The following is a 56,968-nucleotide window of genomic DNA, read 5'->3' on the forward strand; positions in this document are numbered from 1 at the left end:
GGTCCCTCCCTCGATGATCAGTCGAGAACTATCGCTCCTGACGGAGCGATAGTCGAGATACAAGGAGCTGCCGAAGGCTGCGATCTTTTGATCTTGCTCTTCGGCATTCTTCAGCACCGTCAAAAGATCGCAGCCTCCGGCAGCTCCTACGCGGGCGGTGTTTGTAAAAAGCTGGCGGCGATCGCTTCGCGCACTTTCAGCAACAGCGGATCAAGTTGACTGTTGGTACGCCAGCCCAACTCGATCGGGTAGCGCGGCAACGCCAGCGGGCAGGGCAGCACTGTCAGCCCGCTGAGTGCGGCGATGCTTTGCGCCGCATGGGCGGGGATGGTCGCCACGGCCTGGCTGCCCTTGAGCAAGAACGGCAGCGCCGCAAAATGGCTGGTCGATGCGCAGACCCGCCGACTCAACCCCAGGCTCGCCAAACCCTCATCGGTAATGCCGATAAACCCTCCAGACGACACCAGAATGTGCTCACGAGCGACAAACTCGTCGAGGCCTATTGCCTGTTGTCCGTCAGCCAGGCTGTCGGGGTCGACGAGGCACTGATAGCCGCCTTCACCCAGCACCTGACGGCTGAGCAAGCGCTCGGCAAAACCACCGGCGGTGATCGCCAGGTCAACGCTGCGCTCCATCAAGGCCTGAGCCACGATCTGGCTGTGGGTCTGACGAAAGATCAGTCGCAGTTTGGGCGCGCGTTGGGCGATTTCCTCGATCAACTGCCGGCCGTAGGCGATCTCGAAATCATCCGATAAACCCACAATCACTGAACGACCTTCGTACTGGTTGGCCGCAGGGTCGATCATCGCCAGGCTTTGTCGGCATTTGTTCAGCGCATCGCTGATCACCGGTTTCAACTGATTGGCGCGCAACGTCGGCGCCAATCCACGGCCGGTGCGCACGAACAGTTGATCGGCATACACATCGCGCAGCCGGCGCAATGCCGCACTCACCGCGGACTGCGTGACGCCCAAACGCAGGGCGGCGCGGCTGGCGCTGGACTCGTCGTGCAGGGCTTCGAAGACTTTCAGCAAGTTGAGGTCAATGTCGGCGATATTCATTCGGCTCATATCTTTCAGCAGTGAGCGGGGCTTTATTCATGATCGGTGGTGGCCGGAGAATGAGCAATACCTCAATACTCAGGGAGTTACCGCAATGCCCAAGTCCATCGTTGCTGCGTTGCAAATCGGTTCGTTGCCAGGCGGCAAGGGCGAGACCCTGGAACAGATTCTTTCTTATGAACAGGCGATCATCGAGTCCGGCGCGGGGCTGGTGGTCATGCCCGAGGCTCTGCTCGGCGGATACCCCAAGGGCGAAGGCTTCGGTACGCAGTTGGGTTACCGATTGCCGGAAGGTCGTGATGCGTTTGCGCGCTATTTCGCCAATGCCATTGACGTGCCGGGCGTCGAAACCGAAGCCTTGGCCGGGTTGTCTGCGCGTACCGGTGCGAGCCTGGTGCTGGGCGTGATCGAGCGTTCAGGCAGCACCTTGTACTGCACCGCGTTGTACTTCGAGCCACACACCGGGTTGGTGGCCAAGCACCGCAAACTGATGCCCACCGGCACCGAGCGGTTGATCTGGGGCAAGGGCGACGGCTCGACACTGCCCGTGATCGACAGCCAGGTCGGGCGCATTGGCGCCGCCGTGTGCTGGGAAAACATGATGCCGCTGTTGCGCATGGCGATGTACGCCAAGGGCGTGGAAGTCTGGTGCGCACCAACGGTTGATGAGCGCGAAATGTGGCAGGTCAGCATGCGCCACATCGCCCATGAAGGACGTTGCTTCGTGGTCAGCGCCTGCCAGGTCCAACAGTCACCGCAAGCCTTGGGTCTGGAGGTTGCCAACTGGCCGGCCGAGCGCCCGTTGATTGCCGGTGGCAGTGTGATCATCGGCCCAATGGGCGACATGCTGGCCGGGCCGTTGTTGGGCGGTGCAGGTTTGCTCACGGCCGAGATCGACACCGATGAACTGGTGCGTGCGCGCTACGACTACGACGTGGTCGGGCACTACGCGCGCCCGGATGTGTTCGAACTGACCGTGGATGAACGGGCCAAACCCGGCGTGCGGTTTATCTGAGGCGCAGTCACTCTTCGCGGGTGATTCACCAGGTGCCAGCGGTCGAACCCGGCAGGTTGAGTGTGCCTTTATCGACAAAGCGCATGGTGCCTGACAGGCCGTTAGACAGCTTGCCGCGTAACACATAAGGCAGGTTGTCGAGGGATTGTGTCTGGCTCAGGCCGAGGGTTTGGCGCAGTACGGAAAACGCCGAAATGCTCACTGGCACGCTGATGATCGCTTCGGAGAAACGCGGGATCGAACCCTGTTGATTGCTTACGCCAGTGGCCAGGGAGCGGCCATTGACCTCCAGGTCCAGGGCCACGCCGTTGTAGTCGATGGGCGTTTCATTGGGGTTTTGCAGGCGCAGTTTCACCGCGAAACGCACCTCCAGGTCCTGGCTTTGCAGCGGTTCGATGCCGACCACATTGACGTTCAGCGGGTCACGATTGGGGAACAGGGCGCAGGCGCTCAGGCTGAGCAAGAGCAGGGAAAGGCTTAAAGCGAGGAATCTGCGCATGAACGAGCTCTCGAAAAAAATAAGGGTCGAACCGCTGGCGGCTCGACCCTCGAGCAGTGTTAGCGGTTCACCTGTGCGACCACGGCGGGCTTGAGTGGTTCGCCGTGAAGTGTGACATCCGGGTTCTCCATGACCGTGAGGATCGAAGCTTCCGGATCGAAATCGTCTTCTTCCAGCTCAATGAATTCTTCGGGCAGAAAGATATTCAGCACGATAGCGCACAACGCACCAACGGTGATCGGCGACTCGAAGATGTTGTGCAGCGCCTTGGGCAATTCGCGCAGCACTTCCGGTACGGCGGCAACGCCCAGGCCCATGCCCAGAGAAATGGCGACGATCAGCATGTTGCGACGGTGCAGGCCGGCCTCGGCGAGGATCTTGATCCCGGCCACCGCCACGGTGCCGAACATCACCAGCTCGGCACCACCCAGCACCGGTTTCGGCATCAGTTGCAGCACGGCGCCAATCATCGGGAACAGCCCCAGCAACACCAGCAGCCCGGCGATAAAGAACGCGACATAGCGGCTGGCCACGCCAGTGAGCTGGATCACCCCGTTGTTCTGCGCGAAGGTCACCATTGGCATGCTGTTGAAGACCGCCGCCATCGCCGAATTCAGGCCGTCAGCGAGCAAGCCGGACTTGATCCGCCGAATGTAAATCGGGCCTTTGACCGGTTGCTGGGAAATCATCGAGTTAGCGGTCAAGTCGCCGGCAGCTTCAAGCGGCGAAACCAGGAAAATCACCGCGACCGGAACGAACGCCACCCAGTCGAAGTTGAAGCCGTACTTGAACGGCACCGGGACGCTCATCAGCGGTACGGCGGTCATGTTGGCGAAATCGACGTCGCCCATCAGCCACGCGACGACGTAACCGAGGGTCAGGCCGATGACGATGGCACCGAGGCGCAAGAAGGGAACATCCACCCGGTTGAGTACCACGATGGTGCCCAGCACCAGTGCTGCCAGGGCCAGATGACTCGCCGCGCCCAGATCCGATGCGCCAAAACCGCCAGCGATGTCGGTCATGGCGACCTTGACCAGCGACAAACCCATCAGGGTGATGATAGTGCCGGTCACCACCGGGGTGATCAGCATCCGCAGCTTGCCAATGAACTGGCTCAGCACCACTTCGATGAACGCGGCAAAGAAGCACACACCAAAAATCGTCGAGAGGATTTCGTCGGTGCCGCCGCCACGCGCCTTGACCATGAACCCGGCGCTGAGAATCACGCTGATAAACGAGAAACTGGTGCCTTGCAGGCACAGCAAACCGGAGCCAATCGGACCAAAGCGTCGCGCCTGAACGAAGGTGCCCAGGCCGGAAACGAACAGCGCCATGCTGATCAGGTAGGGGATTTCGCTTTGCAGGCCCAGGGCGCTGCCCATGATCAGGGTCGGTGTGATGATTCCGACGAAGCTCGCCAGCACGTGTTGCAGCGCGGCGAAGACCGTTGCGGTGAAGTGCGGGCGGTCGTAGAGACCGTAAATCAGATCGGAACGCAGTGCAGTTTTCGAGTGGTCAGATGAGGTCACGAGGAGGGTGCCAATAAGGCCAGGTCAGAAAATGGAGGCGCAGGATGCCAGTCACAGGCATTGAGGGCAACGCGAGGAAACGACAAACCCGCCAGCCTTGTGAAAAGGTGGCGGGTTTTGTGTTGTTCGGGCAGGGAAATATGCGGTGTTGATCCGGGCCTCATCGCGGGCAAGCCTTGCTCCTACGGATTGTGGGTGATCGCACCCTTATGGTACGACTCAACCCTGTAGGAGCAAGGCTTGCCCGCGATGAACGATAACGCAACCTACCTGACGAAACCCAAGGCTTGGTTGGCTACTCGGGCTACTCGGGCGACTCCGGTGGGTCGAGGTGGTCCAGTGCGCGATTCACCGCCAATTCGGCCAGCGAGATCATCTGCTGAATCGCCAGCGCGGTATTGCGCTTGGGGCCTTCAAGCTCAAATGCCAGATCGCTGGCCATGACATTGGCCGAGGCGAGGGTTTCGCAGGCGTGGGCCAGCAGGGTTTCGCTGTCGACGTCGGGGGCGATGACGAAAATGCAGCCGGGGCGTCGGTCGGCTAACAATGCCTTGGTCTCTGGCAACACCAGGTAATGATCGAGCGCACGGTGTGCGGCGGCGTGGAGTTCTTTTGAGTCGAGGGAGGCATAGGGGGAAACCGGATCGGTTTCGGGAGGGTTGGGTATTGGTTTGATCATGGCGAATCTCCTGGTGATTGGAGTCGCAACCTATTGCTACCAAACTATAGGGTGGCGACTGAACGCAGGTTGGTAGACCGGACACCAAGGAAACCGGCGCACCCGAAGGCGCCCTGCGCACAGTCGCCATAACAAACAGCAGGCAAAAAGAAAGTGCCCACGGAGTGGAAATGTCGACGCTGTGCGCCTTGATGAACTCGAGCTACCAAACCCGATCGCTGATAATCAGCGACACGGAAACGATAGAGGCGAGGACCAAAGCGCACAAGCCGGCGGATTCTGGCGTAGGTGTAGGGCGTGACGCAAGGCGTTGTAGCCTCTGATGGGCACTGCGTAGGCAAGCTTAAACACCCGTAGCAGCTGCCGAGCCCGCGAGGCTGCGTTCGAGGACGAAGTCCTCGTAAATCCTGCATACGCGGTTTGCCTGAAAGAACGTGTTACCTGATTTTACGACCGCTGCGCGGCCGAACGCAGCCTCGCGGGCTCGACAGCTGCTACGGGTACGCGTACGGGCTCGGCGCTACTGCACAGAAAGCGTGAACGCCGCCAGCAAATCCTCTTCAAACGCCAACTGTGCATCCCCTGGCACTTGCGCACGGTGCCGGGCGAGGTGGAAGGTCACGTCAAAGCTCAGCTCCGGCTGGCCGACGGCTTTGAGCAAACCTTTGTCTTCCCACGAACGGGCGAAATGGTCGGGCAGGTAGCCGACGTGTTTGCCGGAAAGGATAAAGGCGAGGGTGCCTTCGACCTGTTCCGAGCGCGCCGAACTGAGTTTGCTGTGCAGCGGTTCGTCACTGCGCAGGAAGCGATAGGGGTGATCGACCCGGTCGGTGTTGCGCAACGCTTCTTCATCCGGATTTTCGATGTTGAATAAAGGATGCCCGGCCGCGCAATACAGGTGCTGGGTTTCGCTGAACAGCGGACGGTAGTCGAAGGCGCTTTGCACCTGGGAGAAGTAACCGATCGCCAGGTCCAGCCGTTGTTGCAGTAACAGCCGTTCCATTTCCCCCGGCATCGCGCTGATCAGCTCGATGCGCACTGATTCATCCCGCTCACGAAAGCGCCGAATTGCCTCGGCCACCTGTTGCAGCACGCAATGGTCGAGGGCTTCGGACAGCCCCACGCGCACTTCGCCGATCAGCCGCCCGGCGACGCCGTTGGATTGATGACGGAAAGCTTCGATGGACTCGAACAGCCCTCGGGTTGCCAGCAGCAACTGCTCGCCCTTGGGCGTCAGTTTGAAGCCGCTTTTGCCACGGCTGCACAGCCGATAGCCGAGGCGGGTTTCCAGCTTGGCCATCTGCTGACTGATGCTCGACTGGCTGAGGCCCAGCTCACCTTGGGCCGCGCTGAAGCCGCAGCATTCGACGACGCTGACGAACAGACGCAGCAGGTGCAGGTCCAGATCGTGGAGTTGACCGAGCATCAAACATTACTCGCGGTTAAAGTCAGGATAATAAACTTAATATTTTTACAATGTATCAGTGCGCGCAAGCTGCGACGACTCCAATCCTGCAGGTAGTCGTCATGGGTACGTTTTTCAGGTTGTGTTTTCCCGCGCTGGTGTTTGCTGTGGCTTTGTCGGCTCAGGCCGAAGACAAGGTGGTCAATCTCTACAGTTGGGCCGATTACGTGGCACCCGAAACCCTGCAACGCTTCGAGCAGGAAACCGGTATCCATGTGCGCTACGACACCTTTGACACCACCGAGGTGCTGGAAACCAAACTGCTCACGGGCGGCAGCGGTTATGACGTGGTGGTGCCATCGTCCAGCGTGCTGGCCCGTGGGCTGGCGGCCGGGGCACTCAGAGAAATCTCTCACGAGGGGCTCAAGGGCTACGCCAACCTTGATCCGGACCTGTTGCAGAAACTCGCGGCGGTCGACCCGGGCAACCGCTATGGCGTGCCTTACACCTGGGGCACGCTGGGCCTGGGCATGAATGTTGAAGCGGTACAAAAGCGCTTGCCGGGTGTGCCACTCAACAGCCTCGATCTGCTGTTCAAACCTGAATACGCCAGCAAGCTGAAGGATTGCGGCATCGCGATTCTCGATTCGCCGCAGGAAGTCATTGGCTTGGCGCTGCACTACCTCGGTAAAGATCCTTACAGCACCGACAAGAATGATCTGGCAGCGGCCGAAGCCTTGCTGCATCAATTGCAGCCTTCAGTGTTGTACGTGGCCACGGGCCGACAGATCAGTGATCTGGCCAATGGCAGTGTGTGTCTGGCGTTGACCTACAACGGCGACGCGAGCATGGCCGCCGATCAGGCGCACAAGGCCAATAAACCGTTCGAGGTGGCGTACCGGATTCCACGCGAAGGCACGCTGGTCTGGCAGGACAACCTGGCGATCCCCAAGGATGCGCCGCACCCGGAAGCTGCCCGGGCCTTTATCGAATTCATGCTGCGCCCCGAATCTGTGGCAGCGCTGACCAACACGCTGTTTTTTGCCACCGCCAACCTGGCCGCCACGCCTCTGGTTGATACGGCGGTGCGCAATGACCCGGACATCTTTCCGCCCGATGACGTACGCGGCCGGCTGTACGCCGACCAGAGCATGAGCCTCAAGGACATGCGTCAGCGCACCCATCTCTGGACCACTTTCCGTACCCGCCAATAACAAGGAACCCCTCATGGAAATCGCCGATCAAAACGACCAGGCCATGACCCGCGACAGTCTGTACGGGACTGCCGCTGAAAGCACCTACGCCGGTATCACCAGTTTCATGCGCCGCCGTTACACCCGCGACCTGCGCGGTGTGGATGTGGTGGTCAGTGGCGTGCCGTTCGACACCGCCACCAGTAACCGCCCCGGCGCACGCTTCGGGCCACGCGGGATTCGCGCCGCGTCGACCGGCATTGCCTGGGAACGTCACTGGCCGTGGACGTTTGACCCGTTCGATCATTTGGCGGTGATTGACTATGGCGATTGCGCCTTCGACTCCGGTACGCCGGAGTCCGTACCGGACAGCATCGAAGCCCACGCCGAGAAAATTCTCACGGCCGGCTGCGCGATGTTGACCTTCGGCGGCGACCATTTCATCAGCTATCCGTTGCTCAAGGCCCACGCCCGTAAGCACGGCGCCTTGTCGCTGATTCATTTTGATGCGCACAGCGACACCTGGCCGGACGAAGAGGGCAAGCGTATCGACCACGGCACCATGTTCTGGCACGCGGCCAAGGAAGGTCTGGTCGATCCATCGCGTTCGGTGCAGATCGGGTTGCGTACCACCAACAACGATCATCAGGGCTTTGAAGTGCTGGATGCCCGGCAAGTGCATCGGCGCGGTTGTGACGCGATCATCGAAGCGATTCGTGCCCGGGTCGGCGATAACCCGGTGTACCTGACCTTTGACATCGACTGCCTCGATCCAGCCTTCGCGCCGGGCACCGGCACCCCGGTGTGCGGTGGCTTGAGCACAGTGCAAGCGCTGGAAATCCTCGGCGGGCTGCGTGGGATCAACGTGGTGGGCATGGACGTGGTGGAAGTCGCGCCGGCTTACGACAGCGCGGATATCACGTCACTGGCGGCGGCGACGCTGGGGATGGAGATGCTGTGTTTGTATGCGGCCAGGCATAAGGTTGATCGCTAATCCTGGTAAACCGGAGACTTTCGGCGCGTGCGGGATTGCCAAGATCGCAGCCTGCGGCAGCTCCTACGGATTTGCGTATGGACTCGACTGCTCGGCGTAGGAGCTGCCGCAGGCTGCGATCTTTTGGGGGAGGCCAATCTGGGAGCGGGTATTGCTGCTGACAGTTTCTGACAGTGGCCTCTGCTAAGCTGCCTCGACCTTCATTTCACAGAGCAACTGATCGTGTCGCGTACCAGTCGTTTGTTGACCTTGTTGCAAGTGCTGCGCGGTAAAAGTCGTCCGGTGACGGCGGCGACACTGGCCAGTGAACTGGAGATTTCAGAGCGCACTCTGTATCGCGATATCGCCGAACTGACGGCCTTGGGCGCGCCGATCTTTGGCGAAGCGGGCATTGGTTATGTGCTGCGCAGCGGTTTGTTTCTGCCACCGCTGATGCTCAATGCCGACGAGACCGAAGCGGTCGTGCTCGGGTTGCGCTATGTCGACCAGCGTGGCGATGAGGTGTTGAGCAAAGCCGCCGCCGATGCTCTGGCGAAGATTGCTGCAGTGCTGGCCCCCGCCGCTCAGGAGGCCTTGCACAACCCGACGGTCTTGCCGGGGCCGCCGGGTTATGGTTATCCGCAAAACGCCGTGGAGTTGAACGTGTTTCGCCAGGCGATTCGTGCCCAGGCCAAGTTGCATATCGATTACGCAGACGTGAACAAAACCCCCAGTCAGCGGCTGATCTGGCCGTTGGCGCTGGGCTTTTTGAATGAGGCGCGAGTGATCGTCGCCTGGTGCGAGTTGCGCGAGGCTTTTCGAACCTTTCGTACCGACCGGATTGCCGCCGCCCGAGAGCAGGGTGAACGCTATCCGGGGCGTCGCAGTGACCTGTTGCGGGCCTGGCGCAAGGCGATGCAACTGGATGAAGCGGGGCGTTTCACTCCTGACAAGAATTGACACAGCACTGCTTTAAAATGGCTCCAGAATCAACCAACAAGGAGCCGCACCATGTCGAACCCAGCCGTTTCACTCGCACCTGCCATTGCCGCCTATATCGCTGCCGCCAATGCCCGTGACAGTTCGGCGGTCGCGAGTTTTTTCGCCGAGGACGCCAACGTTTTCGATGAGGGCGCCCATCAGGTCGGCACCCACGCCATCGCGCAATGGATGGAAGACACCGCTCGACGTTACCAGCCTCGGGTCGAGGTGCTGGACGTGCAGCAACGCACCGGCAAAGTACTGGTCAGCAACCTGATTTCCGGTACGTTCCCCGGCAGCCCGTTGGAGCTGCGCTATGTGTTTCGCCTGAACGAGCAAGGCAAAATCGCCCGACTCGATATCTCGCTCTAACCACATCCCCTGTGGGAGCCTGGCTTGCCAGCGATGGCGTCCGTGAGATCGCCATCGCCGGCAAGCCGTGCTCCTACACTGAGCGTGCCATACTTGGCGTTTTGTGCACTGACCAATGGCCGATATGACCTTCGACTCGCCCCTCAGCGCTTATCAGTACGCGATCAAGCAAAAAGGCTTTGTCCCGGATGCCGCGCAAGAACACGCCGTTCTCGCACTCCAGCACTGTCACGAAGCCTTGCATCAGGGCCGGGCACCGATCACCGGGGTTTACCTCTGGGGCCCGGTGGGGCGGGGTAAGACCTGGTTGATGGATCAGTTCTACCAAAGCCTGCGGGTCCCGGCCCGGCGTCAGCACTTTCACCATTTCATGGGCTGGGTGCATCAGCGTTCGTTTCAACTCACCGGCACCGCCGACCCCTTGCGGGCGCTGGCCCGTGAGCTGAGCCGGGACGTGCGGGTGCTGTGTTTTGACGAGTTGTTCGTGAACGACATCGGCGACGCGCTTATCCTCGGGCGGTTGTTCCAGGTGATGTTCGACGAAGGCGTGGTGATGGTCTGCACCTCCAATCAGCCACCGGAACAGTTGTACGCGGACGGTTTCAACCGTGACCGGTTTTTGCCGGCGATTGCTGCAATCAAAAGCCACATGCAGGTGGTGGCGGTGGATGGTGGCGAAGATCACCGATTACACCCCGGAGCCAGTCTGCAACGTTATTGGGTCAGCGCACCCGGTCAGCCCGGTCCGATGAGCGAAGTATTCAACAAACTGACTGAAGGACAGCCAGTGTCCAGCGATCCCGTGACCATCGGCTATCGTTCGGTGATTGCCGTCAAGGCCAGTGAAACCGTGCTCTGGTGCCGTTACGCGGACCTGTGCGAGCAACCGTTCGCGGCGATGGACTTCATGGCGCTGTGTGATCGCTTCAGCGCTATTCTGTTGAGCGAAGTCCCCAATCTCAGTGCCCATCAACGCCCCGGCCGCATTGCCCGAGGCACCGAGGATGGCGCCGAGCGCATTGAAGCCGGTGACCGTGAACTGCCGCAATTGTCGGTACACGACGACAGCGTGCGGCGCTTCATTGCGCTGGTCGACGAGTGCTACGACCGCAAAGTGCCGTTGTACCTCGAAGCGCAGGTGTCGATGGATGAGTTGTACACCGAGGGCTACCTGGAATTCCCGTTTCGCCGGACCCACAGCCGGCTGAAAGAAATGCAACTACAGCGCTTTGCCGAGGCCTGAAACACCGCAGGCCACGCCACAGAGTGTGCGCAGCCTGCGATGCTCAACTTCGTGTTACCACAGCTTGACACTGTAACTGAGGACCAAGCGGTTTTCGTTGGTGTCGCGCTGGTAGTTGCTCTTGCTCATACCGTTGCGCCAGCGAGCGCTGACGTTCTTCAGCGGACCGCTTTGAATGGTGTAGCCCAGATCGATGTCACGTTCCCATTCCCGGCCTTCGCCGACAAATTTGCGGATTTGCGCCTGATCACCCTTGGCGTAGCGCGTGGAGAACAACAATCCCGGAATACCAACACTGGCAAAGTCAAAATCGTAGCGGGCATGCCAGGCACGTTCCTTGGTTTGCGAGAAGTTGCTCAGTTGGTACTCGGTGAACAGGTAGGTGTTGCTGCCGTCGATGTAGGCAAACGGTGTTTCACCATACTGCTGCTGGAAACCGCCACCGATGGCGTGCCCGGCAATCGCGTATATGAAGCGGGTGCTCAACGCGCGGTTGTCGACGGTGCCGGCCAGGCGCGCGCCGGAATCGTCGGCGCTGAAGTAGCGGATATCGCTTTTCAGGGTGCCGCCGCCCAAGGCCAGGCTGTGTTTGAGGCCGACGTAGTGCTGCTGATAAATGTCCTCAAGCTGCGCGTAGTAATAGCTGCCGGTAAGCGTTGGGTTGAACTGGTAATCCGCGCCGCCGAAACGGAACTCGTCGCTTTTTGCCGAACTCTTGTAAGCCCCGCTCTGACTGGTCAAACCCATTTTTTCGTAGTCGGTGGATTCCCGCTGTTTGACCTGATCGATCTGCCCGCCGCGTAACGTCAGGCCTTTGATGTCTTTGGAACTGAGCATGCCGCCTTCGAAGGTCTGCGGTAGCACCCGGCTGGTGTTGGGTTGCAGCAGCGGCAGGTCAGGCAGCAAATGGCCGATGCGCAGCTCGCTCTTGGCAACGCGGGCCTTGGCGGTCAGGCCAACCTTGGAGTAACTGTCGTGGGCACGCCTGGCGTAGCTCGGCTTGCCCGGTTCGGCCTCGCTTTCTCGGGACAACAAACCGCTGCCGGAGCGATCCGGACTGGAGTCGAGCTTCAGCCCGAGCATGCCGAGTGCGTCAAGGCCAAAGCCGACCGTGCCTTCGGTGTAACCCGATTGCAGGTTCAGCAGAAATCCCTGGGCCCATTCGTCACGCTTGGACTGGCCATCGCCTTCGCGGTAATCGCGGTTGAAGTAGTAGTTTTTCAGGTCCAGCGTGGCCTTGCTGTCCTTGAGAAATTCCGCTTCGGCGGCCATCGGCAGCAGGCTGGTGCCGCCAATCAAGGTCAAGTGCTGCATGAGTCTGGTGTTCATGGTGTTGGCTCCTGTGAGGGCTCTTTGTTGTTTTTCTCGGGCATGGCTTCGCCAAGGGCGCATCCAGCGGTATCTGAATGCGCCAGAGGTGAAGTCAGTGATTAACTGGAACGTGGGTGGTGTGAAGATTGATCGCTAGCGCAAGACCTGTAGGAGCACGGCTTGCCGGCGATGGCGATCTCACAGACGCCATCGCTAGCAAGCTAGGCTCCTACGGTTCGTGGGCTGCAGGTTTTCGGTTTTTGGTCGGAGGCGGTAACCGCCGCCCGCCAGTTGTTCCAGTGGGCTCGCGGCCGCCAGCAATTGGCGAGTGTAGGGATGCAAGGGTTTATCGAAGACTGCCTCACGGCTGCCGATTTCCACGATGCGACCCTGGTGCATCACCGCCACCCGATGGGCGATGCGTTCGACGGCCGCCAGATCATGGGAAATGAACAGGCAAGCAAAGCCGTACTGCGCCTGCAAGCGCTCGAACAGTTCGAGGATCTGCTTCTGGATGGTCATGTCCAGTGCCGAGATCGGTTCGTCGGCGATCACCAGTTGCGGGTGCCGCACCAGCGCTCGGCCGATGGCCACCCGCTGGCGTTGACCGCCCGACAATTGATGGGGAAACCGCTCCATGAAGGCTTCAGACAAACCGATATCTATCAGCGTGGTGGCAACGCGTTGACGTTTTTGTTCTGCGCTCAGCTCCGGCAGATGACGCAGCGGTTCGGTCAGGGTTTCACCAATGCGCATCCGTGGGTCGAGGGACGAGTAGGGGTCCTGAAAGATCATCTGGCATTGCAGTCGATGATCACTCTGACCGGCCTTGAGGATATCGATGCCCTTGAAGCGAATCTCGCCGGCGCAGGGTTTCACCAGTCCCACCAGCGCACGGCCCAGTGTGGTTTTGCCGGAGCCGCTGCCCCCGACCAACGCCAGGGTTTCACCAGGGGCTATGCACAGGTTGGCGCTGTGCACGGCGCGCTTGGGCTGTGATTTGCCCCAGAACCGCGCATGACCGGGATGCTCGATGCTGACGCCAGTGATTTCCACCAAGGGGTTGTCGGCCGCCGGCAACGCAGCCAGTTTACCGCGCTTGGGCAGCGCTTCGAGCAGTTGGCGGGTGTAGGCGTGTTGCGGCGCCAGCAGAATGTGATTGATCGAACCTTGCTCCACCGCCTGACCGTGGCGCATGACCACCACCTTGTGGGCATAACGCGCCACCAGCGACAAGTCGTGGCTGATGAACAGAATCGCCGTGCCTTGTTCGCGGGTCAGTTCCAGCATCAGCTCGATCACGTCCAGTTGCGCCAGGCAATCGAGCGCGGTGGTGGGTTCGTCGGCAATCAGCAGCGCTGGGCGCAGCAGCATCACCGAGGCGAGCATGATGCGCTGGCGCATGCCGCCCGAGAACTCATGGGGATAGGCGCTCAGGCAGCGTTCGGGGTCGGCAATGCCGATGCGCGTGAGCATGTCCACGCAACGTTCGCGAATCTGTGCCGCGTTCAGGTCGGTGTGCAGGCGCAGGCCCTCGGCCATTTGCTCTCCAATGCGGATGGCCGGGTTGAGCGAGACCATCGGTTCCTGAAACACCATGCCGATCCGCGCGCCGCGGATGTCACGCAATTGCGCGCCATTCAGTTGATTGAGGTCCTGGCCTTCGAAGCGGATCGCGCCGCCACAGACCGCCATCGGCTGTGGCAGCAGGCCAATCGCTGCGCGAGCGGCCATGGTCTTGCCGCTCCCGGATTCCCCCACCAGCGCGACAATCTCGCCGGGAGCGACGGTGAAACTCAGGTCATTGACCGCCAGCGGGCCTTCGGCGCCGGCGCGAATCAGCAAATGGTCGACTTCAAGCAACGGTGTTTGACTGGGCATGATCATCGGCTCATTCGCGGGTCGAGGCGGTCGCGCAAGGCGTCGCCGAACAGGTTGATGGCGACCAGCGCCAGGGCGATGAACAACCCCGGGAACAGGCCGAGCCAGGTGGCGTTGGCAATGTACGGACGGCTGGCGGCGAGCATGTTGCCCCAGGTCGCCGCGGGCGGTGGTACGCCCAGACCGAGGAAGCTCAAGGCGCTTTCCGACAGCAGCGTCCAGCCGAACATGCTGGTGGCGAGCACGCACAGCGGCGCGACACAGTTGGGTGCGACGTGTCGGTACAGCGTGTAGAACTCCGAATTGCCGATCACCCGTGAAGCTTCGATGAACTCACGCTCACGCAGCGACAGCACACTGCCACGCACCACCCGAACTACCGACGGCGTGTAGGCGATGCTCAAGGCCAGGACGATTCCGTACTGGCTGGCACCGATGATCGCCATCAACCCCAGCGCCATCAGAATGCCGGGGAAGGCCAGCAATGCATCGTTGATCATCATCAGCAGGCGATCGGTCCAACCCCGCAGGTAGCCGGCGAGCATCCCGATCACACTGCCGAAAAACAGCGCCAGGCACACGGTCAACAGGCTGATCCACAAACTGGTGCGCGCGCCGATGATCAGCCGGCTGAGCACGTCACGACCAAACTCGTCGGTGCCCAGCCAATGCAGCGCCGAGGGTGCCTTGAGGCGAGACAGCAGATCGATTTTCAGAGGATCGTAAGGTGTCCAGAGAACACCGAGCAGCGCCGTGCTGACCAGCAGCACCAGCAGCGTGCCGCCAATCAAGGCGTTCGCCGGTGGCCAGCGCAGCGGGCGACGCGCAGGTATAGCGCTTACAGACACGGGAGATAGGGGCGCGGTCATAATTTCACCCTTGGGTCGAAGAGTGGATAGAGCAGGTCCACCAGCAGGTTGACCGCCACGTAGATGAAGGTGATCAACAGCAGGCAGCCTTGCAGCACGGGGTAGTCGCGAGCGTAGATCGCGTCGACCATCAATCGGCCGATGCCGGGAAGGGTGAACACCGTTTCCAGTACCGCGATACCGCCCAGCAAATTGCCAAGGATCAAGCCGATCAAGGTCCAGGTCGGCGCGAAGGCATTCGGCAGCGCGTGACGCCACAGCACCGCGCGTTCCGACAAGCCTTTGGCTCTGGCGTGAGCGATGTATTCCAGCCGTAGCACTTCGATGGTGCTGGCCCGGGCCATCCGGGTAATCGCCCCCAACTCCACCAGTGTCAGGGTGACAATCGGCAGCACCAGATAGGTCACGGCTTCACCGGGGTTCTGCGCGAACGGCACATAACCCACCACGGGCAGCCAGTTGAGCTTGATCCCGAACGCGTAGAGCAACAGCAAGCCGAGCCAGAAGCTGGGAATCGACAGCAGCAGGGTCGCGCCGGTGACCAGCCCCAGGTCCAGTGCGCTGTCCTGTTTCCAGGCTGCAAACAAGCCTGCAGGAACGGCAATCAGCGCCGCCAGCAGAACCGCCACCAGCACGATGCTGGCGCTGACCGAGAAACGGTCGAGGATCAGTTCCAGCACCGGTTGTTTGCTGGTGATCGACACACCGAGGTCACCGCTGAGCACCGACTGCAACCAATAGACGAACTGTGCACGCCAATCGAGTGATCCAGCCCCAGTGCCGTGCGGGTGGCGGCCAGGCTTTGAGGGTCGGCCATATCGCCGAGCATCAACAGCGCCGGGTCGCCGGGGATGAAGCGGATCAGCGCGAACACCACCACGGAGATCAGCAACAGGGTCGGTACGGACAGTGCCAGGCGTTGAGCGATAAATCGCAACATGATCGATCTCCTACTCAGCCAGTTTCACGCCCCACAGGCGCGGTTTGGCGATGGGCCAGGAGCGGTAACCTTCGATCCGATCCTGAAAGGCACCGATGGTGCTGCCGTTGTACATCACCACCATGGGCACATCGGCGAGCATCTGTTGGTGCAACTGATCGAACAGCGCCTGACGTTTGACCGGAGCGATTTCACGCATGGACTCAAGCATCCAGCCCTGCGCCTCGGGGTTGTCCCAGACCTTGCGTGGTTGCTGATGCTTGTCGCCCATCACCGACTCGAAGTTCAGTGCCGCGTCGAAGCGCGCCGAATAGGAGAACGCCATGATCTGGTACGCACCGCTCTGGTAGCGCTCCAGTTGCGTGCCCCATTCGAGGGTTTCGATATCGATGTTCAACCCGGCCGCCTGGGCCATGGCCTGGCTCAGCACCGCCATGTCGAACACGCTCTGGTAGCGTTTGTTGGTGATGATTTTCAGTGGCTGGCCGTTGTAACCGGCTTCCTTGAGCAGGCGTTTGGCTTCTTCGATGTTGGCTTTGTAGCCTTGCTTCTGAACGCTTTTGTAGTAGGGGCTGGTGTCCGGCACCACCGAGTGGTTGGCGTGGGAAGTGCCTTCGGTCAATGCCTGGACCATTTGCTCGCGGTCTAGCGACAGCGCGATGGCGCGCCGAATGCGCACGTCCTTGAGCAGCGGGTCGCGAGTCTGGAACAGCAGGGCGTTGAGCGACATGTTGGAACTGCTGGACGTCTTGATGCCCGGCAAGGCCTCGAGTTCGCGGGCGTCCATTACCGTGACATCGGGCAGCACGTCGACACCTCTGGATTGCAGCGCGGCTTTGGCTGAGGCGGCATCGGGAATCACCATGAAACGCAGGTCGTCGACGAAGGCCTGTTTGTTGCCGGTGTAGCCGTCGGTGCCTGTCTCCGGACGGGAGCTGTAGTCGTTAAAACGCTGTAGATCGACGTATTGCCCCGTCTTCCATTCGGCGAGCTTGAACGGCCCGGTGCCGATCGGTGCTTGCCACTTGCCGTTCGCATCGACAGAAGACGGATGCAGGATGCCGGTGCCGCCGCAATCGGAGCGGGCCATTTGTGCGAGGAACAAGCCATTGGGTTTGTCCAGGGTGAAGACCACGGTCAATGGATCTGGCGCGCTGATGTCGGCGACTTTCGCCACGCTTCGGCCATCGAAGTCTGCGAGACAGCGCCACTGGGTCTGCGGGTCGAGATAACGTTTCCAGGTCCACAGCACGTCGGCGGCGGTGAGGGTGGCACCGTTATGAAACTTCACCCCATCACGCAGGGTGAAGCGGTATTCCAGACCATCGGCCGACACCTCGACCTTACTGGCCAGCAGCGGCCCGACGGAGGCGTCTTCGCGGTAGGCCACCAGGCCTTCGACGATGTGCAGCACCACCGCGTCGGTGTTTTCGTCGCGATTGACCCCGGGATCGGTGCTGCGAATGTCCGCGTTGAGGGCCACACGCAGGATGCTGGCGGCATCGACGCTGAGACTACCAAGGGCGAGACTGCTGAACCCTAGCGTCAGGGCGATACGAGTGAATGTATGCACGGGAGTGATTCTCCATTGACGGTTTGCGACGGTGGGAGCCGGCAGAAGTCGCAAACCGTTGGTTGTTTATTGTCATTGTTTTTGTCGTGCCGCCCGAAGGGCGTGGGTGATGCGTGGGTTACTTGAGGTAGCGGTTGATGTCGCCCTCCATCGCCAGCGAATAGGCGGTGAATTCACGGTTCACCGCCGGTAGCGGTGCGACCTCCATCAAACCTTTGGCCGGACGCATCACCACCATGGCGACCGTGGCCGACAGGTTGCCGGCCATGTTGGAAAGCGGCGGGCGACACACAGCCCACGGCGTGCCGAAGTCATCGAAGAAGGCTTTTTTCAGATGCTCGGCGGTCAATTGTCCAGGCGTTTCACTGAGGATCTGTCGCACACGCACATCGCGGTAGAGACTTTCCGGCACGCTGTTCAATCCGGTTTCACGCAGCTTGCCCAGTGCCACCGGGCTCTGCCAATGGTTGGCATGTACCAGCAACCCCTGTTCGGCCTGTATAGGGAAGACTTCGTCCGGGGCGCATTCAAAGTTGATCGCGTACCCACCGGCGTGGCTGAGCATCATGTTGTTGGAGGTGGATTTGGCGGTGGTGGCGACTACCTTGATCGACAGTGCGAAGTGCGCGGCCTCCAGCGCCTTGCGTCGAATGAACGGCAGTGGCACGCCGACCTGGGTGTAGTCGCGTTCGGACTCCAGGTAGTTGGCGGTGATTGCGGTGCCGATCGAGTTCAATCCGTTGCGGGCCAGGCCTCCAGCCTCGGTGAAGGTCAGTACATCCGGGCCGTCTTCGCGCAGGACCTTCAGCACAATGGCGCTCTCGGCACATTCCGCGCGCCAGTCCCAGTTTTGTCCGTGAATCACTTCGTTTGCGGCCGAAGCCGTTGGCAGAATCACCGCACCGGTGCAGCCGTCCGGGTCTGGCAGGCGAGCCTTGCGTCGGCCCAGCTGGATGATCTCGGTGCGGGCGTTGATCAGCACGATGGCTTCGAAATCGCAGCCCGCACCCTCGGCTATGCCACGCATTTCCTGAGCGTACTCCGGCTCGAATGCTTCGATGCTGGGCACGAACTCATTGGCAAAGCCACGGATGTCGGCCCAGGTGTAACCCATCTTCAGCAGTTGGACAGAGTAGATCTCGATACTTTTGTGAATCCGCTGGCTGACGGCTTGACCGTATTGAATGCCGCGTTCGAAGGGGTTACCTCTGATCTCGACGAGAGGGAAAGGGGAGTGGCTCATGGTTGGCAGTCTCATGTTTTTTGTTTGCGTTGGATACAAGAGTTGCCGGATCCAATTCGCCTGTCAATGCTTTTGGTTGACTGATAAAACTTCGCTGTAGGCGTCCTACAGCGGGTCATTCATCGAGTGATGCCCGCAAAGGCCCTGTTTGTCCGTGGTGTGGCGATGTTTATGGCCTGTCGTCCTGCCTGTTGTTTTTATCTTGTGTATTTAGCTGTCGAAAAAATCGGAAAACTCCTGCTTTTTGTGCCAGAGCGCGACAGCGGGAGTTGTCCCGTAATGCATTGCCGATAAAAACGTCGCTCTGTGGTGATTTGGCAGTTGTCCGCAGTGTTCCTTGCACGCTAAGGTCGGTTGGCCTGGCGCTGACAGCTGATGCGCGCAGGGACGCACACTCATTGTTCGATTGAGGATGGAAATGGAATCCGCAGATATCCTGGTACTCCAGGCCAGCTACACCAACCCGATACATGCCGATGCGATCAGTCTTGTTCTGAACCACTACGCTGAGGACCCGATGGGTGGTGGCACGCCGTTATCAGCCGATGTCTTGCAGCAATTGCCCGGCGAACTGGCCAAGCGACCCCATGCGTTCAGTGTCCTGGCGTTTGTTCACGGGGAGCCTGCCGGGTTGGTGAATTGCTTCGAAGGTTTCTCGACCTTTGCTTGCCGTCCACTGATCAACGTCCACGACGTAGTGGTGGTCGGAAAATTTCGCGGGTTGGGTCTGAGCCAGAAGATGCTGAAAAAGGTCGAGGACATTGCCCGTCAGCGCGGCTGCTGCAAAATCACTCTGGAGGTGCTGGAAGGCAACGCAGTCGCGCAGGGTTCCTACAGCAAGTTCGGGTTTTCGGCGGGGATGTTCGATCCCGCTCATGGCCGCATGCTGTTCTGGACCAAGTCGCTTTAAACAAGAAAGGGCACCCTTGGGATTAATGCCAGTCAGTTAAGCGAATACCAGGTTCGAAACAGCAAAGATCCAGTGTGGGAGCGAGCTTGCTCGCGATAGCGGTGTGACAGTAACCATTGATGCCCAATGTGAAACCGTCATCGCGAGCAAGCTCGCTCCCACACTGGGCTTGCTTCGTTTTACAGAATGTATTTCCTTAACTGACTGGCATTACCCTTGGGGATGCCCTTTTTCATTGGCGCCTGGCGGCTAGAGCTTCCAGTCCAGTCCAGGCTCAAGACATGCGGTGAAATTGAGAGGCAGGAACCCTGCTCGGATCACTATCGGCGTCAATTTGGGTTTTTATCTGGCCTCAAGGGAACTTTTTTATTTTTCGTTGTCCCTGTGTCTTCGCCAACGTTTGGGACGTTATCCCTATAGCTCGGGCAAATCGTCCGGAAACTATGTTGCAGCGCTCTGGGCTAACCTTAATCAGGCCCATTGCGCTATAACCTTTGGCACACCTTTATTTGTAGTAAGGAGCATCAGCACATGCAACTGGGGATTATCGGACTGGGCCGCATGGGCGGCAACATTGCGCGGCGCCTGATGCTCAACGGGCACACCACTGTGGTCTATGACCGCAACACCGCGTTCGTTGACACCCTGAGTCAAGAGGGCGCCACTGGCGTCGCGGACTTGCCAGCGCTGGTCGCGGCACTGGATAAACCCCGAGCGGTCTGGATCATGCTGCCTGCGGGCGCGCCAACCGAAGAAACCATCGACACCTTGAGCCAGTTGCTGGACGCCGGCGATGTAATCATCGATGGCGGCAACACCTTCTATAAGGACGACATCCGTCGCGCGAAAACCTTGTCGGAAAAAGGCCTGAAGTACATCGACGTGGGCACCTCCGGCGGCGTTTGGGGGCTGGAGCGCGGCTACTGCATGATGATTGGCGGCGACGCTGACGTGGTCAATCGCCTCGATCCATTGTTCGATGCACTGGCGCCAGGTCTGGGCGACATTCCGCGGACCAAGGACCGGGTTGCCGAAGATAATCGCGCCGAACGTGGCTACATTCACGCCGGCCCCGCAGGTTCCGGCCATTTTGTGAAGATGATTCACAACGGCATCGAATACGGGATGATGCAGGCGTTTGCCGAAGGTTTCGACATTCTCAAAACCAAAGCCTCGGAGGTCCTGCCGGAAGATCAGCGTTTTGACCTGAACGTGGCCGACATTGCCGAAGTCTGGCGTCGTGGCAGTGTCGTCTCGTCCTGGTTGCTCGACCTGACGGCCGATGCCCTGGCCAGCGATCCGAAGCTCGACGGTTACTCCGGTTCCGTCGCCGACAGCGGCGAAGGGCGCTGGACCATCGAAGCGGCCATGGAGCAAGCGGTGCCGGTACCGGTGCTGTCCAGCTCACTGTTTTCCCGTTACCGCTCGCGCCAGCAAGGCGCCTATGGCGATAAAATCCTTTCGGCCATGCGCTTCGGCTTTGGCGGCCATGTCGAGACGCCGAAAAAATGACCTCGATCCGCAAGAAATCCAAGGCACATCCCGCACCGCCAACCACGTTGTTCCTGTTCGGTGCTCACGGCGATCTGGTCAAGCGTTTGCTGATGCCTGCGCTGTACAACCTTAGTCGTGACGGTTTGCTCGGTGATGGACTGCGGATCATTGGTGTCGACCATAACGCGATCAGCGACGCGGACTTCGCCAAAAAGCTCGAAGACTTCATTCGCACCGAGGCGGCCAACAAGGTCGGCAACGGCCATGATCCCCTGGATCCGGTGCTCTGGGCCAAACTGGCCAAGGGCATCAGCTACGTCCAGGGCGATTTTCTCGACGACAGTACCTATCAGGCACTGGGCGCAAAAATCGCCGAGAGTGGTACCGGCAACGCGGTTTTCTATCTGGCCACCGCGCCGCGCTTCTTCAGTGAAGTCGTTCGTCGACTGGGCTCGTCCGGGCTGCTGGCGGAGGGCGATGAGGCCTTTCGCCGGGTCGTTATCGAAAAGCCCTTTGGCTCCGACCTGCACACCGCCGAAGCCTTGAACGCGTGCTTGCTCAAGGTCATGACGGAGAAACAGATCTACCGGATCGACCATTACCTGGGCAAAGAGACCGTGCAGAACATCCTGGTCAGCCGGTTCTCCAACAGCCTGTTCGAAGCGTTCTGGAGCAACCATTACATCGATCACGTACAAATCACCGCCGCCGAAACCGTTGGCGTTGAAACCCGTGGCAGTTTCTATGAACACACGGGCGCTTTGCGGGATATGGTGCCCAATCACCTGTTCCAGTTGCTGGCGATGGTCGCGATGGAACCGCCGGCGGCATTCGGTGCCGATGCGGTTCGAGGTGAAAAAGCCAAGGTTGTAGGGGCGATTCGTCCCTGGTCCACCGAAGAGGCGCGAGCCAACTCGGTACGCGGTCAGTATGTCGCCGGCGAAATCGCAGGCAAGCCGTTGGCCGGTTACCGCGAAGAACCGAATGTCGCGCCAGACAGCACGACGGAAACCTATGTCGCGCTCAAGGTGATGATCGACAACTGGCGTTGGGTTGGCGTGCCGTTCTATTTGCGTACCGGCAAGCGGATGAGCGTACGCGACACTGAAATCGCCATCTGTTTCAAACCTGCGCCCTACGCGCAGTTTCGCGACACCGAAGTCGATGAGCTGCAACCGACTTACCTGAGGATCCAGATTCAACCCAATGAAGGCATGTGGTTCGACCTGCTGGCCAAGCGTCCTGGGCCTGCGCTGAACATGGCCAACATCGAGTTGGGTTTTGCCTACAAGGATTTCTTCGAAATGCAGCCTTCCACCGGTTATGAAACCTTGATCTATGACTGTCTGACCGGCGATCAGACGCTGTTTCAGCGCGCTGACAACATCGAAAATGGCTGGCGCGCGGTTCAGCCGTTCCTCGATGCCTGGAAGGAAGACGCCAGTGTGCAAACCTACGCTGCCGGCGGAAATGGCCCGAATGCTGCTGATGAGTTACTGACCCGCGACGGTCGCGTCTGGCACAGCCTAGGCTGAGTCAGGTAATAATTCACACAAAACCCTGTGGGAGCGGGCTTGCTCGCGAAGAGGCCATATCATTCAACATCGTTGTTGAATGACACACCGCTTTCGCGAGCAAGCCCGCTCCCACATGGGTAAGTGTTACAGCCAGTAGCTCACCGCATACCAGGCCAGCACGCCCATCACCACGGTATACGGAAACGCCATCCAGACCATGCGCCCGTAAGACAGCCGAATCAGCGGGGCAATCGCCGAGGTCAGCAAAAACAGAAATGCCGCCTGACCGTTGGGTGTTGCTACGCTGGGCAGGTTGGTGCCGGTGTTGATGGCAATTGCCAGGGTTTCGAAATGCTCGCGGCTCATATGGCCGGAGATGAACGCCTGCTTTACCTCAGTGATGTAGATTGTCGCCACGAACACGTTATCGCTGATTGCCGACAACAAACCGTTAGCGATAAACAGCATGCCCGGTTGCTGATCTGTCGGCAGGGCCAGCACCCACTGGATCAACGGCGTGAACAGTTGCTGATCGTGAATCACCGCCACAACGGCGAAGAACACCACCAGCAAGGCAGTAAACGGCATCGCATCCTTGAAGGCATTGCCGATCCGGTGCTCTTCGGTGATGCCGGTGAACGCGGTGATCAAGACGATCACCATCAAGCCGATCAGCCCGACCTCGGCCATGTGAAACGCCAACCCGGCAATCAAAATCAGTGCGGCTACGCCTTGTACCAGCAGGGCCGCACGTTGGCGGGCCGTGCGTTCGGCATTGTCCTGTGCCGCATAGTTGGCCAGCACCGCGCGAACGTTGTCTGGCAATAAGGTGCCATAACCAAACCAGCACAACTTCTCCAGCAACACACAGGTCACCAGGCCCGCCACCAGCACCGGCAGCGAGACCGGTGCGACTTTTTGGAAGAATTCTGCAAAGTGCCAGCCCAGCTCATGGCCGATCAGCAGATTCTGCGGCTCGCCCACCAAGGTGCAAACACCGCCGAGCGCCGTACCCACGGCGCCATGCATCAACAAACTGCGCAGGAATGAGCGGAACTGCTCAAGGTCTTCGTGATGCAGGACGGGCAGGTTGTGGTCGTCACTGAATTCACTGTCCTGCCGTGGGTCATTGCCCGAAGCCACACGGTGATAGACCGAGTAGAACCCGACGGCCGCACTGATGATCACAGCGGTCACTGTCAACGCATCGAGAAAAGCCGACAGAAACGCGGACAGAAAACAGAACATCAGCCCCAGGAACGCTTTGGAACGAACCCCAAGCAGCAGCCGGGAGAACAGGAACAGCAGCAGGTCTTTCATGAAGTAAATGCCCGCCACCATGAACATCAGCAGCAGGATCACCGGAAAGTTGTGTTGCAGCTCGTCATACAGGGCTTCAGGTGTGGTCATGCGCAACAGCAGCGCTTCGACCATCAACAGGCCGCCTGGCATCAGCGGGTAGCACTTGAGTGCCATGGCCAGGGTGAATATGAACTCCGCCACCAGCATCCAGCCTGCTGCCACCGGACCTGCCGTCCAGAGTACCAGCGGGTTGAGAATCAGGAACGCGAGAATGCTCGCCTTGTACCAGCGCGGTGAATGCCCGAGGAAATTGTGCGCAAACGCCTGGGCCATTGAACCGGACATCAGTTGCTCCTTCTATCAAGAAGCGCGCAACTTGCCGTAACAGTCAGGGAAGATCAAGTTGTTGAAGACCGAAAGAGGCAGGGGATGCCTTGAGGTGCTTCGATAAAAAAGTGCGGACCACTTCGCCGTCATCCGCACACTTCATTTCATTTATTGCGGCATTGTCCAGGATTGCAGTTGATAACCTTCTTCGCTCAACTCGGCGCGAACCTGTTCCAACAAGGATTCAAGTTGGGCCGGGTCGGTGTAGGCACTGCTGGGGATCTGTTTGCGGCCGATAGGGGTGCTGGTGCGGTCGATGACGGTCAGGCTGAGTTCGCCAGTACCGTCCTGTGGGGCCCAGGCCACGCATTGAAATGGCGTAAATGCGCGGTCGGCAATCAAAAGAGCTTCGTTGATACGGAGCGGGGCGTTCATGGGGTCTTCTCTCGTCTGTGCCCAATCAAGTGATGTGCCGTCGGTTGGGCTTACCGTTCGGCTGGTTACTTGTACTGATGCGCGCAACAGGGGGGCGGGTCACACACAATCAAAAGAAATTTCAACTTTCTTTCATATGCTCAACATCAAGGGAGCTTTGAAAGCTGAATGAAAGGTTCAAACTCGTTAGGTAACCAATGAAGGTCACTCTTATAACGGAAACGATATTAACCCTATAGTTAAACGATACAAGGCAGCGTCAAGTTCTTGCTAATGTTACATTCAGGCCCGCCAAACGACTGTTTCTAATAACTTTTCTATTTTTTTGGCGCCAAGGAACAGTCATGATAGAAACGCCCGCATTGCGACGTTTGCTAGTGGTTGATCCGTGCGACGATTGTCATCGCCTGTTACCCGGTTTGCGCTCGGTCGGCTGGGATGTTGACAGCTGTACTCTGGAAAACGCCGTCGAGCGCTCCTGTGATGTCGGCCTGCTGCGCCTTCAACCTGTTCATCTTGAGCGCCCGGAAGCCGTCAAAGGGCTGATCAGCCACAGCGGCACTGAATGGATCGCTGTTCTCAACCAGGAAGTTCTGCGGTTGCAGAATGTCGGCGATTTTGTCTGCGAATGGTTTTTCGATTTTCATACCTTGCCGTTCGACGTCTCCAGGGTTCAAGTGACCCTTGGACGGGCATTCGGCATGGCGCGTTTGCGCGGTCAGGGCACGATTCACGTCAACCAGCCCGAGCATGAACTGTTGGGCGACAGCCGGCCGATCCGCGAATTACGCAAACTGCTGAGCAAATTGGCGCCTACCGAGTCGCCGGTGTTGATTCGAGGGGAAAGCGGTACCGGTAAAGAACTGGTCGCCAGAACCCTGCACCGTCAGTCGCAACGCCGCAGCAAACCGTTTGTCGCGATCAACTGTGGTGCGATCCCCGAACATCTGATTCAGTCCGAGCTGTTTGGCCACGAAAAGGGTGCTTTCACCGGCGCTCATCAACGTAAAGTCGGACGCATTGAAGCCGCCAATGGCGGCACCCTGTTTCTGGACGAAATAGGCGATCTGCCCCTTGAGTTGCAAGCCAACCTGTTGCGTTTCCTTCAGGAAAAACACATCGAACGGGTGGGGGGCAGTCAGCTTATTCCGGTGGATGTCCGGGTCTTGGCAGCCACCCACGTGGATCTGGAATCCGCGATCGAAGCCAAACGCTTCCGCGAGGATTTGTACTACCGGCTCAACGTCCTGCAGGTGGTCACCGCACCGCTACGCGAGCGCCACGGCGATCTGGCGATGTTGGCCAACCATTTTTCTCACTTCTACAGCCAGGAAACCGGACGTCGGCCGCGCAGTTTCAGCGAAGACGCGCTGATTGCCATGGGCAAACACGATTGGCCGGGTAATGTTCGTGAGCTGGCGAACCGCGTGCGTCGAGGGTTGGTGCTGGCTGAAGGCCGGCAGATCGAGGCGCGGGATCTGGGGTTGATTGGCCAACAGGTGATTACCACACCGATGGGCACCCTCGAAGACTACAAGACCCGCGCCGAACGCCAGGCATTGTGCGACGTATTGAACCGCCACAGTGACAACCTCAGCGTAGCCGCTCGAGTGCTGGGCGTTTCACGACCGACTTTTTACCGATTGCTGCACAAGCACCAGATCCGCTAGGGCGCGGAGAAACGAAAAGGCCCGCTGCGATTTACATCGCAGCGGGCCTTTTCCTTGTGTGGTGTTTAGAAGTAGTACGGGAATTTCAGGCTGAAGGAGAAGGCCGGTGCGTCCTGGGTCAAGCCGATGGAGAGGTTGGGGACTATCGTCAGTTTGTCGGTTGCTGCCATGGTCAGGCCGATGTTGAAGTTGGCAGCGTTGTAGTCGCTGTCCGGGATTGATTGCCAGTCCTGGCCGCTTGGTTTGACTTTGCTTTTGCGGGCGAATTGGTCGGAAAACGAAAACGACATACTCATCTTCTCGTTCAAGGCAAACGCAATGCCTGCGCCGATCTGCCAGGAGTCGCCCAGTTTCACATCTCCCGGGACCGTGGAATTTACAGTGGGGCTGATATCGCTGAAGGAATCCTGCATGTTGTAGGTATAGGACAGGCTGCCGAAGAGCACGGCAGGGTCGTAGGTCTTGACCAGCGAGATACCCGGGGTAATCGACCAGACACCGTTGCCGGTAGGGAGTGACTGAGGTACCGACAAATTGTCGTTGCCCGGGTCCTTGACCAGCTTGATTCCGTACGGATCTTTACCCGTCGGCGCCTTGACTCGCAGAGTGACGACCGCGTCGGGCAGGTTTTCCGATTCATCCAGGAACTTGTAGGCAACACCAAAGTTGACATCGCCTATGGTCGGATCGCGCTTAACGGTGGCGTCGGATGAGACCGGGGCTGCGCCTCCTGCACCACCAGAGGAGTATGTCGATTCTCGATAGACGATCGGGACGTTGATGTCGAATTGCCAACGTTGCGCCACGTTGTAGCGGCCTGTCAGGTCCAGGGTCCAGTTGTCGGCCTTGATGCGGTCAATGTTGATGTTGCCGAGAAAAATCGAGTCAAGAGCCAGAAAGCCATTGAGCACCAATGCACGGGTGTCATAGTGCGTATAGGTCATGCCCGTTTCGAGACTGAACTTGCCACCACCGAAGAAGCCGCTGGCTTCGTCATACAGGTTGGACACGCTTTGCGCCGGTCCCGAGTCTTCCTTGAGCGACTGCCCATACGAACTGGTCCCAGGGGCACCCATGGCCACGGTCTTGGCGCCTGCGGTCTGTTCGGCTGGGGAGCGGGTCAGGCGCTTGGGAGCAGGCGTTGCAGGTGTTTCTTCGACTTGTTTAACGCGCTGCTCAAGTACCATCAGCGCGTTCTGTTGTGCTTCGTAACGCCGTTTCAGCTCCATGAGTTCTTGTTTTAGGGCTTCTACCTGGGGGTCCGGTGCTGCTTGCAGCAAAGTGGCCGGGACCAGGGTACTCAAACAAACGACAGCTCTCAACGTGAACGATCTGTGCATGGGGTTGCCGTCCCTTCTGACTACATTCGATGAGACTGAGCGTAGATCAGTATCCGAGAGTGCGTAGGCCTTTTAGTTGGTCCAGACTGCAGTCCAGCGCCCCGGCGGTCGGCAGGTTGTTGCGCAGGACAACATTGAGGGCCGTCAGGTTGTTCACCTGGTTTCCTCCGCCGAGCAAGGTCGCGTTCTGCATCAGGCTGCCCTGGGCAAGGCGTTGCACGGTACTGCCCTGATTGTTGTTGGCCTGGATGCTCAACTGCACGCCAGCGCTACTCGACGACATACTGAAGGTCCCGGCACCGTTGGAAGCGGACAGGGTCGTGCCGGCGGTCAATGGCTGGCCCTGAGTATCCATTTGTGGTGCCTGGTTGGCTTCTTTGACGTTGATGCCGACATTGTTGTAGGCGCTGTTGTAGTCGCCGGCGGCGCGCACGACCTGGGTTACACCCTGGGTGGTGCTGAGGCCGCCGCCGCCGCTGACATTGCCGGAACCCTGGGAGACCGGCGAATCATCACCTTTCTTGTCGATCATCGACACATAGAACTGTGGCTTGATGGTCGATTCTTGAATCTGCATCGAGGAGGTTGCCCCGATCACGTCACCGCGGGTATTTTGCCAGGTACTGGACATGACAATCCCGAAACTGATGATCCTGCCCGGCATGACAAACCGGCCGCGAAGGGTCGCCAACTCCTGATCCTTGAGTTCAATCGGTTTGAACGTGAGTGCTTGTGTAGGCAGGCTGGCGGCCAGGCAAACGACGGCCAGCCAGTATGGAGTCTTCATTGTATGCTCCCGGAGCTTCGTGCTCCCTTGTCATTAGAAGAAGTCGCTCTGGATGAATCCGAAATCCATCAACTCTGCGTCCGGCACCGGGCTGAAGGTGTTGATGCGGTTCTTGGCGGTCAGTGGCAAAGGTGGTTCGCGCAAGACGTTGGTCTTGTCGTAGCCCTGGCCTATGACGGCGAAGATGATGCCGTTCCAGCCTTTGACAAAGTCGTCGAACTTGAAGCGTTTGTGACCGAGTACCGGATCACCGATATACACCCAGTCTTTCTCCGCTTTTTGCATGACCACGAAGTGCTTGTAGCCGCGGATGTCCATGAGCACGATGACCGGAATGGCGACACTGGTCAGACCTTCCGGCGATACCCGGTAACCACGGGCCCGCATGCCGATACTTTCCACGTAACGCTTCATGTCGAGCATGGAGAAGCCCTGGACGCGGACCAGATTCTGGTCGGAGTGAGCCAGCATGCCTTCGATGATTTGGGCCTCGGTTACGTCCAGCCAATAGGCCTGGCGCAATACGGTCGCCAGGGAAGCTGCACCGCAACTGAAATCGGTTTTCTGTTGGACCAGGTCGGCAAATTTGCGCTCACGCATGCTCTGGACCGGTTTGAAAACGACCGCTCCGCCTGGCAAGACGGAAAGCGGCATTTGCCCCGCTTCGCTCAGGCCAGCCAGAAAAACCAGGAACACCAGGGCGAAAATGCGCATGATCGGAAGCCTTCGTGCAAGAGTGAAAAAAAGCCCCCCGAAGGGGGCTCTCCAGACTCTGGAGCTTAGTTTACAGGCAGGTTCTGCAACCGGATGCAATGGACAGCGAGTTGCTTTGTTGGTTGCCAACACCGGCAGCCACGTTGACGCCCAGGTTGCCACTGCCGCCATTAACCGAACCGTTCAGGTTAGCAGTGTTGGTCACAGGGTTTGCCCAGCCAGTTGGGGTCAGCACTTGCCAGGACACGGTGTTGCTCAAGTCAAAAGAACTGGACTCGCTGAAACTCTGCGATTTGTCTTTCGATTTGCTGCCAGCTGCGGCGGACCATTCGCTGCCCGATTCGCTGCTCGATTTGCTGCTCGATTTGCTGCTCGATTTGCTGTTCGATTTGTCAATCGATGCGCTGAGCGATGCGTCGATATCTGCGTTGATATCCGTACTGCTGCGGCTATGGTGCCAGCCATTATTCCTGGAAGTGCTAATGTCCACGTCCACGTTCACATCCAGATTAGCTTTCACAGCAGCGTGCGAAGCAGAGGCGCTGGCAGAGCTCGAAGCAGATTTCGAAGCAGATTGCTCAGCAAAGGCCGAAGCAGAGTACCTGGCAAAGTCCGAAGCAGAGTGCGATGCGGATGCCTCTTTGAAAGACTCATGACCGCTGGCTGTGGTGGTACGCGACAGCGTATCCAGGCGGTACGTCCGATCGGCGTCGTTATACACCTTCAGGCCTGGGCCTGTTTGATCGGCACTCGCGGTTGCGGTAGCGTGCTTGCCTCCAGATACAGCGATCGCCATGGTGTTTTTCTGTTGGTTAAGGTCGCCAGCAGCCATGTTGATGCCCATGTTGCCGCTGCCGCCGTTGGCCGAACCGCTCATGTTGGCGTTGTTGGTGGTGGATTGGTTGTAGACCTCGTTGTTGTTTTGGTATTGGGTGACCTTGGCGGTTGCTACCACAGACCCAAAGACAAACGAGCCATCGCCGCTGGCAATAGCGGCAGCGTTGTCTTGTTGGTTGCCGTCGCCTGCTGCAACGTTGACGCCCACGTTACCGGAGGCGCCCGTGGCCGAGTTGGTCATGTTGGCGGTGTTTTTAGTCCCTTCATTGCTGATGTAGTTGTTAGTGCTGGTTTGTTTATCTGTGGCGTTGGCAGTGGCGCCAGCATTGGTGGTGTCTTTTGGATTCATGTGATGACGATGATGATGCTCGTCACCACCTTGGCCAGCTTGTGCAGCAATAGCCATTACCGCAGCGATTGCGAAAACCAGAGGCTTGATTGCCATTGTGGGTTTCATGCTGATTCTCCGTACTTTATTTTTAGGTTAAGTGTTGTTTTTTACCTTTTGGGTCAATCCGCGACCCGTACGCTCAGGGTGTTGGCCGTTCGGTTTCCCACCCCGGCGCTCTGATTCAACTGGATCACCCCACGGCTACCGGTGAAGGCCTGGTCGCTGGTAGCGACCTGGCGATGGCCAGGAGTAAGATCCGTTGAATCGGAGTTGTTGAGCAGCGCCACGTTCTGTTGCATGAGGACGCTGTCGTCGATACTTTGCGGCGTAGCACTGATGCTTATCCGCAGGGCGTTGGCTTGCTGGTTGCTGGCGCCCGAGCTCTGGTTGACCCCCAGTACGCCATTGCCGTTACTGAAGGAGTTGCCTTTAATGGCTGACTGGGCATCGATCCTGGGATCGACATGAGTACGCAACCGTTGGCGAATCTGCGTGGTGGCGCTGGCGTCGGTGTCAATGGCGATGGCACGGGCGTTGGCCTGTTGTTGCTGATCCCCGGCAGCCTGGTTGACCGAGAAGTTGCCTTGGTACTGCCTGCCGGAGTTGTCGATGGTGGCAGTATCGATGACAGGAGATTGGGCAAAGGTCGGCGCACTGCAAAACATGGCCAGAATCAGCAGAGTGCGATTCATTTCATTGTCCCCCCGATAAGATTTTCAGACCGCCCAGGCCTTGCTGGATGGTGCCGTTGATCCTATTGGCAACACCGTTGCCGGAGCCTGCGGAATGTCCAGCGGACAAGCCGGGCAGCTGTGACTGACCATTGATGCTGCCGTTCAGCGCGCCGGTGGCTTGAGTGATCGTGCCAGCGATGCTTGCACCGCTGCTGATGCCGGCAATGTCACCGTCCGTCAATTCGTTGGTTGCACTGATGACTTGTTTGGACGGATTGGCATTGACGGTCAGGGGGTTAGGGTCGGGAACCATAGGGCGGCGAGTCGCGTTACGCGTTTGGACTTCCCGCTGAATGACAATGATCCCATCGGCGGCCTGGACAGGCAGACTGATGACAGAGCTGAACGCACATCCGAGCAGCAGGAGGCGGATAAAGCCTTTATCGATTGTCTCCACGTCGGCACTCCCTCTTCTTTTGTGCGCTGGCCCTAGTCAGCGTTGTGAAGGAGAGAGCAGAAGCTGTGCCGCTTTTTATTTATTGATTGAATTCAATGGGTTAAAGGGTGGGGCAGGAAGGGGGATGTTTGAGCTGTATCAACCGTGAGACGGTGCCCGCCGTCGCGAGCCGGCCGCATCTGTCGAAAAGCTCTAAATCAAGGGTTTGCGGGCGAGTGTATCAATGACTTAACAGTCAGCATGACAAGAGGATGAAGGCCGTTGATAGGGCTGTTGCGATGCACTGGAGTGTTTCAGAAACGGACATATTCCCCCCCAGGATGCAGATGCCATCACGGCTTTAGCAGATACTCAACGGCAGTAAATGCCTGACGACGGCGCTCGGCCCAATCGCCGTTGATGACCTGCAGTCTTTGCTGGTGTTGTTCCAGCCAGGCTTTTGTTGCGTTGAAGAACGCCAGGCGCTGGTTCAGATCCGGTTGGCAGCGCTGGCCGTCATCGGTCCAATCCACCACTTCAGGGGAAAGCAACAAGTGCAGGTCGTAATGCCTGGCCAGCAACGCATTTTCGATCCACGCGGGGCATTCACCAAACAGGGTTTGACTCCACAACACATTGCTCAGCAGGTGTGTGTCGAGAATCAGCAACTCAGGGCGCTTGGTCCGGGCGCTGTCTTCCCATGCCATTTGGCCGCGGGCAATCTCCGGGATATCGGCAAGGCAGGTATCACGAGGGTTCTGTTCAATGAAGTAGCGGACGTACTCACCCACCAGTAGCCCGCCAAAATGCCGTTGAAGCTCTGCCGACAACCAGCTTTTGCCACTGGATTCCGGGCCGGTAAGTACCAATACTTTCATGCGCGCAACGCCGGATCGGCCCGCCACTCACGCCAGCCTTGCACGGCGATCAGCGTAAACAGACCATAGAGGGCAGCTGTCAGGTACAAGCCCTTGTAGATAAACAATCCGACGAAAATCACATCGACGGCAATCCACAGCGGCCAGCATTGCAGGCGTTTTTGCGCCATCCACAATTGCGCCACCAGGCTGAAGCCGGTCAATGCAGCGTCCAGCCAGGGCTGAGCGGCGTCGGTCCAATGGGCCATGGCCGCGCCCAGCAGCAAACTGCCCAAGGCACCGACGGCCAACCCCGTCCACATCGAGCGGCCGTCCAGTTGCGTGACTTGCCGTCCATCCTGCGCTTCGCCGGCACGGGTCCACTGCCACCAGCCGTAGAGCTGCAAGCCGGCGTAGATCACCTGCAACAGCATGTCCGAATACAGCTTCACCTCAAAGAAGATCCAGCTATAGAGCAGCACCATGACCAGTCCGATCGGCCAGCACCAGGGGTTCTGTTTGACCGTCAACCAGACGGCAATCACGCCGAGAGCGGCGGCAAACAGTTCAAGCCCGGACATGACGGTTCCTTGGTGAAGTCGAAAAGGGCGCCGATTGTAACGCAGCTGGGGATTGCGGCGAGGGTGCTCAGGCTAGGCACATTCCTCGTAGCAGCTGGCGAAGCCTGCGTTCGGCTGCGCAGCGGCCGTAAATCCTGCCTCCACGGTTAACCTGAAAAACATCGTGTCTGATTTTTACGACTGCTTCGCAGCCGAACGCAGCCTCGCGGGCTCGGCAGCTGCTACGAATCGTGTAACCGCAGGGGCAGCGTTTCACCGCAAAATGTGTCTACACCCGAAACTGCTTGAGCAGACCATTCAGCTGCTCACTGAGCTCTTTCAAATGCACGCTCGCGGCGCTCGACTGCTCAGCGGCCAATGCGGTGCTGTGAGACAAACCGGCGGCCTGGGTGACGTTCTGGTTGATGTCCTCGACCACATGCGCCTGCTGCAGGGTTGCGCTGGCAATCGATGCGTTCAGACCATTCAGGTTGCGCAGGGCCTGGCCGATCGCGTTCAGGCTGGCACCGGCCAACCCGGCCTGTTCAATGGTCAGTTGCGAGGCCCGACTGCTGTCGCCGATCACTTTGACGGCGGCCTCGGAATGGTTCTGCAAGCGCTCGATCATTGACTGGATTTCAGCCGTGGACTTTTGCGTGCGCTGTGCCAGCAGCCGGACTTCATCGGCCACCACCGCAAAACCCCGTCCTTGCTCACCGGCGCGGGCCGCTTCAATGGCCGCATTGAGCGCCAGCAGATTGGTCTGTTCGGCGATCGAGCGAATCACTTCGAGTACGCTGCCGATCTGTGTGCTTTCAGCGGCCAGGGTGCGGATAACCTCGACGGCTTGATCGATCGTGCTCGACAGCTGATCGATTTGCTGCAAGCTCCCATCGATGTTCACTTGCCCCTGTTGTGCCTGAGCTTCGGCATCGCGCATTTCGCTGGCGGCGTGTTCGGCATTCCTGGCCACGTCCTGCACGCCATAGGTCACTTCATTGATGGCGGTCGCCACCAGCTCCATTTGTTGTGACTGTTGCTGGCTGCGCGCCTGGGCTTGGACTGCATCGTTCCCCAAGTCGCGGGATGACTGCCCCAGAGCACTGGCGGACTGTTGCAACTGGCTGATGACCAGACGCAACTTTGCCGTAAAGGCGTTGAAATGCCGCGCCAACTCGGTCACTTCGTCCTGTCCGTGGGTATCAAGGCTACGGGTCAGATCGCTTTCACCGCTGGCGATATTGGCCATGGCGTTCACGGTTTCCTGGAGTGGACGCAGGATACTGCGCGCAATCAAGATCACCAACAGCGCCATCATCACGGCAATAGCGAGCCCGACAAACGATGTTTGCCACATCTGTGCGTAGAATTCGGCCTGCATATCATCAATGTACACACCCGAACCAATGACCCAGCCCCAGGGTTCGAAGAGTTTCACGTAGGAGGTCTTCTGGACAGGGGTGCTGGCGCCAGGTTTCGGCCAGCGATAGTCAACCACGCCGGCGCCTTTGGCCTTGGCGATAACCACCATCTCGTTGAACAACGCGAAGCCGTCCGGATCCTTGATCGTGGAAAGGTTCTGCCCTTCGAGTTTCGGATTGGTCGGGTGCATGACCATCACGGGCGTCAGGTCGTTGATCCAGAAGTAGTCGCTCTGGTCGTAGCGCAACCCGCGAACCACGCTCAATGCCTGCTTCTGCGCCGCATCGCGGGTCAGGGTACCGGCGGTTTCCAGGTCATGGTAGTAGGCCAGAATGCCGCTGGCCGTCTGCACCACATGTTGGGTTTTCTGTGCCTTGGCTTGATAAAGGTCATCGTGGATCTGCTTGAGCATCAGCACACCCAACGTCAACAGCATCAGCACAGCCACAATCAAGATGAGCCACAAACGACGGCTGATCGACACACTGCGCAAGCTATTCATAACCGTGTACTCCGGGTTTTTGTTCTTGTTCTTGTCATAACCGACCGCCAGCATTGAGGCACGCTTTCGCCTCCGGGCCAACCCTACTCAAGTCTCATAACGGCGCAGCGTTATTCAGGCATGTCTGATAGGATTTCGGCCGCGTCAGTAGAAACCTGAATCAGCGCTGATTTCTCACGAGATTTTTTACGGTTTTGCGTGGGGCTTGAGCGCGTTGTCGTTCAGTGACGCTGATCGCAGTGGACGCTTAAACATTATTAACGAGGCATGCCTTGGAGGCATCGTTTCATTGGGGGATTAATGGATTTTTGGACCGCCGTTCAGGCTTTGATTCTTGGCATTGTAGAAGGACTTACAGAGTTTTTGCCCATCTCCAGTACCGGGCACCAGATTATCGTCGCGGATTTGCTCAACTTCGGTGGCGAGCGCGCGATGGCGTTCAATATCATCATCCAGCTCGGCGCGATCCTGGCCGTGGTCTGGGAGTTTCGCCGCAAGATACTCGACGTGGTGACGGGCTTGCCCACGCAGCGCGGTGCCCAACGGTTTACCGTCAACTTGTTGATCGCTTTCATGCCGGCTGTGGTGTTGGGTGTGATCTTCGCCAATATGATTCATAAGTACCTGTTCAACCCGATCACCGTGGCCACCGCACTGGTAGTGGGCGGGATCATCATGTTGTGGGCTGAGCGTCGCGAGCACACCGTGCACGCTGAAACCGTCGACGAGATCACCTGGAAAGATGCGCTGAAGGTCGGTTTCGCCCAGTGTCTGGCGATGATTCCCGGCACTTCGCGCTCCGGTTCGACGATCATCGGCGGTTTGTTGTTTGGCTTGTCGCGTAAAACCGCCACCGAGTTTTCGTTCTTCCTGGCCATGCCGACCATGGTCGGTGCCGCGGTGTACTCCGGCTATAAGTATCGCGATCTGTTCCAGGCCGCTGACCTTCCGGTGTTCGCCATCGGCTTCATCACTGCATTTGTATTCGCGATGATCGCGGTCAAGGGCTTGCTCAAGTTCATTGCCAGTCACAGCTACGCAGCGTTTGCCTGGTACCGGATCGCATTCGGTTTGCTGATTCTGGCGACCTGGCAGTTCGGTTGGGTCGACTGGGCAGCTGCCGAATCGTGATCAAGCCACGCAATGGGCGCGGGATTCAAAACCCGCGCCTCAAAGGCCTGGTGTTCCTGGTGCTGTGCGCCTTACCGGCTTTTGGTTCGATGCTTCTATGGTGGCGCGGGATTTCGCTGATTCCGCTCGCGGCTTACGCCATCGTCAGCCTGCTGGCGTTCGTGCTGTACTGGAGCGACAAGCGCAAGGCCCGGGCCGACAGCTGGCGTACACCGGAAAACGTGCTGCATGCAGTCGAACTGGCCGGTGGCTGGCCGGGCGCCTTGCTCGCCCAGCAAGTGTTTCGGCACAAGACCCGCAAAGTGTCCTATCAGTTGGTGTTCTGGATCATCGTGCTGCTGCATCAGGTGTTCTGGATCTGGACAGCAGTTTCAAGCTTCAAGCTGTAAGCGGCAAGCCTAAAGCAATAACCCGACCTGCACGCGCTTGGGCAACTTGCTCACCACCAGTTGATGAGAGCGTTGCAGCAAGCTTTGCAGCTCATCGGCGCCAAGCGGGTAGGGCGTTTGCATGATGATCCACTGTGCCCTTGCCAGATAGGGTGCAGGCCCAATGCCCGGGCGGTCGACATGTCCCAGAAACAGCTCTTTGTCGACCTTGAACGCCAATGACTCACCCCGCAGGTTTTGCAGGGCGAACATCTTGTTTCCAGCCACTGAGAACACCCGCACGCCACCCCATTTGTAATCCTCTTGCGCGCCGGGCAGCGCCAGGCAGAAACGCGCCACGTCTTCCTCGTTCATCGGTTTAGCCTTCATAACAATCGATCCCCGCAGGCTTTGAATGATTCGGTCAAATGGTCGATCCAGGCGCGCACCGCCGGTAGCAAACCGCGCCGATGAGGGTAGACCGCCAGCAGCCAACCGCCAGGCAGCGACCACTCGGGCAACAATTGCACCAGTGAGCCGTTTTCCAGTTCCTCTTCGCAGTACATCATCGGCAGCAGGGTGAAGCCAAGACCCGCAAGCACGCAGGCTTTGCGCACGATGAAATCATCGATCCCCAGCCGTGCTTCCAGCGTCAGGTCGCAGGTTTTACCCTGAGCGTCGAGCATGCGCACATGCACCATGCGATCGGCCTCCAGAGCGCCGAGCACCGGAACCTGCTTCAGATCTTCCGGGTTGCTGATCGGGTGATCGCGTAGAAAGGTCGGGCTGGCGATCATCACCATTTGCGCCTGACGCAGGCGCCGGGTAACCAGCAACGGGTCTTCATCTCCCAGATCACGCACTCTCAAGGCAACGTCGATGCCTTCGGTCACCAGATCGACCCGGCGGTTGAGCAACTGCATCTCCAATTGCACATGAGGGAAACGTTCCAGAAACGAGCTGATGACCGATGGCAAAAACTCATGGGCCAGCCCAACGGGGCAGGAAACCCGCAACCGCCCTCGGGGCTCGCTGGACATGCTGGCGACGGCCTCGTCAGCCATCTCGGCCTCCAGCAGCATCGCCTGACAATGGCGCAAATAGCGCTCGCCTACGGCGGTCAACTTGAGCTGGCGAGTGGTGCGCTGGAGCAAGCGGGCGCCCAGGCGCTCTTCAAGTTCGGCGATGCGCCGCGACAGCCGCGACTTGGGAATGCCCAACAGGCGCCCGGCGGCGGCGAAACCGCCGGCTTCGACCACTTTAGCGAAGTAGTAAAGGTCATTGAGGTCTTGCATGGCGTGACTCGACTGTCCTGTCAGTGGGACGAACTATCGCATTGTTGCTGGCTAATCAGCTATTGGTTTCGTCTGTAGGATTGTCCTCACTAGATCGCCCAGTGGCGATCCTCACTTGGAGATCCCACATGAAACTCTTGCACATCGATTCGAGCATCCTTGGCGACAACTCGGCTTCCCGTCAGTTGAGCCACAGTGTCGTCCAGGCCTGGAAAACCGCCGAGCCTGCAGCCGTGGTTACCTACCGCGATCTGGCCGCCGATGCCATCAGCCACTTCTCCTCGACGACGCTGGTCGCTGCCGGTACCACTGCTGAGTTGCGTAATGCCGCACAACAGCACGAAGCCGGGCTGAGCGCCTCGACCCTGGCTGAATTCCTCGCTGCCGATGCCGTCGTGATTGCAGCGCCGATGTACAACTTCACCATCCCGACTCAGCTCAAGGCCTGGATCGACCGCATTGCCGTTGCCGGCCAGACTTTCCGCTACACCGAAGCCGGCCCTGAAGGCCTGTGCGGTAACAAGAAAGTCGTGGTGGTGTCGACTTCTGGCGGTATGCACGTGGGTCAAGCGACGGGCGTAGGTCACGAAGAGTATTTGAAAGTCATGCTGGGCTTCATGGGCATCACCGACATCGAGTTCGTCCGCGCCCATGGCCTGGCTTATGGTGACGACGTTCGCAGCAAAGCCATGAGCGACGCTCAGGCGCACATCAGCGAGCAATTGTTCGCTGCCGCGTAAGGCTTTCGTAAAGAGTTAAGAAGCTCAGGCTATACCCACTAGACTCTGTACCCTGATCGTCGTAAAACGATCGGGGTACGGAGTCTTTCTGTTTCTGAATCAAAAGCGCTGTCGTTTCAGGTGTTGGCCCAGGTTATGCAGTCTCGGGTTATCGGCTCCGTTCTGCTGAGACCTTGAAAGCGGTAAACGCTGGCACAAGGCTCTAAATCCAAGGGATTGGAAAAAAACGGGTATTTCAATCAGGTAACAAGGTGGGGCATCCCATGGTGCGTCTTAGTGCAATGTTACTGATCTGCCTGCTCAGCAGCCTGAATACAGTGCAAGCCGCGTTCGCGCCGCATCCTACTCATTGGAGCGTTGGCTACCATGTGCTGACGTTTCTTGATCCGCTGGATTTGCAGCCGATGCGGGCCATCGCCTTTTACCCGTCGACCGGCATCGAGCATTCAAGCAAGGTCGAGGGCTATCAAATCCAGGCGACCGAAGACGCGAGAGTCGCCATTGGGCGCTTTCCGATGCTGATGCTGTCCCACGGCAACTACGGCACTCCACTGGCCTTGCATGACCTCGCGACATCGCTGGCACGCAAAGGCTTTGTGGTGGTGGCGGTGATTCATCCCGGTGACAACTCCAAGGACCACAGCCGCTTCGGTACGTTGAGCAACCTCTATGGGCGCCCGATCCAGATTTCCGAAGCCATTACCGCATCCCTCGCCGACCCGATGCTGTCGCCGTTCGTCAATCCCGACGAGGTCGGGGTGATCGGTTATTCGGCCGGTGGCGAAACCGCGTTGATTCTCTCGGGCGCCACACCGGACCTGAATCGTCTGCGGCGTTACTGCAAGGAGCGTCCTGACGACGGAGACGCCTGCAGCACCAACGGTGAACTGATTGTCGACCGAGATGACTTGCGGCCAGTCGCTGACCCACGGGTTCACGCCTTGTTGCTGATGGCGCCATTGAGCCTGAAGTTTGGTCGCCACACCCTGGCCGGCGTGCATGTGCCGGTGCTGCTCTACAGCGGCGATGGCGACAAACTGGTCGCGCTCGATAAAAACGCTGCGGCGCTCGCTCGCAAACTACCCATTGCCCCGGATTTCAAACTGCTGGCCGGAGCCGGGCACTTCGTGTTCATGGCGCCGTGTACCAAGGACCAGCTCGCGGCAATGCCGGCTTTGTGCACCGATGCCGACGGCGTTGACCGTGAGGACATTCACCGCAACCTGATCTCCGAAGCCGGGCGTTTCTTTTCCAGTACGCTGAGCAAGCCAAGTCGGGCCGGGATGCAGACCGCCGACGAGACATCCCCGTAGGCAGGCATAACCTGCGCCTACAGTGGGCTGAGTGCTGAGCGACGTTTCAGGAGCAGGGTCAGCCCCAGTCCGGTGATCGACAGTAGTGCGGCGCAGAAGAAGATCCACGAATAACCCAGATTCAGCGCCACCGCACCCATCAATGGCCCGGCAATCGCCAGCGCCAGATCGAAAAACACCGCATAGGCACTCAAACCAGCGCCACGACTGCTGCTCGGCACTTGCTTGATCGCCTCGACACCCAACGCTGGATAAACCAGCGATAGACCGAATCCGGTGAGCCCCGCGCCAATCAACGCCACCGCCGTCGTAGGTGCTAACCACAGCAGGCCAAGCCCCAGGGTTTCGATGCTCATGCAGGCGATGGCCGAGCTGAATCCACCAAAACGGTTGATGCTGGAGATAAACAGCAGGCGTGCGAGGATGAAGCAGATGCCGAAAACCGTCAGGCACCAGGCCGCGCCAGTCCAGCCGCGACTGATATAGAACAAGGTAATAAAGGTAGTCAGTGTGCCGTAGCCAATCGAGGCCAGGCTCAGGCTCGCGCCAAACGGCGCGATGCGCCCGAACACTGCCCAAAACGGCAATCGCTCACCGCGAATCACCGGCACCGAAGGCTTGTTGCGAATCAGCACCAGTGCAGCCAGCGCCAATACTGAGAGCGCAATCCCAAGACTCGCGAACCCCAACTCACCGACCATCACCACACCCAGTGGCGCACCAATGGCAATCGCGCCATACGAGGCAATGCCGTTCCAGGAAATCGAGCGCGCAGTGTGCTCGGCGCCCACTTGTCCCATGCACCAACTGATGGTGCCGACACCGATCAGGCCCTGGGCGATCCCCAGCAACAATCGACCGCCGATCAGAATCAACAGGCTCAGTAATGGCAGGCTTTGCAACAAGGTCGACAGCAACGTCAGCGCCCCACTGAGCACGATGCCCAGCAAGCCATACACAATCGCCCGTTTGGTGCCGATGCTGTCAGACATACGACCCGCCATGGGCCGGCTGAGCAGGGTGGCGAGGTACTGCGAGCCGATGGTCAGGCCGGCGACGATGGCGCTGAACCCCAGTTGCTCATGGACATACCCCGGCAACATCGCGATCGGCAGGCCGATGCAGAGGAACGCAACAAAGGTATAAAAAACGATGGAGACGATCTGCAGGGTGATCGCCATGGAGCTGACGGGAGGTGTTTGTTGCGCAGACATGAGGGCTCGTTCGCGGGCGGGCGGTTAGAGAAGTGCATCATGGCGCGGGCAAGAAATAAAAGGAAGCAGGCTAACGGTTAATTCCCGTGTGAGCTGGCGCAGCCTGCGATCTTTTTCAGGCCAAAAGATCGCAGCCTTCAGCTCCTACGTTGGAATACGTTTCACTGTAGGAGCTGCCGAAGGTTCGGGCACCGTTCGGACGATCTTTTGATCTTAAGAAAACGATGCCTGCGCTAAGATGGCCGACAAACAAAAAAGGGTTCACCACGTTCAATGTCGGAAAAAGACACCATCTCCATTCACCTGGTGCGTGAGGCGCTGTTGCAAAGTTGCGCAGCCGAGGCGGCCAGCGACGAGGTTTTGCACAAAGTCGGCATCGATCCGCATCTGTTGGACATTGCCGAGGCAAGGGTTCCGGCCACCGCTTATGCGCGGCTCTGGCGGTTACTGGCGTGGCGCATGGACGACGAATTCTTTGGCATGGACCCGCGTCAGTTGAAATCCGGCAGTCTGGAGTTTCTCTGCCGTTGCGCCATGGCCCAGCCGACGCTGGCAGCCGGATTGACGTCCGGGCTGGGGTTTCTGTCGTTGATGCTGGAGCGCATGCCGGCGCAGTTGGTTCATCAGCAAAGCCTGGCGGAAATCGTCCTGTTCGAAGACGACCAGGACCCGCGTCGCGCCTTCACTTATTTCACCTACTGGATGATCGTCCATGGCGTTGCCTGCTGGCTGGCCGGGCGACGGATACCGATTCTGGCCATCGAATTGCGCTGCGCGGAGCCGGACTTCTGCGATGACTATAAGGTGATGTTCTCCGAAAACCTGCGCTTCGACCGACCGCGTACACGAATGATTTTCTCGGCCGATTGCCTGGACCTGCCGATCAAGCGCAGCAGCGACGAACTCAAACGCTTTCTGGCCCATGCGCCGGCCAATATCCTGGTCAAGTACCGCGATCCGCAAAGCCTGGCGAGCCGGATCAAACACGATTTGCGGCAACTCCCTGCCGAACAGTGGCCGGAGACCGACAGCCTGGCGCAGCGGCTGTGCATGTCGGCTTCGACACTGCGTCGACGGTTGGCGGAAGAAGGGCAGACCTATCAGGGTTTGAAGGACAGCGTGCGCAAGGAACTGGCGATTGTCTGGTTGGCGGAGCCTTCAATCAGCTTCGCCGAGATCGCCACGCGGCTCGGGTTTGCCGATACCAGTTCGTTCTACAAGGCGTTTCGCAAGTGGTCCGGGTCCAATCCGGGGCATTACCGCAGTTTGATTCTCAACGAAGCCCATTGATCCAGACTTTGTATTGATCGGTCTGGCCTCATCGCGGGCAAGCCTTGCTCCTACGGACTGCGCATTTCTGTAGGAGCAAGGCTTGCCCGCGATGACGTCCGCCCAGACGCCACATCTCTTGAATCTTGGCCAAACCAGTCACGCAACTTGAAAGCTTTGACCATTGTCCTGCGCCGCCCGCGGAGCGAGTATTTCCTGAGTTTTTACGGTTCCCCCAACCTAATAAAAATACAGAGGGATTCTGGCAATGCGCGATTACCTGTCTGCGACTTCACAGTTCAACTATCAGCACACCGTCGATGCTGCGCTCAAAGGCTCGTTGACAGCCCTCAACGCCTGCGTTGAATGCTGCGACCGCCATGCCTTGCCCGGACGCATCGCCTTGTTCTGGGAGGGTCGCGACGGTGCCAGCGCCACGTACACCTTCAGCGACTTGCAGGACAAAGCCGCGCGCTTTGCCAATTTCCTGCTGGCTCAAGGCGTGAGAAAAGGCGACAAGGTTGCGGGCCTCTTGCCACGCAATGTCGAATTACTGATTGTGGTCTTCGCCACCTGGCGTGTCGGCGCGGTCTACCAACCGCTGTTTACCGCCTTCGGCCCGAAAGCCATCGAACACCGCCTCAACAGTTCCGGTGCCGCCGTGGTGGTGACTGACGCGGTCAATCGTCCAAAGCTTGATGAAGTCGCCGACTGCCCGACCATCGTCACCGTCGGTGGCCCGAAAGGTCAGGGCATCGTCCGCGGCGACTTCAGCTTCTGGGCCGAACTGCCCAACTATTCTGCTCAATGCGAACCGCTGCTGCTGAGCGGCGAAGACCCATTCCTGCTGATGTTCACTTCGGGCACCACCGGCCCGTCGAAAGCCCTGTCGGTGCCGCTGAAGGCGATTGTTGCATTCCAGAGCTACACCCGTGACGCGGTGGACCTGCGCCCTGAAGATGCGTTCTGGAACGTCGCCGATCCGGGCTGGGCCTATGGCATCTATTTCGGCGTGACCGGGCCGTTGTCCATGGGCCATCCGATCACCTTTTACGATGGTCCGTTCACCCTCGAAAGCACCTGCCGGGTGATCAACAAATACGGCATCACCAATCTCACCGGTTCACCGACCGCGTACCGTTTGCTGATCGCTGGCGGCGATGAGTTCGCCCGTTCGATCAAAGGCAAACTGCGCATTGTCAGCAGCGCCGGTGAACCGTTGAACCCGGAAGTGATCCGCTGGTTCGCCGACAACCTCGAGGTGGTGATCCACGACCATTACGGCCAGACCGAACTCGGCATGGTGCTGTGCAACCACCACGGCCTTGAGCATCCGGTCCATGTCGGCGCGGCAGGGTTTGCGTCGCCCGGTCACCGAATCGTGGTGCTGGATGAGGCCTGCAACGAATTGTCGGTCGGTCAGCCAGGGATCCTCGCCATCGATCGCACACAATCACCGATGTGCTGGTTCGCCGGTTACGAAGGCGCGCCGACCAAGGCCTTCGTCGGCAACTATTACTTGAGTGGCGATACCGTCGAGTTGAACCCGGACGGCAGCATCAGCTTCGTCGGCCGCAGCGACGACGTAATCACCACCTCCGGCTACCGGGTCGGCCCGTTCGATGTGGAGAGTGCATTGATCGAGCATCCCGCGGTGGTTGAAGCGGCCGTGATCGGCAAACCGGATCCGGAACGCACCGAACTGGTGAAAGCCTTCGTCGTGCTGAGCGCGCAGTACCGTGCTTCGCCCGAGCTTGTCGAGGAGCTGCGTCAGCACGTGCGCAAACGTCTGGCGGCACACTCATACCCACGTGAAATCGAATTTGTCAGCGAATTGCCGAAAACCCCAAGCGGTAAATTGCAGCGCTTTATCTTGCGCAACCAGGAAATCGCCAAGGCTCAAGAGGCCGTAGCGAAGAACGTTTCAGCTTGAATCCAAGGAAACAATGATGCAGATCGAAAACAAGGTTTTTCTCGTCACCGGCGGTGCGTCGGGTCTGGGCGCGGCCACCGCTGAAATGCTGGTGGGCGCCGGTGCCAAAGTGATGCTGGTGGACTTGAATGCCGAAGCCGTCGCCGCTCAGGCAAAACGGCTCGGCGTGCACTGCGTCGTGGCGGACATCAGTCAGGAAGCGGCAGCTGAATCGGCAGTGCAAGCGACAGTCGCAGCCTTTGGTGGCCTGCATGGGTTGGTCAACTGTGCCGGCGTGGTCCGCGGCGAGAAAATCCTCGGCAAGAACGGCCCGCACGCGCTGGCAAGTTTTAGCCAGGTGATCAACGTCAACCTGATCGGCAGCTTCAACATGCTGCGCCTGGCGGCTGCGGCGATCGCCGAAACCGAAGCCAATGAAGACGGCGAGCGCGGGGTGATCATCAATACCGCCTCGGTGGCCGCCTTCGACGGCCAGATCGGCCAGGCCGCTTACGCCGCTTCCAAAGGTGCGATTGCCAGTCTGACCTTGCCCGCCGCTCGTGAACTGGCGCGCTTCGGCATCCGCGTGATGACCATCGCTCCCGGTATCTTCGAAACCCCAATGATGGCCGGTATGACCCAGGAAGTCCGTGACTCGCTGGCTGCTGGCGTACCGTTCCCGCCACGCTTGGGTAAACCGGTTGAGTACGCCGCGCTGGTCAGGCATATCATAGAAAACAGCATGCTCAACGGCGAGGTGATCCGTCTCGACGGTGCCTTGCGTATGGCCGCCAAATAAGGAGTATTTGTCATGACTATTACCCACGATCCAATCGTTATCGTCAGCGCCGTCCGCACCCCGATGGGCGGTTTTCAAGGTGAACTGAAAAGCCTCACCGCTCCACAACTGGGCGCTGCGGCGATTCGCGCTGCTGTCGAGCGTGCCGGTGTGGCTGCCGACGCGGTAGAAGAAGTGCTGTTTGGTTGCGTGCTGTCCGCCGGCCTCGGTCAGGCCCCGGCACGTCAAGCTGCGCTGGGCGCCGGGTTGGACAAATCGACCCGTTGCACCACCCTGAACAAAATGTGTGGTTCGGGCATGGAAGCCGCCATCCTGGCCCACGACATGCTGCTGGCTGGCAGTGCCGACGTGGTGGTTGCTGGCGGGATGGAAAGCATGTCCAACGCACCTTACCTGTTGGACCGCGCCCGCAGCGGTTACCGCATGGGCCACGGCAAAGTGCTCGATCATATGTTCCTCGATGGTCTGGAAGATGCCTACGACAAGGGCCGCCTGATGGGCACCTTCGCCGAGGATTGCGCCGAAGCCAACGGCTTCACTCGTGAAGCGCAGGATGAATTTGCAATCGCTTCGACCACCCGTGCCCAACAGGCGATCAAGGACGGCAGTTTCACTGCTGAAATCGTTCCGCTTTCAGTCATGGTCGGTAAAGAGCAAAAGCTCATCACCGATGACGAACAACCACCGAAAGCCAATCTGGACAAGATCGCCAGCCTGAAACCGGCGTTCCGCGACGGCGGTACGGTGACGGCGGCCAACTCCAGCTCGATTTCCGACGGCGCGGCGGCGTTGCTGCTGATGCGTCGTTCGGAAGCTGAAAAACGCGGCCTGAAACCCCTTGCGGTGATCCACGGTCATGCAGCCTTCGCTGATACGCCGGGGCTGTTCCCGGTGGCACCGGTGGGCGCGATCAAGAAACTGCTGAAGAAAACCGGCTGGTCGCTGGATGAAGTCGAGCTGTTCGAAGTCAACGAAGCCTTCGCGGTGGTCAGCCTGGTGACCATGACCAAGCTGGAAATCCCCCACAGCAAGGTCAACGTCCACGGCGGCGCCTGTGCCTTGGGTCACCCGATTGGTGCTTCTGGCGCACGGATACTGGTGACCTTGCTCTCGGCCCTGCGCCAGAAAGGCCTGAAGCGCGGCGTTGCAGCGATCTGCATCGGCGGCGGTGAAGCCACGGCCATGGCCGTTGAATGCCTGTATTAAGGAATCAACATGCTACCGACTGACGAACAACTACAAATCAGCGACGCGGCCCGGCAATTTGCCCAGGAACGGCTCAAACCGTTCGCCGCCGAGTGGGATCGTGAACACCGCTTTCCCAAGGAAGCCATCGGCGAGATGGCCGAGCTGGGCTTCTTCGGCATGCTGGTGCCGGAGCAGTGGGGCGGTTGCGACACCGGTTACCTGGCGTACGCCATGGCCCTGGAAGAAATCGCCGCCGGCGATGGCGCCTGCTCGACCATCATGAGCGTGCACAACTCGGTGGGTTGCGTGCCGATCCTCAAGTTCGGCAACGACGACCAGAAAGAGCGCTTCCTCAAACCCTTGGCCAGTGGCGCTATGCTCGGGGCGTTCGCGCTGACCGAGCCGCAGGCCGGTTCCGACGCCAGCAGCCTGAAAACCCGTGCCCGCCTGAACGGCGATCACTACGTGCTCAACGGCTGCAAGCAGTTCATCACCTCGGGGCAAAACGCCGGGGTGGTGATCGTCTTCGCGGTCACTGATCCGAGTGCCGGCAAACGCGGGATCAGCGCTTTCATCGTGCCCACCGATTCACCGGGCTACAAGGTTGCGCGGGTCGAAGACAAACTCGGCCAACACGCCTCGGACACCTGCCAGATCCTCTTTGAGGATGTGAAAGTGCCGGTGGCCAATCGGCTGGGCGAGGAGGGCGAAGGCTACAAAATCGCCTTGGCCAACCTTGAAGGTGGGCGCGTCGGGATTGCCTCGCAATCGGTCGGCATGGCCCGCGCGGCGTTCGAAGCGGCCCGCGATTACGCCCGTGAGCGCGAGAGTTTCGGCAAAGCGATCATCGAGCATCAGGCAGTAGCCTTTCGACTGGCTGATATGGCCACGCAAATCGCCGTCGCCCGGCAGATGGTGCATTACGCCGCCGCCCTGCGTGACAGCGGTAAACCCGCGCTGGTGGAAGCCTCGATGGCCAAGCTGTTCGCCTCGGAAATGGCCGAGAAGGTCTGCTCGATGGCGTTGCAAACCCTCGGTGGTTACGGTTATCTGAGCGACTTCCCGCTGGAGCGGATTTACCGCGACGTGCGGGTTTGTCAGATCTACGAAGGCACCAGCGATATTCAGCGCATGGTCATTTCGCGCAATCTTTAAATAGGACATTTTTTGTGAACGATAAGCGCATGAGCTACGAAACGATTTTGTTGGAAGTCCAGGGCCGCGTGGGTCTGATCACCCTCAACCGCCCGCAAGCCCTGAATGCCTTGAACGCGCAGATTGTCAGCGAGTTGAACCACGCGCTGGACGGTCTGGAAGCCAATCCGGAAATCGGCTGCATCGTGCTGACTGGCTCGAAAAAAGCCTTTGCCGCCGGCGCCGACATCAAGGAAATGGCCGAGCTGACCTATCCGCAGATCTACCTCGACGACCTGTTCAGCGACAGCGATCGGGTTGCCAACCGACGTAAGCCGATCATTGCCGCTGTCGCCGGTTTTGCCTTGGGTGGCGGTTGTGAGTTGGCGCTGATGTGCGATTTCATTCTGGCCGGCGACAACGCCAAATTCGGTCAGCCGGAAATCAACCTTGGCGTGCTGCCGGGCATGGGCGGCACCCAGCGCCTGACCCGCGCGGTAGGCAAAGCCAAAGCCATGGAGATGTGCCTCAGTGGCCGCTTGATCGACGCGGTGGAAGCGGAGCGCTGTGGCATCGTTGCGCGCATCGTGCCAGTGGATGAACTGCTGGATGAAGCATTGAAAGTTGCAGCGCTGATCGCCAAAAAGTCCTTGCCGATTGCGATGATGGTCAAGGAAAGCGTCAATCGCGCCTTTGAAGTCAGCCTGTCTGAAGGCGTGCGTTTTGAACGCCGGGTGTTCCATGCGGCGTTTGCCACACAGGATCAGAAAGAAGGCATGGCAGCGTTTATTGCCAAGCGTGAGGCCGAGTTCGTCGGTAAGTAATGCAGCGTCCTCACTGACGTCATCGCGAGCAAGCTCGCTCCCACATTAGATCTCCGGTACTCAGAGGTCCTTGTGGGAGCGAGCTTGCTCGCGATGCTTTTAGGCTTTACACCAGATAGTTCTTCAACTCCCGCGCAATCACCATCCGCTGAATCTCGCTCGACCCTTCGTAAATCTGCGTGATCCGCGCATCGCGGTAATAGCGCTCCACCGGATAATCTTCCAGATAGCCGTAGCCGCCGTGGATCTGTATGGCGGACGAGCAGACCTTCTCGGCCATCTCCGACGCAAACAGCTTGGCCTGCGAGGCTTCCGACAGGCAGGGCTTGCCGGCGCTGCGTAACCGAGCGGCGTGGAGGATCAGCAAACGCGCGGCGTTCAGTTGCATGTGCATGTCGGCCAGCATGTTGGCGACGCTTTGGTGCTCGATGATCGGCTTGTCGAACTGCACACGGTCACGGGCATAAGCCAGCGCTGCTTCGAAGGCTGCACGCGCGATGCCCAGTGCCTGCGCGGCGATGCCAATGCGACCGCCTTCAAGGTTGGACAAGGCAATCGCCAGCCCCTTGCCGCGTTCGCCCAGCAGGTTGGCTTCGGGGACGATGCAGTTGTTCAGCGTCACCGCACAGGTGTCGGAAGCACGGATGCCCATCTTGTGTTCGCTGCGGTCGACGATAAACCCCGGGGTGTTGGTCGGCACCAGAAACGCTGACAAGCCTTTTTTGCCCAGGTCCGGATCGGTCACCGCAAACACAATCGCCAGTTTGGCCCGTTTGCCGTTGCTGACGAACTGCTTGGCGCCATTGATCACCCACTGGCCGTCGCGCAGTTCGGCGCGGGTGCGCAGGTTGTGCGCTTCGGAACCGGCCTGCGGCTCGGTCAGGCAGAAGCAGCCGATGGCCTGACCGCTGGCCAGATCGGCCAGCCAGGTCTGTTTCTGTTCTTCAGTGCCGTAGTTGAGGACCGGTCCGCAGCCCACTGAGTTGTGAATGCTCATCAAGGCACCGGTGGCGCCGTCGCCGGCAGAAATCTCTTCCACCGCCAGGGCGTAGGCCACGTAGTCGACGTAAGTACCGCCCCATTCCTCGGGAACCACCATGCCGAGCAAACCCAGCTCGCCCATTTTTTTCACCAGCGCGTCGTCGATCCAGCCGGCTTTTTCCCAAGCCTGGGCGTGGGGGGCGATTTCGCCGCGGGCAAAATCCCGGGCCATGTCGCGGATCATCACTTGTTCTTCGGTCAGTTCGATATCGTGCATGGCTCAGCTCCCGCTCTGGTCAAAACCGCTGAAGAAACTCGCAACCTGTCTGGCGTCCAGCGCCTGCACGGTCGGAGGATTCCAGCGTGGGCTCTTGTCTTTGTCGATCAGCAAGGCACGGACGCCTTCGATCAGGTCGCCGCGGTCGAACCACTGGCGATCCAGATGCAGTTCGAGGGCGAAGCAGTTTTCCAGGCTCAGCTGACGACCACGTCGCAACATCTCTAACGTTACACCCATGGCCAGCGGTGAACGACTGTCGAGCAGGTCGGCGGTGGTGATTGCCCAGTCGTGGCTGTCGGCAATCGTAACCTTGCGCAGTTGCTCAACGATGCTCGGCATATCCGGCAGGGCGAAGAAGTGGTCGATCGCCGGCCGCAGTGCCTGCAACGGTGCGTCGGGCAGTTGCTGTACCGCGAGTTTGGCCAGCAGACCTTGCAGGTCCTTGAGCGGGGTGTCGTGCCACGTGAGGCTGTCGAGGCGTTGATCCAGTTCGGCGAGCCTGGCGCTTTCCAGATACCAGTCGGCCAGCCCGCAATACAGCGCATCGGCGGCGCGAATCTGCACACCACTGACGCCAAGGTAAATGCCCAGCTCGCCGGGAATTCGCGGCAGGAAGTAGCTGCCGCCAACGTCCGGGAAGTAACCGATGGCCACTTCCGGCATCGCCAGCCGACTGCGTTCGGTGACGACTCGCAGGTCTGCGCCTTGCACCAGACCCATGCCGCCGCCGAGGACGAAACCGTCCATCAGCGCCAGCACTGGTTTGCGGTAATGGTGGATCGCCAGGTCGAGGGCGTATTCCTCGACGAAGAAGTCTTCATGCAGGGTGTCGCCGCTTTTGAAACTGTCGTACAGCGAGCGGATATCGCCGCCGGCGCAGAAGGCTTTCTCGCCAGCACCGCGCAGCACCACGGCGTGGATGTGTGGGTCACGGGACCAGACATCGAGCTGTTGGTGCAGGCTGCGGACCATGTCCAGGGTCATGGCATTGAGGCCGGCGGGGCGATTGAGGGTCAGGTGGCCAATGTGGTTGCGGACCTCGGCCAGCACTTCGTTGGCGGTGGCATCAATGCCTTGGGTCGCCTGGGATGAAACCTGAGCAGTCATCACTAACTCCCTGCTTTTATTGTTCTTTATAGAAGTGTTCGCGCGCGAACGATGCCGGATCGTAGCAGTGCAAATTTGCGATGTACAACCCGGATAGATGCAGGTCCGGTCTGCATTTTTGCAATACCCGCAGGCTCATCCATCGCATAAATACCCTAATAGGGCATTCACGACAGAATCGGCTGTGAAAATGCCGACATCAGCACAAGCGAGCTGTCTGCGACGGTCCTTTCGACACCTCGACACAATCGTCTGTTGGCATTCTGGCGTTCCATTCGAAGCCGTCTGCGCCAAGGGTTTCAGGGTGGGGTGTGGCCGGCCTTTGGCGGTGCACCGAACACAAACAATAAGAACGCTGCTGCGGCAGATGCCGCATCGACTCTCAGTTCCTGCCCATAAAGGCGTCCAGGCATCTGTGCCCGGTCGCGATAATTCCAAACAAATCGGGACTTATGAAGATGAAAACCCAATGGCTGACTTTGCCTGTACTCGCATTGATGTTCTGCTCGGCCGGCGCTAGCGCCAAGGAGTGGACCGAGCTGCGCTTCGGTACCAACCCAAGCTACCCGCCGTTTGAGTCGACCACCGCCGACGGTGGCGTGCAAGGCTTTGGCGTGGACCTGGGCAACGCGATCTGCGCCGAACTGAAGCTCAAGTGTGTGTGGGTCAGCAATGACTTCGACGGGCTGATTCCTGCGCTCAAGGCTGGCAAGTTCGACGCCATCGAGTCGTCGATGACCGTCACTGACGCACGCAAGAAGCAGATCGATTTCACCGACCGCCTGTATGCCGGGCCGACCGCCATTGTCACCCGCAAGGATTCAGGTCTTGAGCCCACCGCCGAGTCGCTCAAGGGCAAGACCCTGGGCTTCATGCAAGGCACCATTCAGGAAACCTACGCCAGGGCCAAACTGGCGCCGGGCGGGGTGAAACTGCGGGCCTATCAGAATCAGGATCAGGTCTACTCCGATCTGGTTTACGGCCGCCTCGACGCTTCGATTCAGGACAAGCTGCAAGCGCAGATGAGCTTCCTTGAATCGCCACAAGGCGCCCAATTCAAGAACAGCGAAGGCATCAGTGACCCGCTGGTACCGGCGGAAATCGCCATCGGCCTGCGCAAGGACAATGACGAGCTCAAAGGCATGCTGAATACCGCCATCAAGGCCCTGCACGAGAAGGGCATCTACGCGCAGATCCAGCGCAAGTACTTCGGCGATCTCGACCTTTACAACAACTGATCCCCGCGCCCTCGACACTGCGCCGTGACTGACGGCGCAGTGTCGAACGTTGGCGCATCGATACAGGTGACTTGCGTGAATACCTTCCTGACTGTTCTGGGCCTGGATCTCTCGGCTCTGCAAGGCTATGGCCCACTGTTGCTGCACGGCACCTGGGTGACGATCAAACTCTCGGCGTTGTCGTTGCTGGTGAGCATGCTGATGGGGCTGCTCGGCGCTGCGGCCAAGCTCTCGCCGTTGCGAGTGCTCAATCTGCCGGCGACCTTCTACACGACGTTAATCCGCGGCGTTCCAGACCTGGTGTTGATGCTGCTGATTTTCTACAGCCTGCAAGGCTGGTTGAGCAGCCTCACCGAGGCGCTGGGCTGGGCCTACATGGAAATCGATCCGTTCGTGGCCGGCATCGTCACCCTCGGGTTTATCTACGGCGCGTATTTCACCGAGACCTTTCGCGGCGCGATCATGAGCATCCCGCGCGGTCAGCAAGAGGCCGCCGCATCCTTTGGCTTGAGCCGCTGGCAGCGTTTTCGCTTTGTGGTGTTCCCGCAAATGATGCGCTTTGCCTTGCCGAGCCTGGGCAACAACTGGCTGGTGCTGCTCAAGGCCACGGCGCTGGTGTCGATCATTGGTTTGTCGGACCTGGTCAAGGTCGCGCAGGAGGCCGGCAAAAGCACCTTCAACATGCTGGATTTTCTATTGCTGGCGGCAGCGCTGTACCTGCTGATCACCAGCGCCTCGAACTATGTTCTGCGCGTGCTTGAACGGCGCTACAACCAGGGCGTACGGGGGATGACGCGATGATCGAATTGATCTCCGAATACTGGAAACCTTTCCTCTTCAGCGATGGCTACAACCTCACCGGTTTGACCATGACCTTATGGCTGCTGGTGGTGAGCATCGTGCTCGGGTTCTGCCTGTCGCTGCCGCTGGCGATCATGCGCACGTCCGGCTGGGGCCTGCTGCGCTGGCCGGTGCAGCTGTTTACCTACGTGTTTCGCGGCACGCCGCTGTATATCCAGTTGCTGATTTGCTACAGCGGGATCTACGGCATCGCAGTGGTTCGTTCGCAACCGTTGCTTGAAGCGTTCTTTCGCGATGCGATGAATTGCACCTTGCTGGCCTTCACCCTCAATACCTGTGCGTACACCGTCGAGATCTTCGCCGGGGCGATTCGCAGCATTCCCTACGGTGAAATCGAAGCCGCCCACGCCTACGGCCTGAGTGGCTGGCGTTTGTATGTGCAGTTGATTCTTCCCTCGGCGTTGCGTCGGGCGCTGCCGTATTACAGCAACGAAGTGATCCTGATGCTGCACGCCACGTCCGTGGCCTTCACCGCGACCATTCCGGACATCCTCAAGGTCGCTCGGGACGCGAATGCCGCGACCTTCATGACCTTCCAGGCATTCGGTATCGCCGGGCTGCTGTACCTCGCGCTGTCATTCGGCCTGGTCGGCGCGTTTCGTCTCGCAGAGAAGCGTTGGCTGAATTTCCTCGGGCCGGCTCACTGAAATCTGGAGCCGGCTTTTTTCCTCCCTCTTTCTGTCCAGAACGCTGTCGCCAACGGCAGCGCTCCAGGAGTGTTCCATGTACAAGCTGACCGTTGAAAATCTGTATAAACGCTTTGGTGACAACGAAGTGCTCAAGGGCGTCTCGTTGAATGCCCGCGCCGGTGATGTGGTGAGCATGATTGGCGCCAGTGGCTCCGGCAAAAGCACTATGCTGCGGTGTATCAACTTCCTTGAACGGGCAGATGATGGCGCCATCGAGCTGGACGGCGAGCGGATCGTCACCTGTCAGGCGGCCGGTGGCATGCGCGTTGCCAATCCGGCGCAGTTGCAGCGCTTGCGTACACGGCTGGCGATGGTGTTTCAGCACTTCAACCTGTGGAGTCATCTGACGGTGCTGGAGAACATCACGCTCGCGCCGTGCAAGGTTCTGGGTGTCAGCCGCAAGGATGCTGATGCCAGCGCCCGGGCCTACCTGGACAAGGTTGGTCTGCCGCAACGCGTGGCCGAGCAGTACCCGGCATTCCTGTCCGGCGGCCAGCAGCAACGAGTGGCAATTGCTCGGGCGTTGGCGGTGGAGCCACAGATTCTGTTGTTCGATGAGCCGACCTCGGCCCTCGACCCGGAACTGGTGGGTGAAGTATTGAAGGTGATTCAGGCTTTGGCCGAAGAAGGCCGGACCATGTTGATGGTGACCCACGAAATGGGCTTTGCCCGGCAGGTGTCCAGTCAGGTGCTGTTCCTGCATCAAGGCCGGGTCGAAGAGCAGGGCGATGCAACGATTCTCGACCAGCCAAAAAGCGAGCGTTTGCAGCAATTTTTATCGGGCCGTTTGAAGTGAGGCAAAACGTACATGGCGGACATCCGCGATATGTCGATCGTGCTTGATCGAATCGATCAGGCAATCATTGAGGTGCTGCGCCACGAAGGGCGCATCACCTATCAGAAGCTTTCCGAGCGCGTGCACCTGACGCCAAGGCCATGCCTTGAGCGGGTGCGCAAGCTCGAACAGCTCGGCGTCATTCGGGGCTACGGGGCAATTCTCGACGAGAAAAAACTGACCCCCGGTTTGTCGCTGCTGGTGCTGGTGGCGTTGTCGAACCAGAGCGGACGCGCCGCACAGAAAGCTTTCGAAGCCAAAGTCCGCGCCTGTCCGCAGGTGCTGGAGTGCCAATTGATCAGCGGTGCCTTCGACTACAGCCTGCGGATGCGCTGTCGCGACATGGAACACTATCGGGTGCTGACCGAAGTCTGGTTCGACGACCCGGACCTGCACATCGACAAACTGGTCAGCCACCCTGAGCTGGCGATGGTAAAAACCTCCACCTGGAACGGCTAAGCGCCGACTTCCAAATTCCGCTGATTCCGTAGCAGCTGGCGCAGCCTGCGTTCGGCTGCGCAGCAGTCGTAAATGCCGACGACTCGGTGAGTCTGAAGCACCGCAGAGCATGGTTTTACGAGCGCTGCGCACTCGAACGCAGGCTGCACCAGCTGCTACGGTAATCATCGATTTCAGACGATTTATCACGCCCACCAAATCGGCTGCAAGCCCCATCGTTTTCAGCCATTTCCTGCACTGCCTCCCTCCTTATCAGCCGGGTTTTTCCGGCACCGAATCAGACAATGAGCACCTCTCAACCCTCATTGATTCTGTGCCCATGCAAACCACCAATACCGTTTTGATGATTCGCCCGACACGTTTCTCCTTCAACCAGGACACGGCCGCCAACAACCGTTTCCAGCGTCCGGCGGCGGCGGCCGAAGACGTACAACTCAAGGCCCTGCAAGAGTTCGACGGTTACGTCGCGGTCCTGCGTGAGCACGGGGTTGAAGTCATGGTGCATAACGACAGCGAAGCACCGCATACCCCGGACTCGATCTTTCCGAACAATTGGTGGAGCAGCCATCCCGACGGCACGCTCGTGCTGTACCCGATGCAAGGCCATAACCGCCGTCTTGAGCGCGACAAAGGCGTAATCGAATGGCTGCGAGACGGGTATCGCGTCGAGCAATTGCTCGATCTTTCCAGTCTTGAGCAGCAAGAAGTATTTCTTGAAGGCACCGGCAGCATGGTCCTCGATCGGGAACAACGGATCTGCTACGCCGGGTATTCGACCCGCACGCATGCCAAGGCCTTGGATCAAGTGGTCGGGCACCTCGGTTATGAACTCTGCGCATTCAATGCGATGGACCGCAACGGCGTGCCGATTTATCACACCAACGTGATGATGAGCGTCGGCACGCGCCTGGCGGTGGCGTGCTTCGACTCGGTCAATGATCGAAACGAACGTTCAGCGTTGCATTCGCGCCTGGAGCGCAGCGGCAAGCAGGTCATGACCCTGAGCTTCGATCAGTTGGAGTCGTTCGCCGGCAACATGCTTGAAGTGCACAACGCCGCTGGCGAGCCGTTGCTGGTGATGTCGCGCACGGCCTGGCGGTCGCTGCATGCCGACCAGCGCCGGATGGTCCAAGCGCACGCCAAACCGCTACCCGTAAACATCGACACCATCGAGCGGATTGGCGGCGGCAGTGCGCGCTGCATGCTCGCGGAAGTCTATCTGCCTAAACGCGTGAGCCCACAGGAGCACCATTGATGATCGTCCGTCCTGCAACGATGAATGACCTGCCGGCGCTGCTGGCACTGGCCCACAGCGCCGGCACCGGTTTGACCACCTTGCCGGCTGATGCCGGGCGTTTGCGTCAGCGCCTGGAGTGGGCCGAAAAAACCTTCGCTGGCGAAGCCGAACGGGGTGATGCCGATTACCTGTTTGTGCTGGAGTCAGACAACGGCGAAGCAGTCGGTATCTGCGCGCTGGCGGGCGCGGTTGGGCTGCGCGAGCCCTGGTACAACTACCGGATGGGGCTGTTTGTCGCCGCCTCGAAAAATCTCGGGATCAATCAGCAATTGCCGACGCTGTTTCTGGGCAATGACATGACCGGGCAATCGGAACTCTGCTCGCTGTTTCTGCACGCCGGGCATCGCAGCGGTTTGAATGGTCGGTTGTTGTCCAAGGCACGGTTTCTGTTTCTCGCCGAGTTCCGCCAGTACTTTGGTGACAAGGTGATCGCCGAGATGCGTGGTTATTCGGACGAAGAGGGCGTCTCGCCGTTCTGGGAAGGACTGGGTCGGCACTTTTTCAAGATGGATTTCGCCGACGCTGATTACCTCACCGGGCTGGGTAACAAGACCTTCATTGCCGAGCTGATGCCCAAGTTTCCGCTGCCGACCTGCTTGCTGCCCGAGGCTGCGCGGGCGACGATCGGCCGGGTTCATCCCAACACCGAGCCGGCACTGGGGATGCTCAAGGCTGAAGGGTTCGAGCACAAGGACTACATCGACATCTTTGACGGCGGCCCGTTGATCGAGTGCGCAACCGGCGACATCCGCGCCGTGCGCGACAGCCAGGTGTTGCAGTTGAGCATTGGCACACCCGGAGAGCAGGCGGCGGTCTATCTGATTCACAACCGCCAGTTTGCCGATTGCCGGATTACCGCAGCGCCGGCGCGGGTCGCTGCCGGGACCTTGATTGTCGATGTGCAAACCGCCAAGGCACTCGGGGTGAGTGCGGGTGCTTCGGTGCGGGCGGTGAGCCTGGCAGTGCCGGCTCGGCAGTTGTCGGCGGCTTAGCGGCTGCCGAACGCTTCACCGATGCTGCGGCGTTTAGCGTGTAACTCGCTGGCGTGGATCAACTGCTCAAGGTCCTCGGGCGTGACGTCAAAGAACT

Annotated in this window: 54 protein-coding genes and 1 pseudogene (1 of these 55 cut by a window edge); 27 read left to right on the top strand and 28 right to left on the bottom strand. The window is 59.2% G+C overall.

The features are described 5' to 3' along the window. Positions 1–146 precede the first annotated feature (146 nt). Positions 147–1,070 (bottom strand): LysR substrate-binding domain-containing protein, encoded by a 924-nt coding sequence (locus ACIPIN_RS00005; protein ID WP_401113574.1) that lies wholly within the window; start codon positions 1,068–1,070, stop codon positions 147–149. Positions 1,071–1,155: 85 nt separating this feature from the next. On the opposite strand from ACIPIN_RS00005, the gene ACIPIN_RS00010 reads away from it, so the two are divergent. Next, the gene (locus ACIPIN_RS00010) at positions 1,156–2,076 is read left to right on the top strand and encodes a carbon-nitrogen hydrolase family protein (protein WP_401113576.1); all 921 of its coding nucleotides are present in this window, start codon (positions 1,156–1,158) and stop codon (positions 2,074–2,076) included. Positions 2,077–2,101: 25 nt separating this feature from the next. On the opposite strand, the gene ACIPIN_RS00015 is transcribed toward ACIPIN_RS00010, so the two are convergent. From ACIPIN_RS00015 to ACIPIN_RS00030, 4 genes are all read right to left on the bottom strand, one after another. Next, the gene (locus ACIPIN_RS00015; RefSeq protein ID WP_401113579.1) at positions 2,102–2,575 is read right to left on the bottom strand and encodes an LEA type 2 family protein; all 474 of its coding nucleotides are present in this window, start codon (positions 2,573–2,575) and stop codon (positions 2,102–2,104) included. Positions 2,576–2,634: 59 nt separating this feature from the next. Beyond that, on the bottom strand, positions 2,635–4,107 hold the full coding sequence (locus tag ACIPIN_RS00020) for a nucleobase:cation symporter-2 family protein (protein WP_401113581.1): 1,473 nt from the start codon (positions 4,105–4,107) through the stop codon (positions 2,635–2,637). A gap of 304 nt (positions 4,108–4,411) precedes the next feature. Next, entirely contained in the window at positions 4,412–4,786 is a 375-nt protein-coding gene (locus ACIPIN_RS00025) for a DUF6124 family protein (protein WP_401113584.1), read from the bottom strand. 520 nt (positions 4,787–5,306) lie between these two features. Further along, a complete protein-coding gene (locus ACIPIN_RS00030; RefSeq protein WP_401113586.1) occupies positions 5,307–6,212 on the bottom strand; it encodes a LysR family transcriptional regulator in 906 nt (301 codons plus the stop codon). A gap of 101 nt (positions 6,213–6,313) precedes the next feature. On the opposite strand from ACIPIN_RS00030, the gene ACIPIN_RS00035 reads away from it, so the two are divergent. The 5 genes from ACIPIN_RS00035 (at position 6,314) to zapE (ending at position 10,953) form a co-directional block, all read left to right on the top strand. Continuing rightward, positions 6,314–7,405 carry a polyamine ABC transporter substrate-binding protein gene (locus ACIPIN_RS00035; protein ID WP_401113589.1) on the top strand — a complete coding sequence of 364 codons (1,092 nt, stop codon included), beginning with the start codon at positions 6,314–6,316 and terminating at the stop codon, positions 7,403–7,405. Positions 7,406–7,418: 13 nt separating this feature from the next. Continuing rightward, entirely contained in the window at positions 7,419–8,378 is a 960-nt protein-coding gene (gene speB / locus ACIPIN_RS00040) for an agmatinase (protein WP_401113592.1), read from the top strand. A gap of 222 nt (positions 8,379–8,600) precedes the next feature. After that, positions 8,601–9,317 (top strand): helix-turn-helix transcriptional regulator, encoded by a 717-nt coding sequence (locus tag ACIPIN_RS00045; RefSeq protein ID WP_401113594.1) that lies wholly within the window; start codon positions 8,601–8,603, stop codon positions 9,315–9,317. Positions 9,318–9,368: 51 nt separating this feature from the next. After that, entirely contained in the window at positions 9,369–9,710 is a 342-nt protein-coding gene (locus ACIPIN_RS00050; protein ID WP_145016865.1) for a nuclear transport factor 2 family protein, read from the top strand. A gap of 124 nt (positions 9,711–9,834) precedes the next feature. Continuing rightward, positions 9,835–10,953 carry a cell division protein ZapE gene (gene zapE, locus ACIPIN_RS00055; RefSeq protein WP_401114671.1) on the top strand — a complete coding sequence of 373 codons (1,119 nt, stop codon included), beginning with the start codon at positions 9,835–9,837 and terminating at the stop codon, positions 10,951–10,953. Positions 10,954–11,007: 54 nt separating this feature from the next. Here the strand turns inward: zapE and ACIPIN_RS00060 are convergent, their stop codons facing one another. The 6 genes and pseudogenes from ACIPIN_RS00060 to ACIPIN_RS00085 form a co-directional block, all read right to left on the bottom strand. Next, positions 11,008–12,282 carry an OprD family porin gene (locus tag ACIPIN_RS00060; protein WP_401113597.1) on the bottom strand — a complete coding sequence of 425 codons (1,275 nt, stop codon included), beginning with the start codon at positions 12,280–12,282 and terminating at the stop codon, positions 11,008–11,010. A 195-nt stretch (positions 12,283–12,477) separates the two neighbouring features. After that, on the bottom strand, positions 12,478–14,145 hold the full coding sequence (locus ACIPIN_RS00065; protein WP_401113600.1) for an ABC transporter ATP-binding protein: 1,668 nt from the start codon (positions 14,143–14,145) through the stop codon (positions 12,478–12,480). A gap of 2 nt (positions 14,146–14,147) precedes the next feature. Then, the gene (locus tag ACIPIN_RS00070) at positions 14,148–15,014 is read right to left on the bottom strand and encodes an ABC transporter permease (RefSeq protein ID WP_401113602.1); all 867 of its coding nucleotides are present in this window, start codon (positions 15,012–15,014) and stop codon (positions 14,148–14,150) included. Then, positions 15,011–15,954 (bottom strand): annotated as a pseudogene (locus ACIPIN_RS00075) (ABC transporter permease). Before ACIPIN_RS00075 ends, ACIPIN_RS00070 begins: the two are co-directional and overlap by 4 nt. A 10-nt stretch (positions 15,955–15,964) precedes the next feature. Further along, positions 15,965–17,527: an ABC transporter substrate-binding protein gene (locus ACIPIN_RS00080; RefSeq protein WP_401113605.1), complete on the bottom strand. Its 1,563-nt coding sequence runs from the start codon at positions 17,525–17,527 to the stop codon at positions 15,965–15,967. 118 nt (positions 17,528–17,645) lie between these two features. Beyond that, on the bottom strand, positions 17,646–18,770 hold the full coding sequence (locus tag ACIPIN_RS00085) for a C45 family autoproteolytic acyltransferase/hydolase (RefSeq protein WP_401113607.1): 1,125 nt from the start codon (positions 18,768–18,770) through the stop codon (positions 17,646–17,648). Between the two features lie 418 nt (positions 18,771–19,188). Here ACIPIN_RS00085 and ACIPIN_RS00090 point away from each other — a divergent pair, with 418 nt between their 5' ends. From ACIPIN_RS00090 to zwf, 3 genes are all read left to right on the top strand, one after another. Further along, positions 19,189–19,680, top strand: a complete 492-nt coding sequence (locus tag ACIPIN_RS00090; protein ID WP_401113609.1) for a GNAT family N-acetyltransferase — start codon at positions 19,189–19,191, stop codon at positions 19,678–19,680. A gap of 507 nt (positions 19,681–20,187) precedes the next feature. After that, a complete protein-coding gene (gene gnd, locus ACIPIN_RS00095) occupies positions 20,188–21,192 on the top strand; it encodes a phosphogluconate dehydrogenase (NAD(+)-dependent, decarboxylating) (protein ID WP_401114674.1) in 1,005 nt (334 codons plus the stop codon). Continuing rightward, a complete protein-coding gene (gene zwf, locus ACIPIN_RS00100; RefSeq protein WP_401113611.1) occupies positions 21,189–22,709 on the top strand; it encodes a glucose-6-phosphate dehydrogenase in 1,521 nt (506 codons plus the stop codon). Before gnd ends, zwf begins: the two co-directional genes overlap by 4 nt. A 126-nt stretch (positions 22,710–22,835) precedes the next feature. On the opposite strand, the gene nhaB is transcribed toward zwf, so the two are convergent. Further along, positions 22,836–24,338: a sodium/proton antiporter NhaB gene (nhaB, locus tag ACIPIN_RS00105; RefSeq protein ID WP_401113614.1), complete on the bottom strand. Its 1,503-nt coding sequence runs from the start codon at positions 24,336–24,338 to the stop codon at positions 22,836–22,838. A gap of 150 nt (positions 24,339–24,488) precedes the next feature. Next, entirely contained in the window at positions 24,489–24,755 is a 267-nt protein-coding gene (locus ACIPIN_RS00110) for a hypothetical protein (protein WP_216744148.1), read from the bottom strand. 344 nt (positions 24,756–25,099) lie between these two features. On the opposite strand from ACIPIN_RS00110, the gene ACIPIN_RS00115 reads away from it, so the two are divergent. Further along, positions 25,100–26,425, top strand: a complete 1,326-nt coding sequence (locus ACIPIN_RS00115; protein ID WP_401113617.1) for a sigma 54-interacting transcriptional regulator — start codon at positions 25,100–25,102, stop codon at positions 26,423–26,425. A 65-nt stretch (positions 26,426–26,490) separates the two neighbouring features. Here the strand turns inward: ACIPIN_RS00115 and ACIPIN_RS00120 are convergent, their stop codons facing one another. From ACIPIN_RS00120 to ACIPIN_RS00160, 9 genes are all read right to left on the bottom strand, one after another. After that, positions 26,491–27,765 carry a hypothetical protein gene (locus ACIPIN_RS00120; protein ID WP_401113619.1) on the bottom strand — a complete coding sequence of 425 codons (1,275 nt, stop codon included), beginning with the start codon at positions 27,763–27,765 and terminating at the stop codon, positions 26,491–26,493. Positions 27,766–27,811: 46 nt separating this feature from the next. Further along, the gene (locus ACIPIN_RS00125; RefSeq protein WP_401113621.1) at positions 27,812–28,552 is read right to left on the bottom strand and encodes a hypothetical protein; all 741 of its coding nucleotides are present in this window, start codon (positions 28,550–28,552) and stop codon (positions 27,812–27,814) included. 33 nt (positions 28,553–28,585) lie between these two features. Then, positions 28,586–29,266 carry a C39 family peptidase gene (locus tag ACIPIN_RS00130; protein ID WP_401113622.1) on the bottom strand — a complete coding sequence of 227 codons (681 nt, stop codon included), beginning with the start codon at positions 29,264–29,266 and terminating at the stop codon, positions 28,586–28,588. A 70-nt stretch (positions 29,267–29,336) separates the two neighbouring features. After that, the gene (locus tag ACIPIN_RS00135; protein ID WP_401113624.1) at positions 29,337–30,560 is read right to left on the bottom strand and encodes a heme utilization protein; all 1,224 of its coding nucleotides are present in this window, start codon (positions 30,558–30,560) and stop codon (positions 29,337–29,339) included. A gap of 53 nt (positions 30,561–30,613) precedes the next feature. Continuing rightward, positions 30,614–31,186: an adhesin gene (locus ACIPIN_RS00140; protein WP_401113627.1), complete on the bottom strand. Its 573-nt coding sequence runs from the start codon at positions 31,184–31,186 to the stop codon at positions 30,614–30,616. Between the two features lies 1 nt (position 31,187). Continuing rightward, complete coding sequence (locus tag ACIPIN_RS00145; protein WP_401113629.1) at positions 31,188–31,625, bottom strand: hypothetical protein; 438 nt, start codon at positions 31,623–31,625, stop codon at positions 31,188–31,190. A gap of 332 nt (positions 31,626–31,957) precedes the next feature. After that, positions 31,958–32,482, bottom strand: coding sequence for an AAA family ATPase (locus tag ACIPIN_RS00150; protein ID WP_401113632.1), 525 nt, complete (start codon positions 32,480–32,482; stop codon positions 31,958–31,960). Continuing rightward, the gene (pnuC, locus tag ACIPIN_RS00155) at positions 32,479–33,042 is read right to left on the bottom strand and encodes a nicotinamide riboside transporter PnuC (RefSeq protein WP_401113634.1); all 564 of its coding nucleotides are present in this window, start codon (positions 33,040–33,042) and stop codon (positions 32,479–32,481) included. The genes ACIPIN_RS00150 and pnuC overlap by 4 nt, the downstream gene beginning before the upstream one ends. Before the next feature lie 268 nt (positions 33,043–33,310). Next, entirely contained in the window at positions 33,311–34,945 is a 1,635-nt protein-coding gene (locus ACIPIN_RS00160) for a methyl-accepting chemotaxis protein (protein WP_401113637.1), read from the bottom strand. A gap of 300 nt (positions 34,946–35,245) precedes the next feature. Here ACIPIN_RS00160 and ACIPIN_RS00165 point away from each other — a divergent pair, with 300 nt between their 5' ends. Beyond that, positions 35,246–36,076 (top strand): undecaprenyl-diphosphate phosphatase, encoded by an 831-nt coding sequence (locus ACIPIN_RS00165; RefSeq protein ID WP_401113640.1) that lies wholly within the window; start codon positions 35,246–35,248, stop codon positions 36,074–36,076. Next, complete coding sequence (locus ACIPIN_RS00170; protein ID WP_401113643.1) at positions 36,073–36,465, top strand: DUF1294 domain-containing protein; 393 nt, start codon at positions 36,073–36,075, stop codon at positions 36,463–36,465. The genes ACIPIN_RS00165 and ACIPIN_RS00170 overlap by 4 nt, the downstream gene beginning before the upstream one ends. 9 nt (positions 36,466–36,474) lie before the next feature. Here ACIPIN_RS00170 and ACIPIN_RS00175 read toward each other — a convergent pair whose 3' ends face one another. Next, positions 36,475–36,834, bottom strand: coding sequence for an MmcQ/YjbR family DNA-binding protein (locus ACIPIN_RS00175; RefSeq protein WP_401113644.1), 360 nt, complete (start codon positions 36,832–36,834; stop codon positions 36,475–36,477). Then, positions 36,831–37,739 carry a LysR substrate-binding domain-containing protein gene (locus tag ACIPIN_RS00180; RefSeq protein ID WP_401113647.1) on the bottom strand — a complete coding sequence of 303 codons (909 nt, stop codon included), beginning with the start codon at positions 37,737–37,739 and terminating at the stop codon, positions 36,831–36,833. Before ACIPIN_RS00180 ends, ACIPIN_RS00175 begins: the two co-directional genes overlap by 4 nt. A gap of 128 nt (positions 37,740–37,867) precedes the next feature. On the opposite strand from ACIPIN_RS00180, the gene ACIPIN_RS00185 reads away from it, so the two are divergent. After that, positions 37,868–38,479 (top strand): FMN-dependent NADH-azoreductase, encoded by a 612-nt coding sequence (locus ACIPIN_RS00185; RefSeq protein ID WP_401113650.1) that lies wholly within the window; start codon positions 37,868–37,870, stop codon positions 38,477–38,479. Between the two features lie 263 nt (positions 38,480–38,742). Continuing rightward, a complete protein-coding gene (locus tag ACIPIN_RS00190; protein ID WP_401113652.1) occupies positions 38,743–39,792 on the top strand; it encodes an alpha/beta hydrolase family protein in 1,050 nt (349 codons plus the stop codon). A 17-nt stretch (positions 39,793–39,809) separates the two neighbouring features. On the opposite strand, the gene ACIPIN_RS00195 is transcribed toward ACIPIN_RS00190, so the two are convergent. Further along, complete coding sequence (locus ACIPIN_RS00195) at positions 39,810–41,006, bottom strand: MFS transporter (protein ID WP_401113655.1); 1,197 nt, start codon at positions 41,004–41,006, stop codon at positions 39,810–39,812. Positions 41,007–41,279: 273 nt separating this feature from the next. On the opposite strand from ACIPIN_RS00195, the gene ACIPIN_RS00200 reads away from it, so the two are divergent. From ACIPIN_RS00200 to ACIPIN_RS00225, 6 genes are all read left to right on the top strand, one after another. Further along, the gene (locus ACIPIN_RS00200; protein WP_401113658.1) at positions 41,280–42,296 is read left to right on the top strand and encodes an AraC family transcriptional regulator; all 1,017 of its coding nucleotides are present in this window, start codon (positions 41,280–41,282) and stop codon (positions 42,294–42,296) included. Positions 42,297–42,543: 247 nt separating this feature from the next. Next, positions 42,544–44,208, top strand: a complete 1,665-nt coding sequence (locus ACIPIN_RS00205; RefSeq protein WP_401113660.1) for an AMP-binding protein — start codon at positions 42,544–42,546, stop codon at positions 44,206–44,208. A gap of 16 nt (positions 44,209–44,224) precedes the next feature. Further along, positions 44,225–44,986 carry an SDR family NAD(P)-dependent oxidoreductase gene (locus ACIPIN_RS00210; RefSeq protein WP_401113663.1) on the top strand — a complete coding sequence of 254 codons (762 nt, stop codon included), beginning with the start codon at positions 44,225–44,227 and terminating at the stop codon, positions 44,984–44,986. A 12-nt stretch (positions 44,987–44,998) separates the two neighbouring features. Next, complete coding sequence (locus ACIPIN_RS00215; protein ID WP_401113665.1) at positions 44,999–46,192, top strand: acetyl-CoA C-acyltransferase; 1,194 nt, start codon at positions 44,999–45,001, stop codon at positions 46,190–46,192. Between the two features lie 9 nt (positions 46,193–46,201). Beyond that, a complete protein-coding gene (locus ACIPIN_RS00220; protein ID WP_401113668.1) occupies positions 46,202–47,329 on the top strand; it encodes an acyl-CoA dehydrogenase in 1,128 nt (375 codons plus the stop codon). Positions 47,330–47,358: 29 nt separating this feature from the next. Further along, positions 47,359–48,132, top strand: coding sequence for an enoyl-CoA hydratase (locus tag ACIPIN_RS00225; protein ID WP_071550222.1), 774 nt, complete (start codon positions 47,359–47,361; stop codon positions 48,130–48,132). A 106-nt stretch (positions 48,133–48,238) separates the two neighbouring features. Here the strand turns inward: ACIPIN_RS00225 and ACIPIN_RS00230 are convergent, their stop codons facing one another. Together ACIPIN_RS00230 and ACIPIN_RS00235 are read right to left on the bottom strand one after the other, a co-directional pair. Continuing rightward, a complete protein-coding gene (locus ACIPIN_RS00230) occupies positions 48,239–49,390 on the bottom strand; it encodes an acyl-CoA dehydrogenase family protein (protein ID WP_401113671.1) in 1,152 nt (383 codons plus the stop codon). A 3-nt stretch (positions 49,391–49,393) separates the two neighbouring features. Continuing rightward, on the bottom strand, positions 49,394–50,500 hold the full coding sequence (locus ACIPIN_RS00235) for an enoyl-CoA hydratase/isomerase family protein (protein WP_401113673.1): 1,107 nt from the start codon (positions 50,498–50,500) through the stop codon (positions 49,394–49,396). Between the two features lie 458 nt (positions 50,501–50,958). On the opposite strand from ACIPIN_RS00235, the gene ACIPIN_RS00240 reads away from it, so the two are divergent. From ACIPIN_RS00240 to astA, 7 genes are all read left to right on the top strand, one after another. Continuing rightward, entirely contained in the window at positions 50,959–51,738 is a 780-nt protein-coding gene (locus ACIPIN_RS00240; RefSeq protein WP_401113675.1) for a transporter substrate-binding domain-containing protein, read from the top strand. Positions 51,739–51,813: 75 nt separating this feature from the next. Next, the gene (locus ACIPIN_RS00245; protein ID WP_401113677.1) at positions 51,814–52,539 is read left to right on the top strand and encodes an ABC transporter permease; all 726 of its coding nucleotides are present in this window, start codon (positions 51,814–51,816) and stop codon (positions 52,537–52,539) included. Beyond that, on the top strand, positions 52,536–53,246 hold the full coding sequence (locus ACIPIN_RS00250; protein WP_401113680.1) for an ABC transporter permease: 711 nt from the start codon (positions 52,536–52,538) through the stop codon (positions 53,244–53,246). The genes ACIPIN_RS00245 and ACIPIN_RS00250 overlap by 4 nt, the downstream gene beginning before the upstream one ends. A 76-nt stretch (positions 53,247–53,322) precedes the next feature. Continuing rightward, positions 53,323–54,084, top strand: a complete 762-nt coding sequence (locus tag ACIPIN_RS00255; RefSeq protein ID WP_401113683.1) for an ABC transporter ATP-binding protein — start codon at positions 53,323–53,325, stop codon at positions 54,082–54,084. 12 nt (positions 54,085–54,096) lie between these two features. Continuing rightward, entirely contained in the window at positions 54,097–54,582 is a 486-nt protein-coding gene (locus ACIPIN_RS00260; RefSeq protein WP_401113684.1) for an Lrp/AsnC family transcriptional regulator, read from the top strand. A 319-nt stretch (positions 54,583–54,901) separates the two neighbouring features. Further along, the gene (gene ctlX / locus ACIPIN_RS00265; RefSeq protein WP_401113688.1) at positions 54,902–55,837 is read left to right on the top strand and encodes a citrulline utilization hydrolase CtlX; all 936 of its coding nucleotides are present in this window, start codon (positions 54,902–54,904) and stop codon (positions 55,835–55,837) included. Next, positions 55,837–56,871, top strand: coding sequence for an arginine N-succinyltransferase (astA, locus tag ACIPIN_RS00270; protein ID WP_401113691.1), 1,035 nt, complete (start codon positions 55,837–55,839; stop codon positions 56,869–56,871). Before ctlX ends, astA begins: the two co-directional genes overlap by 1 nt. On the opposite strand, the gene ACIPIN_RS00275 is transcribed toward astA, so the two are convergent. Then, positions 56,868–56,968, bottom strand: partial view of an HPP family protein gene (locus ACIPIN_RS00275; RefSeq protein WP_401113694.1) — the 3' end only. 604 nt of this gene lie beyond the right edge of the window; 101 of the gene's 705 nt are visible here — the last part of the coding sequence; its start codon lies beyond the right edge, outside the window — the gene reads right to left on this strand; its stop codon occupies positions 56,868–56,870. The genes astA and ACIPIN_RS00275 overlap by 4 nt on opposite strands.

The sequence above is a fragment of the Pseudomonas sp. NPDC087697 genome, from assembly GCF_044743155.1.
Classification (GTDB): domain Bacteria; phylum Pseudomonadota; class Gammaproteobacteria; order Pseudomonadales; family Pseudomonadaceae; genus Aquipseudomonas.

Coding starts and splice junctions, on each gene's coding strand:
- ACIPIN_RS00085 (WP_401113607.1), bottom strand. CDS start 18,770: ATGAGCCACTCCCCTTTCCCTCTCGTCGAGATCAGAGGTAACCCCTTC.
- ACIPIN_RS00175 (WP_401113644.1), bottom strand. CDS start 36,834: ATGAAGGCTAAACCGATGAACGAGGAAGACGTGGCGCGTTTCTGCCTG.
- ACIPIN_RS00195 (WP_401113655.1), bottom strand. CDS start 41,006: ATGTCTGCGCAACAAACACCTCCCGTCAGCTCCATGGCGATCACCCTG.
- ACIPIN_RS00215 (WP_401113665.1), top strand. CDS start 44,999: ATGACTATTACCCACGATCCAATCGTTATCGTCAGCGCCGTCCGCACC.
- ACIPIN_RS00260 (WP_401113684.1), top strand. CDS start 54,097: ATGGCGGACATCCGCGATATGTCGATCGTGCTTGATCGAATCGATCAG.
- zapE (WP_401114671.1), top strand. CDS start 9,835: ATGACCTTCGACTCGCCCCTCAGCGCTTATCAGTACGCGATCAAGCAA.
- ctlX (WP_401113688.1), top strand. CDS start 54,902: ATGCAAACCACCAATACCGTTTTGATGATTCGCCCGACACGTTTCTCC.
- ACIPIN_RS00125 (WP_401113621.1), bottom strand. CDS start 28,552: ATGAAGACTCCATACTGGCTGGCCGTCGTTTGCCTGGCCGCCAGCCTG.
- nhaB (WP_401113614.1), bottom strand. CDS start 24,338: ATGTCCGGTTCAATGGCCCAGGCGTTTGCGCACAATTTCCTCGGGCAT.
- astA (WP_401113691.1), top strand. CDS start 55,837: ATGATCGTCCGTCCTGCAACGATGAATGACCTGCCGGCGCTGCTGGCA.
- ACIPIN_RS00225 (WP_071550222.1), top strand. CDS start 47,359: ATGAGCTACGAAACGATTTTGTTGGAAGTCCAGGGCCGCGTGGGTCTG.
- zwf (WP_401113611.1), top strand. CDS start 21,189: ATGACCTCGATCCGCAAGAAATCCAAGGCACATCCCGCACCGCCAACC.
- ACIPIN_RS00050 (WP_145016865.1), top strand. CDS start 9,369: ATGTCGAACCCAGCCGTTTCACTCGCACCTGCCATTGCCGCCTATATC.
- ACIPIN_RS00165 (WP_401113640.1), top strand. CDS start 35,246: ATGGATTTTTGGACCGCCGTTCAGGCTTTGATTCTTGGCATTGTAGAA.
- ACIPIN_RS00190 (WP_401113652.1), top strand. CDS start 38,743: ATGGTGCGTCTTAGTGCAATGTTACTGATCTGCCTGCTCAGCAGCCTG.
- ACIPIN_RS00015 (WP_401113579.1), bottom strand. CDS start 2,575: ATGCGCAGATTCCTCGCTTTAAGCCTTTCCCTGCTCTTGCTCAGCCTG.
- ACIPIN_RS00235 (WP_401113673.1), bottom strand. CDS start 50,500: ATGACTGCTCAGGTTTCATCCCAGGCGACCCAAGGCATTGATGCCACC.
- ACIPIN_RS00120 (WP_401113619.1), bottom strand. CDS start 27,765: ATGCACAGATCGTTCACGTTGAGAGCTGTCGTTTGTTTGAGTACCCTG.
- ACIPIN_RS00140 (WP_401113627.1), bottom strand. CDS start 31,186: ATGAATCGCACTCTGCTGATTCTGGCCATGTTTTGCAGTGCGCCGACC.
- ACIPIN_RS00035 (WP_401113589.1), top strand. CDS start 6,314: ATGGGTACGTTTTTCAGGTTGTGTTTTCCCGCGCTGGTGTTTGCTGTG.
- ACIPIN_RS00010 (WP_401113576.1), top strand. CDS start 1,156: ATGCCCAAGTCCATCGTTGCTGCGTTGCAAATCGGTTCGTTGCCAGGC.
- ACIPIN_RS00185 (WP_401113650.1), top strand. CDS start 37,868: ATGAAACTCTTGCACATCGATTCGAGCATCCTTGGCGACAACTCGGCT.
- ACIPIN_RS00030 (WP_401113586.1), bottom strand. CDS start 6,212: ATGCTCGGTCAACTCCACGATCTGGACCTGCACCTGCTGCGTCTGTTC.
- ACIPIN_RS00180 (WP_401113647.1), bottom strand. CDS start 37,739: ATGCAAGACCTCAATGACCTTTACTACTTCGCTAAAGTGGTCGAAGCC.
- ACIPIN_RS00110 (WP_216744148.1), bottom strand. CDS start 24,755: ATGAACGCCCCGCTCCGTATCAACGAAGCTCTTTTGATTGCCGACCGC.
- ACIPIN_RS00070 (WP_401113602.1), bottom strand. CDS start 15,014: ATGACCGCGCCCCTATCTCCCGTGTCTGTAAGCGCTATACCTGCGCGT.
- ACIPIN_RS00065 (WP_401113600.1), bottom strand. CDS start 14,145: ATGCCCAGTCAAACACCGTTGCTTGAAGTCGACCATTTGCTGATTCGC.
- ACIPIN_RS00135 (WP_401113624.1), bottom strand. CDS start 30,560: ATGAAACCCACAATGGCAATCAAGCCTCTGGTTTTCGCAATCGCTGCG.
- ACIPIN_RS00240 (WP_401113675.1), top strand. CDS start 50,959: ATGAAAACCCAATGGCTGACTTTGCCTGTACTCGCATTGATGTTCTGC.
- ACIPIN_RS00255 (WP_401113683.1), top strand. CDS start 53,323: ATGTACAAGCTGACCGTTGAAAATCTGTATAAACGCTTTGGTGACAAC.
- ACIPIN_RS00250 (WP_401113680.1), top strand. CDS start 52,536: ATGATCGAATTGATCTCCGAATACTGGAAACCTTTCCTCTTCAGCGAT.
- ACIPIN_RS00090 (WP_401113609.1), top strand. CDS start 19,189: ATGGAATCCGCAGATATCCTGGTACTCCAGGCCAGCTACACCAACCCG.
- ACIPIN_RS00160 (WP_401113637.1), bottom strand. CDS start 34,945: ATGAATAGCTTGCGCAGTGTGTCGATCAGCCGTCGTTTGTGGCTCATC.
- ACIPIN_RS00005 (WP_401113574.1), bottom strand. CDS start 1,070: ATGAGCCGAATGAATATCGCCGACATTGACCTCAACTTGCTGAAAGTC.
- ACIPIN_RS00230 (WP_401113671.1), bottom strand. CDS start 49,390: ATGCACGATATCGAACTGACCGAAGAACAAGTGATGATCCGCGACATG.
- ACIPIN_RS00060 (WP_401113597.1), bottom strand. CDS start 12,282: ATGAACACCAGACTCATGCAGCACTTGACCTTGATTGGCGGCACCAGC.
- ACIPIN_RS00150 (WP_401113632.1), bottom strand. CDS start 32,482: ATGAAAGTATTGGTACTTACCGGCCCGGAATCCAGTGGCAAAAGCTGG.
- ACIPIN_RS00210 (WP_401113663.1), top strand. CDS start 44,225: ATGCAGATCGAAAACAAGGTTTTTCTCGTCACCGGCGGTGCGTCGGGT.
- ACIPIN_RS00220 (WP_401113668.1), top strand. CDS start 46,202: ATGCTACCGACTGACGAACAACTACAAATCAGCGACGCGGCCCGGCAA.
- ACIPIN_RS00130 (WP_401113622.1), bottom strand. CDS start 29,266: ATGCGCATTTTCGCCCTGGTGTTCCTGGTTTTTCTGGCTGGCCTGAGC.
- pnuC (WP_401113634.1), bottom strand. CDS start 33,042: ATGTCCGGGCTTGAACTGTTTGCCGCCGCTCTCGGCGTGATTGCCGTC.
- ACIPIN_RS00115 (WP_401113617.1), top strand. CDS start 25,100: ATGATAGAAACGCCCGCATTGCGACGTTTGCTAGTGGTTGATCCGTGC.
- ACIPIN_RS00025 (WP_401113584.1), bottom strand. CDS start 4,786: ATGATCAAACCAATACCCAACCCTCCCGAAACCGATCCGGTTTCCCCC.
- speB (WP_401113592.1), top strand. CDS start 7,419: ATGGAAATCGCCGATCAAAACGACCAGGCCATGACCCGCGACAGTCTG.
- ACIPIN_RS00200 (WP_401113658.1), top strand. CDS start 41,280: ATGTCGGAAAAAGACACCATCTCCATTCACCTGGTGCGTGAGGCGCTG.
- ACIPIN_RS00205 (WP_401113660.1), top strand. CDS start 42,544: ATGCGCGATTACCTGTCTGCGACTTCACAGTTCAACTATCAGCACACC.